Origin of the sequence: Burkholderia sp. Bp9142 (assembly GCF_003853415.1) — a bacterium.
Taxonomy (GTDB): Bacteria; Pseudomonadota; Gammaproteobacteria; order Burkholderiales; family Burkholderiaceae; genus Burkholderia.
In genome coordinates this window covers 55,056-110,831 of sequence record NZ_QTPP01000006.1, presented here as the reverse complement: position 1 = coordinate 110,831, position 55,776 = coordinate 55,056, and the positions used below count along the sequence as shown (strand labels likewise).

The 55,776-nt window shown below is 69.1% G+C and carries 52 protein-coding genes (2 of these 52 running past the window's edge); 33 read left to right on the top strand and 19 right to left on the bottom strand.

Annotation, left to right across the window (positions count from 1 at the left end):
• From waaF to DIE22_RS09100, 3 genes are all read right to left on the bottom strand, one after another.
• Window positions 1-617 carry the 5' portion of a lipopolysaccharide heptosyltransferase II gene (gene waaF, locus DIE22_RS09110; RefSeq protein WP_121859459.1) on the bottom strand. It extends 421 nt beyond the left edge of the window, so the window shows 617 of its 1,038 coding nt (coding positions 1-617); its start codon is at window positions 615-617; the stop codon falls past the left edge of the window.
• A 136-nt stretch (window positions 618-753) separates the two neighbouring features.
• Window positions 754-948, bottom strand: coding sequence for a zinc-finger domain-containing protein (locus DIE22_RS09105; protein ID WP_006749970.1), 195 nt, complete (start codon window positions 946-948; stop codon window positions 754-756).
• A 50-nt stretch (window positions 949-998) separates the two neighbouring features.
• Window positions 999-1,922 carry a branched-chain amino acid transaminase gene (locus tag DIE22_RS09100; protein WP_047898927.1) on the bottom strand — a complete coding sequence of 308 codons (924 nt, stop codon included), beginning with the start codon at window positions 1,920-1,922 and terminating at the stop codon, window positions 999-1,001.
• 208 nt (window positions 1,923-2,130) lie between these two features.
• On the opposite strand from DIE22_RS09100, the gene DIE22_RS09095 reads away from it, so the two are divergent.
• From DIE22_RS09095 to DIE22_RS09085, 3 genes are all read left to right on the top strand, one after another.
• Complete coding sequence (locus DIE22_RS09095; RefSeq protein WP_124499731.1) at window positions 2,131-2,886, top strand: AzlC family ABC transporter permease; 756 nt, start codon at window positions 2,131-2,133, stop codon at window positions 2,884-2,886.
• The gene (locus tag DIE22_RS09090) at window positions 2,883-3,206 is read left to right on the top strand and encodes an AzlD domain-containing protein (protein ID WP_121859462.1); all 324 of its coding nucleotides are present in this window, start codon (window positions 2,883-2,885) and stop codon (window positions 3,204-3,206) included. The genes DIE22_RS09095 and DIE22_RS09090 overlap by 4 nt, the downstream gene beginning before the upstream one ends.
• Window positions 3,207-3,486: 280 nt before the next feature.
• A complete protein-coding gene (locus tag DIE22_RS09085; RefSeq protein WP_124604912.1) occupies window positions 3,487-4,683 on the top strand; it encodes a phosphoglycerate kinase in 1,197 nt (398 codons plus the stop codon).
• Window positions 4,684-4,840: 157 nt separating this feature from the next.
• Here the strand turns inward: DIE22_RS09085 and DIE22_RS38680 are convergent, their stop codons facing one another.
• On the bottom strand, window positions 4,841-4,969 hold the full coding sequence (locus DIE22_RS38680) for a hypothetical protein (protein ID WP_260426635.1): 129 nt from the start codon (window positions 4,967-4,969) through the stop codon (window positions 4,841-4,843).
• Between DIE22_RS38680 and pyk the strand changes: the two genes are divergently transcribed.
• The 6 genes from pyk to DIE22_RS09055 all read left to right on the top strand — a co-directional run bounded on the left by pyk (window position 4,968) and on the right by DIE22_RS09055 (window position 11,914).
• Window positions 4,968-6,404: a pyruvate kinase gene (pyk, locus tag DIE22_RS09080; RefSeq protein WP_124499733.1), complete on the top strand. Its 1,437-nt coding sequence runs from the start codon at window positions 4,968-4,970 to the stop codon at window positions 6,402-6,404. The genes DIE22_RS38680 and pyk overlap by 2 nt on opposite strands.
• Before the next feature lie 410 nt (window positions 6,405-6,814).
• The gene (fba, locus tag DIE22_RS09075; RefSeq protein ID WP_124499734.1) at window positions 6,815-7,879 is read left to right on the top strand and encodes a class II fructose-bisphosphate aldolase; all 1,065 of its coding nucleotides are present in this window, start codon (window positions 6,815-6,817) and stop codon (window positions 7,877-7,879) included.
• A 232-nt stretch (window positions 7,880-8,111) separates the two neighbouring features.
• Entirely contained in the window at window positions 8,112-9,002 is an 891-nt protein-coding gene (locus tag DIE22_RS09070) for a phosphoribosylaminoimidazolesuccinocarboxamide synthase (RefSeq protein WP_124499735.1), read from the top strand.
• Between the two features lie 65 nt (window positions 9,003-9,067).
• The gene (purE, locus tag DIE22_RS09065; RefSeq protein WP_124499736.1) at window positions 9,068-9,589 is read left to right on the top strand and encodes a 5-(carboxyamino)imidazole ribonucleotide mutase; all 522 of its coding nucleotides are present in this window, start codon (window positions 9,068-9,070) and stop codon (window positions 9,587-9,589) included.
• Between the two features lie 88 nt (window positions 9,590-9,677).
• Window positions 9,678-10,874, top strand: a complete 1,197-nt coding sequence (locus DIE22_RS09060; RefSeq protein ID WP_124499737.1) for a 5-(carboxyamino)imidazole ribonucleotide synthase — start codon at window positions 9,678-9,680, stop codon at window positions 10,872-10,874.
• 11 nt (window positions 10,875-10,885) lie between these two features.
• The gene (locus tag DIE22_RS09055) at window positions 10,886-11,914 is read left to right on the top strand and encodes an L-threonylcarbamoyladenylate synthase (RefSeq protein ID WP_124604911.1); all 1,029 of its coding nucleotides are present in this window, start codon (window positions 10,886-10,888) and stop codon (window positions 11,912-11,914) included.
• A gap of 112 nt (window positions 11,915-12,026) precedes the next feature.
• Here DIE22_RS09055 and DIE22_RS09050 read toward each other — a convergent pair whose 3' ends face one another.
• From DIE22_RS09050 to dacB, 3 genes are all read right to left on the bottom strand, one after another.
• Entirely contained in the window at window positions 12,027-13,154 is a 1,128-nt protein-coding gene (locus tag DIE22_RS09050) for an SGNH/GDSL hydrolase family protein (RefSeq protein WP_124604910.1), read from the bottom strand.
• A gap of 84 nt (window positions 13,155-13,238) precedes the next feature.
• Window positions 13,239-14,153 carry a sterol desaturase family protein gene (locus tag DIE22_RS09045; protein ID WP_124499740.1) on the bottom strand — a complete coding sequence of 305 codons (915 nt, stop codon included), beginning with the start codon at window positions 14,151-14,153 and terminating at the stop codon, window positions 13,239-13,241.
• A gap of 345 nt (window positions 14,154-14,498) precedes the next feature.
• Window positions 14,499-16,034, bottom strand: a complete 1,536-nt coding sequence (gene dacB / locus DIE22_RS09040; protein ID WP_124499741.1) for a D-alanyl-D-alanine carboxypeptidase/D-alanyl-D-alanine-endopeptidase — start codon at window positions 16,032-16,034, stop codon at window positions 14,499-14,501.
• Window positions 16,035-16,216: 182 nt separating this feature from the next.
• On the opposite strand from dacB, the gene DIE22_RS09035 reads away from it, so the two are divergent.
• From DIE22_RS09035 to DIE22_RS09010, 6 genes are all read left to right on the top strand, one after another.
• Entirely contained in the window at window positions 16,217-16,879 is a 663-nt protein-coding gene (locus tag DIE22_RS09035) for a response regulator (protein WP_124499742.1), read from the top strand.
• A 3-nt stretch (window positions 16,880-16,882) separates the two neighbouring features.
• Window positions 16,883-18,229 (top strand): ATP-binding protein, encoded by a 1,347-nt coding sequence (locus DIE22_RS09030; protein WP_124604909.1) that lies wholly within the window; start codon window positions 16,883-16,885, stop codon window positions 18,227-18,229.
• 116 nt (window positions 18,230-18,345) lie between these two features.
• Window positions 18,346-19,830, top strand: a complete 1,485-nt coding sequence (locus DIE22_RS09025; protein ID WP_124604908.1) for a DegQ family serine endoprotease — start codon at window positions 18,346-18,348, stop codon at window positions 19,828-19,830.
• A 94-nt stretch (window positions 19,831-19,924) separates the two neighbouring features.
• The gene (locus tag DIE22_RS09020; RefSeq protein ID WP_124604907.1) at window positions 19,925-20,362 is read left to right on the top strand and encodes a carboxypeptidase-like regulatory domain-containing protein; all 438 of its coding nucleotides are present in this window, start codon (window positions 19,925-19,927) and stop codon (window positions 20,360-20,362) included.
• 137 nt (window positions 20,363-20,499) lie between these two features.
• Complete coding sequence (locus DIE22_RS09015; protein WP_124499746.1) at window positions 20,500-20,859, top strand: DUF427 domain-containing protein; 360 nt, start codon at window positions 20,500-20,502, stop codon at window positions 20,857-20,859.
• A 28-nt stretch (window positions 20,860-20,887) separates the two neighbouring features.
• The gene (locus tag DIE22_RS09010; RefSeq protein WP_124499747.1) at window positions 20,888-21,598 is read left to right on the top strand and encodes a CoxG family protein; all 711 of its coding nucleotides are present in this window, start codon (window positions 20,888-20,890) and stop codon (window positions 21,596-21,598) included.
• Between the two features lie 54 nt (window positions 21,599-21,652).
• On the opposite strand, the gene DIE22_RS09005 is transcribed toward DIE22_RS09010, so the two are convergent.
• Complete coding sequence (locus tag DIE22_RS09005; RefSeq protein ID WP_124499748.1) at window positions 21,653-22,654, bottom strand: helix-turn-helix domain-containing protein; 1,002 nt, start codon at window positions 22,652-22,654, stop codon at window positions 21,653-21,655.
• 152 nt (window positions 22,655-22,806) lie between these two features.
• Here DIE22_RS09005 and DIE22_RS09000 point away from each other — a divergent pair, with 152 nt between their 5' ends.
• A complete protein-coding gene (locus tag DIE22_RS09000; protein WP_124499749.1) occupies window positions 22,807-23,460 on the top strand; it encodes a cysteine hydrolase family protein in 654 nt (217 codons plus the stop codon).
• Window positions 23,461-23,574: 114 nt separating this feature from the next.
• Here the strand turns inward: DIE22_RS09000 and DIE22_RS08995 are convergent, their stop codons facing one another.
• Window positions 23,575-24,216, bottom strand: coding sequence for a TetR family transcriptional regulator (locus DIE22_RS08995; protein ID WP_124499750.1), 642 nt, complete (start codon window positions 24,214-24,216; stop codon window positions 23,575-23,577).
• A gap of 398 nt (window positions 24,217-24,614) precedes the next feature.
• On the opposite strand from DIE22_RS08995, the gene DIE22_RS08990 reads away from it, so the two are divergent.
• From DIE22_RS08990 to DIE22_RS08980, 3 genes are read left to right on the top strand one after another with little or no spacing between them, the layout of a single operon-like run.
• A complete protein-coding gene (locus DIE22_RS08990) occupies window positions 24,615-25,868 on the top strand; it encodes an efflux RND transporter periplasmic adaptor subunit (protein WP_124499751.1) in 1,254 nt (417 codons plus the stop codon).
• Window positions 25,869-25,883: 15 nt separating this feature from the next.
• A complete protein-coding gene (gene bpeB, locus DIE22_RS08985) occupies window positions 25,884-29,084 on the top strand; it encodes an efflux RND transporter permease BpeB (protein WP_124499752.1) in 3,201 nt (1,066 codons plus the stop codon).
• Window positions 29,084-30,607: an efflux transporter outer membrane subunit gene (locus tag DIE22_RS08980; protein WP_124499753.1), complete on the top strand. Its 1,524-nt coding sequence runs from the start codon at window positions 29,084-29,086 to the stop codon at window positions 30,605-30,607. The genes bpeB and DIE22_RS08980 overlap by 1 nt, the downstream gene beginning before the upstream one ends.
• Before the next feature lie 243 nt (window positions 30,608-30,850).
• Here DIE22_RS08980 and DIE22_RS08975 read toward each other — a convergent pair whose 3' ends face one another.
• On the bottom strand, window positions 30,851-32,227 hold the full coding sequence (locus tag DIE22_RS08975; RefSeq protein WP_185640577.1) for a nucleobase:cation symporter-2 family protein: 1,377 nt from the start codon (window positions 32,225-32,227) through the stop codon (window positions 30,851-30,853).
• A gap of 448 nt (window positions 32,228-32,675) precedes the next feature.
• Here DIE22_RS08975 and DIE22_RS08970 point away from each other — a divergent pair, with 448 nt between their 5' ends.
• Genes DIE22_RS08970 through fghA form a run of 3 tightly spaced genes read left to right on the top strand, consistent with a single transcriptional unit; the run spans window position 32,676 to window position 35,208 of the window.
• Entirely contained in the window at window positions 32,676-34,112 is a 1,437-nt protein-coding gene (locus tag DIE22_RS08970) for a xylulokinase (RefSeq protein ID WP_124499755.1), read from the top strand.
• A gap of 10 nt (window positions 34,113-34,122) precedes the next feature.
• A complete protein-coding gene (locus DIE22_RS38135) occupies window positions 34,123-34,344 on the top strand; it encodes a hypothetical protein (protein WP_185640576.1) in 222 nt (73 codons plus the stop codon).
• Window positions 34,345-34,359: 15 nt separating this feature from the next.
• Window positions 34,360-35,208, top strand: a complete 849-nt coding sequence (gene fghA / locus DIE22_RS08960; protein ID WP_124604905.1) for an S-formylglutathione hydrolase — start codon at window positions 34,360-34,362, stop codon at window positions 35,206-35,208.
• Window positions 35,209-35,328: 120 nt separating this feature from the next.
• On the opposite strand, the gene DIE22_RS08955 is transcribed toward fghA, so the two are convergent.
• From DIE22_RS08955 to DIE22_RS08940, 4 genes are read right to left on the bottom strand one after another with little or no spacing between them, the layout of a single operon-like run.
• The gene (locus DIE22_RS08955) at window positions 35,329-36,111 is read right to left on the bottom strand and encodes a metal ABC transporter permease (protein ID WP_124604971.1); all 783 of its coding nucleotides are present in this window, start codon (window positions 36,109-36,111) and stop codon (window positions 35,329-35,331) included.
• On the bottom strand, window positions 36,104-36,994 hold the full coding sequence (locus DIE22_RS08950) for an ABC transporter ATP-binding protein (protein WP_124499758.1): 891 nt from the start codon (window positions 36,992-36,994) through the stop codon (window positions 36,104-36,106). The genes DIE22_RS08955 and DIE22_RS08950 overlap by 8 nt, the downstream gene beginning before the upstream one ends.
• A gap of 13 nt (window positions 36,995-37,007) precedes the next feature.
• Window positions 37,008-37,922, bottom strand: coding sequence for a metal ABC transporter solute-binding protein, Zn/Mn family (locus DIE22_RS08945; RefSeq protein WP_124604904.1), 915 nt, complete (start codon window positions 37,920-37,922; stop codon window positions 37,008-37,010).
• A gap of 48 nt (window positions 37,923-37,970) precedes the next feature.
• Window positions 37,971-38,432: a Fur family transcriptional regulator gene (locus DIE22_RS08940; RefSeq protein WP_124499760.1), complete on the bottom strand. Its 462-nt coding sequence runs from the start codon at window positions 38,430-38,432 to the stop codon at window positions 37,971-37,973.
• 328 nt (window positions 38,433-38,760) lie between these two features.
• On the opposite strand from DIE22_RS08940, the gene DIE22_RS08935 reads away from it, so the two are divergent.
• The 8 genes from DIE22_RS08935 to DIE22_RS08900 all read left to right on the top strand — a co-directional run bounded on the left by DIE22_RS08935 (window position 38,761) and on the right by DIE22_RS08900 (window position 47,068).
• On the top strand, window positions 38,761-39,537 hold the full coding sequence (locus DIE22_RS08935; RefSeq protein WP_124604903.1) for an L-iditol 2-dehydrogenase: 777 nt from the start codon (window positions 38,761-38,763) through the stop codon (window positions 39,535-39,537).
• 75 nt (window positions 39,538-39,612) lie between these two features.
• Window positions 39,613-40,569 carry a sugar kinase gene (locus tag DIE22_RS08930; protein WP_124499762.1) on the top strand — a complete coding sequence of 319 codons (957 nt, stop codon included), beginning with the start codon at window positions 39,613-39,615 and terminating at the stop codon, window positions 40,567-40,569.
• Window positions 40,557-41,909, top strand: a complete 1,353-nt coding sequence (locus tag DIE22_RS08925) for a D-tagatose-bisphosphate aldolase, class II, non-catalytic subunit (protein WP_124604902.1) — start codon at window positions 40,557-40,559, stop codon at window positions 41,907-41,909. The genes DIE22_RS08930 and DIE22_RS08925 overlap by 13 nt, the downstream gene beginning before the upstream one ends.
• Window positions 41,910-41,984: 75 nt before the next feature.
• Window positions 41,985-43,310, top strand: coding sequence for a sugar ABC transporter substrate-binding protein (locus tag DIE22_RS08920; protein WP_124499764.1), 1,326 nt, complete (start codon window positions 41,985-41,987; stop codon window positions 43,308-43,310).
• A 98-nt stretch (window positions 43,311-43,408) separates the two neighbouring features.
• Window positions 43,409-44,356: a carbohydrate ABC transporter permease gene (locus DIE22_RS08915; protein WP_124499765.1), complete on the top strand. Its 948-nt coding sequence runs from the start codon at window positions 43,409-43,411 to the stop codon at window positions 44,354-44,356.
• Entirely contained in the window at window positions 44,353-45,204 is an 852-nt protein-coding gene (locus tag DIE22_RS08910) for a carbohydrate ABC transporter permease (protein ID WP_124604901.1), read from the top strand. The genes DIE22_RS08915 and DIE22_RS08910 overlap by 4 nt, the downstream gene beginning before the upstream one ends.
• Window positions 45,201-45,899 carry an HAD family phosphatase gene (locus DIE22_RS08905; RefSeq protein WP_124499767.1) on the top strand — a complete coding sequence of 233 codons (699 nt, stop codon included), beginning with the start codon at window positions 45,201-45,203 and terminating at the stop codon, window positions 45,897-45,899. The genes DIE22_RS08910 and DIE22_RS08905 overlap by 4 nt, the downstream gene beginning before the upstream one ends.
• A gap of 59 nt (window positions 45,900-45,958) precedes the next feature.
• The gene (locus DIE22_RS08900; RefSeq protein WP_124604900.1) at window positions 45,959-47,068 is read left to right on the top strand and encodes an ABC transporter ATP-binding protein; all 1,110 of its coding nucleotides are present in this window, start codon (window positions 45,959-45,961) and stop codon (window positions 47,066-47,068) included.
• A 13-nt stretch (window positions 47,069-47,081) separates the two neighbouring features.
• On the opposite strand, the gene DIE22_RS08895 is transcribed toward DIE22_RS08900, so the two are convergent.
• On the bottom strand, window positions 47,082-47,966 hold the full coding sequence (locus DIE22_RS08895; RefSeq protein ID WP_124604899.1) for a LysR family transcriptional regulator: 885 nt from the start codon (window positions 47,964-47,966) through the stop codon (window positions 47,082-47,084).
• A 113-nt stretch (window positions 47,967-48,079) separates the two neighbouring features.
• Between DIE22_RS08895 and DIE22_RS08890 the strand changes: the two genes are divergently transcribed.
• A complete protein-coding gene (locus DIE22_RS08890; RefSeq protein ID WP_124604898.1) occupies window positions 48,080-49,276 on the top strand; it encodes a serine hydrolase in 1,197 nt (398 codons plus the stop codon).
• Window positions 49,273-50,511, top strand: a complete 1,239-nt coding sequence (locus tag DIE22_RS08885; protein ID WP_124604897.1) for an MFS transporter — start codon at window positions 49,273-49,275, stop codon at window positions 50,509-50,511. Before DIE22_RS08890 ends, DIE22_RS08885 begins: the two co-directional genes overlap by 4 nt.
• Window positions 50,512-50,524: 13 nt before the next feature.
• Here DIE22_RS08885 and DIE22_RS08880 read toward each other — a convergent pair whose 3' ends face one another.
• From DIE22_RS08880 to DIE22_RS08865, 4 genes are all read right to left on the bottom strand, one after another.
• A complete protein-coding gene (locus tag DIE22_RS08880; RefSeq protein WP_185640575.1) occupies window positions 50,525-51,532 on the bottom strand; it encodes a sugar-binding transcriptional regulator in 1,008 nt (335 codons plus the stop codon).
• Window positions 51,533-51,588: 56 nt separating this feature from the next.
• Window positions 51,589-53,070: a xylulokinase gene (gene xylB / locus DIE22_RS08875; protein WP_124604895.1), complete on the bottom strand. Its 1,482-nt coding sequence runs from the start codon at window positions 53,068-53,070 to the stop codon at window positions 51,589-51,591.
• 125 nt (window positions 53,071-53,195) lie between these two features.
• Complete coding sequence (gene dalD, locus DIE22_RS08870) at window positions 53,196-54,590, bottom strand: D-arabinitol 4-dehydrogenase (protein WP_124499774.1); 1,395 nt, start codon at window positions 54,588-54,590, stop codon at window positions 53,196-53,198.
• Window positions 54,591-54,762: 172 nt separating this feature from the next.
• Window positions 54,763-55,674, bottom strand: coding sequence for a LysR family transcriptional regulator (locus DIE22_RS08865; protein ID WP_124499775.1), 912 nt, complete (start codon window positions 55,672-55,674; stop codon window positions 54,763-54,765).
• 99 nt (window positions 55,675-55,773) lie between these two features.
• Between DIE22_RS08865 and mdlC the strand changes: the two genes are divergently transcribed.
• A protein-coding gene (mdlC, locus tag DIE22_RS08860) for a benzoylformate decarboxylase (protein ID WP_124604893.1) crosses the window boundary here: on the top strand, window positions 55,774-55,776 show its 5' portion. It continues 1,605 nt past the right edge of the window; 3 of the gene's 1,608 nt are visible here — the first part of the coding sequence; the start codon lies at window positions 55,774-55,776; its stop codon lies beyond the right edge, outside the window.

The following is a 55,776-nucleotide window of genomic DNA, read 5'->3' as shown; positions in this document are numbered from 1 at the left end:
AGCGTCGCGAAGTGCTCGGGCGGCCAGCGCTTGGCCGGGCCGTATTCCGCGCCGGGGCAGAACACGACGAGCGGCTTGCGCGTATCGAGATTGAAACGCGCGGACACGCGCGCCGTCTCGTTCAGGTCGGCGTCGAGGCGCGGCGCGGGCAGCGTCTTCATCGACTCGGGCAGCTTCGCGCCCGGCGCATAGGCGAGCGCCGCGTAGTGGGTCGTCATCGGCGGACGCTCGGCCGACTTGTCGGGGTTCGCGTGCCGCACGTTCAGCAGGCCGTAGCGGTGCTCGCCGGTATAGCCGATCCGCAGCGGGATGTTCGCGAGCCACGGGATCACCGCGGACTTCAGCGAATTCGGCAGCACGTACGCTGCGTCGTAGCCGACGTCGCGCAGGTCGCTCGCGAGCTGCCAGCGACGCAGCAACTGCAGCTTGCCGTGCGCGAGGTCGGTCGCGTAGACATCGTGGATCTCGGGCATCCGCTCGAGCACGGGCGCGACCCAGGTGGGTGCGACGGCATCGATCGCGATGCGGGGATGGAGCTTCTTCAGCAGCGCAAAAAGCGGCTGCGCCATCAATGCGTCACCGATCCAGTTCGGTGCGATAACCAGCGCTCGACGCATCAAGTCGACTTCCGATGTCGTAATGAAGCACGGCGCGCATGCACCGCGTTCGGGTTGTCAGAACAGGAAAAGGGCGGCGCGCCGGGGCTCCGGCTGCGCCGCCTCGCGTGCGGCGGGCCCGCGGGCCCGGCCGGGCTCAATGGCCCTTGACCACCTCGCCGTCGCGCAGCTTGTAGCGCGTGCCGCAGTACGGGCAGCGTGCCTCGCCGTGCGACACGTCGATGAACACGCGCGGGTGCGCGCTCCAGCGCGCCATGGCCGGGTTCGGGCAGTAGGCGGGGAGATCCTTGGCCGTCAGCTCGACCAGCGGCATTTCCTTGATTTCACTCATGAGACTTTCTCTTATCACTCTTTTGTGGGGCGGTCGGTGGCGCGGCGCGCTCAGACCTTCGTCAGCCAGTGCGCGTACTTCGCGTTCTTGCCCGACACGATATCGAAAAACGCCGACTGGAGCTTTTCCGTGACCGGGCCGCGCGCGCCGCTGCCGATCGTGCGGTTGTCGAGTTCGCGGATCGGCGTGACTTCGGCGGCCGTGCCGGTGAAGAACGCCTCGTCGGCCGTGTAGACCTCGTCGCGCGTGATGCGCTTCTCGATCACCTCGATGCCGGCGTCCTTCGCGAGCGTGATGACCGTGTCGCGCGTGATGCCGTCGAGGCACGACGACAGGTCGGGCGTGTACAGCTTGCCGTTGTTCACCAGGAAGAAGTTCTCGCCGGAGCCTTCCGACACGTAGCCGTCGACGTCGAGCAGCAGCGCTTCGTCGTAGCCGTCGGCGGTTGCTTCCTGGTTCGCGAGGATCGAGTTCACGTACCAGCCCGACGCTTTCGCGCGCACCATCGACACGTTCACGTGGTGGCGCGTGAACGACGACGTCTTCACGCGGATGCCCTTCGCGAGGCCCTCCTCGCCGAGGTACGCGCCCCACGGCCACGCGGCGATCGCGACGTGGATCGTGTTGCCCTTCGCGGACACGCCGAGCTTTTCCGAGCCGACCCAGATGATCGGGCGCAGGTAGCACGACTCGAGCTTGTTCTCGCGCACGACCTCGAGCTGCGCGGCTTCGAGGGTTTCCCGGTCGAACGGCACGTCCATCTGGAAGATCTTCGCGGAATTCAGCAGACGTTTGGTGTGCTCGCGCAGGCGGAAGATCGCGGTGCTGCCGTCGGCCGTCTTGTACGCGCGCACGCCTTCGAAGACGCCCATGCCGTAGTGCAGCGTATGGGTCAGGACGTGGATCTTGGCGTCGCGCCAGTCGATCAGCTTGCCGTCCATCCAGATCTTGCCGTCGCGGTCGGCCATTGACATAGGATTCTCCTGGGAAGCAGTAGTGTGCAGCGGGTTATGTGCAGCGTTGAGCCGGAAAGACGCTTATTTTAGCGTCATTTGGCGTCGATCCGGTCGGCCGGCCGAGGGCCGGGGCTATAATCGTCCGGCACCGATTCCAATAACGACGGGCCGTGCCGGCGGGAGACGCCGGAGCCCGGACGAACCGCCCGCTGCGGCCCGCCTTCCCATGCTCGCTCGATTGTCCGCCACCGACCGCTTCGCGCTGATCCAGGGCGCGCGCGATTATTCCCCGACATTGATGGCGATCCTGTCGTGGGGGCTCGTCACCGGCATCGCGATGAGCAAGTCGGTGATGACGCTCGGCCAGGCGAGCGCGATGTCGATCTTCGTCTATGCCGGCTCGTCGCAGCTCGCGGTGCTGCCGCTCCTCGTCGCGAAGCTGCCGATCTGGACGATCCTGCTCACGGCCGCGATGGTCAACCTGCGCTTCGTGATCTTCAGCGCCGGGCTTGCTCCCCATTTTTCCTACCTGCCGCTGTGGCGGCGCCTCGCGATCGGCTATTTCAACGGCGACGTGATCTACCTGCTGTTCCAGAAACAGGGCTTTGCGTACGGCCACGTGCCGGGCAAGGAGGCGTACTTCTGGGGGATGGCGCTCGCGAGCTGGGCGTCGTGGCAGGTGTCGTCGCTCGCCGGCATCCTGCTCGCGAGCTTCTTTCCCGCGAGCTGGGGGCTGGAACTGGCCGGCACGCTCGCGCTGATCCCGATCATGGTGTCGGCGGTCGCGAACCGCTCGACGCTCGCGGCCGTCGCGGTCGCGGGCATCGTGTCGCTGGTCGCGTTCGACCTGCCGTACCGGCTCGCGCTGCCGATCGCGGTGCTGGCCGCGCTGGCGGCCGGCTCCATGGCCGATTTCTTCGTCGAACGCGCGGACTGGCGCCGCATCCGCACCGAAACCGTGCACGAAAAGGAAATCGAATGAGCGCGACGGAAATCTGGATCGTGATCGTCGGGATGACGATCGTCACGGCCGTCACGCGCGCGCTGTTCCTGCTCGGCGGCGAACGCACCGTGCTGCCCGAGCGCGCGCAGCGCGCGCTGCGCTACGCGCCGGCCGCCGCGCTCGTCGCGGTCGTGCTGCCCGACGTGCTCGAAACGCCGGCCGGCCTGTCGTTCGCGCTGTCCAACCATCCGTTCTACGCGGCACTCGCCGGCCTCGGCTGGTTTTTGTGGCGGCGCAGCATGCTCGGCACGATCATCATCGGGATGCTCGTCTTCACCGTGCTGCGCCTGATCTTCTGACGACCCGCCGTGCCGGCCCATCGGGCGCCGGTCGCTCGTGCACGCGCATTGTTGCGTCGCAGCAATGTGTGGGTGGCCGCGCCCGATCCCAAATAGGCGGAATTCGCCGCCGCACGGGTCAGTCTGCCGGATGGATCGGCTAGAATGCCCGTTCGAGATTTTTACCCGTGCGCGTCATGCGATCCGCCAGCCACGGCCGCATCCGGCGCCCTTTTCGCGGCAGCCCGCGCACGTCCAGCATGAACCCCCTTTCCCCATCCACTACTTCAATCTGTTCAACATGAGCCAAGTCAAGCGTCTTACCGACCTGATCGCCGCCGGCCAGCTTGCCGGCAAGCGGGTGTTCATCCGCGCCGACCTGAACGTCCCGCAGGACGATCAGGGCAACATCACCGAAGACACGCGCGTGCGCGCGTCCGTGCCGGCCATCCAGGCCGCGCTCGACGCCGGCGCGGCGGTGATGGTCACGTCGCACCTCGGTCGTCCGACCGAAGGCGAATTCAAGCCGGAAGACTCGCTCGCGCCGGTCGCGAAGCGGCTCGCCGAACTGCTCGGCCGCGACGTGCCGCTCGTCTCGAACTGGGTCGAGAACGGCGTGAGCGTCGCGCCGGGCCAGGTCGTGCTGCTCGAGAACTGCCGCGTGAACAAGGGCGAGAAGAAGAATTCGGACGAACTCGCGCAGAAGATGGCGAAGCTCTGCGACGTGTACGTGAACGACGCGTTCGGCACCGCGCACCGCGCGGAAGCGACCACCCACGGGATCGCGAAGTACGCGCCGGTCGCGTGCGCGGGCCCGCTGCTGGCCGCCGAACTCGATGCGCTCGGCAAGGCGCTCGGCAACCCGGCGCGTCCGCTCGTCGCGATCGTCGCCGGTTCGAAGGTGTCGACCAAGCTGACCATTCTCAAGTCGCTGGCCGGGAAGGTCGACCAGCTGATCGTCGGCGGCGGCATCGCGAACACGTTCATGCTCGCGGCCGGCCTGTCGATCGGCAAGTCGCTTGCGGAAGCCGATCTCGTCGCCGAGGCGAAGGCGATCATCGACGAAGCGCGCGAGCGCGGCGCGTCGGTGCCGATCCCGACCGACGTCGTGACGGCCAAGGAATTTTCGCCGACGGCCGTGGCCACGGTGAAGCAGGTCGCCGACATCGAAGCGGACGACATGATCCTCGACATCGGCCCGGACACCGCCCGCGCGCTCGCCAGCCAGCTCGAGAAGGCCGGCACGATCGTGTGGAACGGCCCGGTCGGCGTGTTCGAGTTCGACCAGTTCGGCAACGGTACCAAGACGCTCGCGGAAGCCATCGCCAAATCGTCCGCGTTCTCGATCGCGGGCGGCGGCGACACGCTCGCGGCCATCGCGAAGTACGGCATCCACGACCAGGTCAGCTACATCTCGACGGGCGGCGGCGCCTTCCTCGAGTTCCTCGAGGGGAAGAAGCTGCCGGCGGTGGAAGTGCTCGAAACGCGGGCGGCCTGAGCGTGGCGGCGCGCGCAGGGGTGACGAGGGCCGCGCGCTCCGCGAAAGCGGAGCAGCCGGCCGGCGCGGGCAAGCGCAAACGCGCGCCCGCGCGGGCGAACTCGACCCCGCGCGCACCGGCGGCCGCCGGCGACGCGGCCGTGCAGCACCACGGGATTCAGAACAAAGCGATGCCGGGCGCAAGCACCGGCACGCCCTCCGGAACGGCCGCCGCTGGGCCCGCCGATTCCGGCTCTCGCAGCGTTTCACCCAGCGCATCCACCTTGATCCAGATGAGGAGTTTCATGCAGCGCGCCACCAAGATAGTCGCCACGATCGGCCCGGCTTCCAGTTCGCCGGAGATTCTGCTGCAGATGATGCAGGCGGGCCTCGACGTCGTGCGGCTCAATTTTTCGCACGGTACGGCCGACGATCACCGCCAGCGCGCCGAGATGGTGCGCGAGGCCGCCCGCAGGGTCGGCCGCGAGATCGCGATCATGGCCGACCTCCAGGGCCCGAAGATCCGCGTCGGCAAGTTCGAGAGCGGCAAGACGACGCTCGTGCCGGGCCAGGCCTTCATCCTCGACGCGGGCTGCGAGCTCGGCAACGACGAGCGGGTCGGCCTCGACTACAAGGAACTGCCGCGCGACCTGAAGCCGGGCGACCTGCTGCTGCTGAACGACGGCCTGATCGTGCTGACCGTCGAGCGCGTGCTCGGCGAGGAGATCCACACGGTCGTCAAGGTGGGCGGCGAGCTGTCGAACAACAAGGGGATCAACCGCCAGGGCGGCGGCCTGTCGGCGCCCGCGCTGACCGCGAAGGACATGGAGGACATTCGCACGGCGATGTCGCTCGGCGCGGATCTCGTCGCGGTGTCGTTCCCGAAGAACGCGACCGACATGGAAATGGCGCGCCAGCTCGCGAACATCGCGGGCGCGCCTTACGGCATCAAGCCGAAGATGATCGCGAAGATCGAGCGCGCGGAGGCGATTCCGGCGCTGCAGAGCATCCTCGACGCGTCCGACGGCATCATGGTCGCGCGCGGCGACCTCGCGGTGGAGGTCGGCAACGCGGCGGTGCCGGCGCTGCAAAAGCGCATGATCCGCATGGCGCGCGAGTCGAACAAGCTCGTGATCACCGCGACGCAGATGATGGAATCGATGATCCACGCGCCCGTGCCGACCCGCGCGGAAGTGTCGGACGTCGCGAACGCGGTGCTCGACGGTACCGACGCGGTGATGCTGTCGGCCGAGACGGCCGCCGGCAAGTACCCGGTCGTCACGATCGAGACGATGGCGGCCGTGTGCGTCGAGGCGGAAAAGTCCGAGCACGTCGAGCTGGACAAGGACTTCCTCGATCGCACGTTCACGCGGATCGACCAGTCGATCGCGATGGGCGCGCTGTTCACCGCCTATCACCTGGGTGCGAAGGCGATCGTCGCGCTGACCGAATCGGGCGCGACCGCGCTGTGGATGTCGCGTCACTACACGCACGTGCCGATCTTCGCGCTGACGTCGCGCGTCGGCAGCGAGCGCACGATGGCGCTGTACCGCAACGTGACGCCGCTGCACGTCGACTTCAACAGCGACCGCGACTCCGCGCTGCAGGCGGCGCTCGAGATCGTCGTCAAGCAGGGCTATGTGCAGCACGGCGACATGGTCGTGCTGACCGTCGGCGAGCCGATGGGGCAGGCGGGCGGTACCAATACGCTGAAGATCGTGCGGGTCGGCGAGCATTATTGAGCGCCCCCCGAACCTGTCGCTTCGCGCCAGGCCCCCCGAGGGGGGCATCCCCCAAGAGGACTTCCTGCGGGGCGGAAAACTTGGGGCGGCCCGGCGTTTTCTCGAGAGCGCCGGCGTGCACCTGGCCGGTCCGCCGGCCGGCCGCCCGAGCTGATCAGGCACCGTTTTTTGACGAAAGCCGCGCGGGGTCCGATACCCCGCGCGGCTTTTTTTCTGTTTTTTGCCCGCATTGTGCCGTGCGAAGGTAACAAAATGCGAGTACGCGCCACCGGGCGGTCGGAATCGGAGGCGCTTCGCGATAAAATGCGGCTATTCGACGCTCAGCCGCGCCGTGCCGCCCCGGTCTGGACGGGGAGCGAGCGCCGCGCCGGCGTCAGGGCGCACCGGTTTTCATTCCAAGGAGTTCCACAATGCCTCTCGTATCAATGCGTCAATTGCTGGACCATGCGGCAGAGCACGGTTACGGCCTGCCGGCCTTCAACGTGAACAACCTGGAGCAGGTCCAGGCGATCATGGCGGCGGCGGATCAGGTCGGCGCGCCCGTGATCATGCAGGCATCGGCCGGCGCCCGTAAGTACGCGGGCGAGCCGTTCCTGCGCCACCTGATCGAAGCAGCGGTCGAGTCGTATCCGCACATCCCGGTCGTGATGCACCAGGACCACGGCCAGTCGCCGGCGGTTTGCATGGCCGCGATCCGCAGCGGCTTCACCAGCGTGATGATGGACGGTTCGCTCGAAGCCGACGGCAAGACGGTCGCCTCGTACGAATACAACGTCGACGTGTCGCGCAAGGTCGTCGAGATGGCGCACTCGATCGGCGTGACGGTCGAAGCCGAACTCGGCGTGCTCGGCTCGCTCGAGACGATGAAGGGCGACAAGGAAGACGGCCACGGCGCGGAAGGCACGATGACCCGCGAGCAGCTGCTGACCGATCCGGAGCAGGCAGCCGACTTCGTGAAGCTCACGCAGTGTGACGCGCTCGCGATCGCGATCGGCACGTCGCACGGCGCGTACAAGTTCTCGAAGAAGCCGACGGGCGACATCCTGTCGATCCAGCGCATCAAGGAAATCCACGCACGCATCCCGAACACGCACCTGGTGATGCACGGTTCGTCGTCGGTGCCGCAGGAGTTGCTGGCCGAGATCCGCGAATTCGGCGGCGACATGAAGGAAACCTACGGCGTGCCGGTCGAGGAAATCCAGGAAGGCATCAAGCACGGCGTGCGCAAGATCAACATCGACACCGACCTGCGTCTCGCGATCACCGGCGCGATCCGCCGCTACCTGTTCGAGAACCCGGGCAAGTTCGATCCGCGCGACTACCTGAAGCCCGCGCGCGAAGCGGCGAAGAAGGTGTGCGTCGACCGCTTCCTCGCGTTCGGCTGCGAAGGCCAGGCCGCGAAGATCAAGCCGGTGTCGCTCGACAAGATCGCCGAACAGTACAAGTCCGGCGCGCTCGCGCAGGTCGTGCGGTAAGACTGTAGTACGATTGCCCCCGCCCGGTTCTGCCGCGGGGCCGGGGCTGGCCGCCCGGGTGCCGGTTCCGATCCGGCCCCGGCAGCCGTTCCGTCCGGCCGAACGAGGGCCGGCCGGCAGCCGACGGGCTCGACGCCCTCCGGTTCGCCGATGCATTGCAAGACCGCCGTTCCCGCCTGCCGCGGGGAACGGCGTTTCCCTTTTTGTTTGGCTCCTTATCTGCGAAAAGACGATGTCTACCCTTTACGAATCCACGCTCCGCTCGCTGCCGCTCCTCGGTCGCGGCAAGGTCCGCGACAACTACGCGGTCGGCAACGACAAGCTCCTGATCGTCACGACCGATCGCCTGTCGGCATTCGACGTGATCATGGGCGAGCCGATTCCGAACAAGGGCCGCGTGCTGAACCAGATGGCGAACTTCTGGTTCGACAAGCTCGCGCACATCGTGCCGAACCACCTGACGGGCGATGCGCCGGAAGCGGTCGTCGCGGCCGACGAGGTCGAGCAGGTCAAGGGTCGCGCCGCGGTCGTCAAGCGCCTCGAGCCGATCATGATCGAGGCGGTCGTGCGCGGCTACCTGGCAGGCAGTGGCTGGAAGGAATACCAGGCGTCGGGCGCCGTGTGCGGCGTGCAGTTGCCGGAAGGCCTGCAGAACGCGCAGAAGCTGCCCGAGCCGATCTTCACGCCGGCCGCGAAGGCCGAGCTCGGCGAGCACGACGAGAACATCACGTTCGAGGAAACCGAGCGCCGCATCGGCACCGAGCTGGCCGCGACGATCCGCGACATCTCGATCAAGCTCTACAAGGAAGCGGCCGACTACGCGGCGACGCGCGGCATCATCATCGCCGACACGAAGTTCGAATTCGGCCTCGACAACCACGGCAAGCTGTACCTGATGGACGAAGTGCTGACCGCCGATTCGTCGCGCTTCTGGCCGGCCGACCAGTATCAGGTCGGCACCAACCCGCCGTCGTTCGACAAGCAGTTCGTGCGCGACTGGCTCGAGGCGCAGCCGTGGGGCAAGACCGCACCGGCGCCGGCGCTGCCGGCCGACGTCGTCGAGAAGACGGCCGCGAAGTACCAGGAAGCGCTCGAGCGCATCACCGGCCAGCCGCTTGCCTGAGCGAGCTTTGCATGGGACCAGAGTAAGTGCTGAAGCACTAACTCTGGTCGACAGGAACCCACGAAATGAATGACATTCAGACTGCCCACACGCACAGCGCGCCGCTCGTCGGCGTGCTGATGGGTTCGAGTTCCGACTGGGACGTGATGAAGAACGCGGTCGCGATCCTGCAGGAATTCGGCGTGCCGTACGAGGCGAAGGTCGTGTCCGCGCACCGGATGCCCGACGAGATGTTCGACTATGCGGAGAAGGCGCGCGAGCGCGGGCTGCGCGCGATCATCGCGGGCGCCGGCGGTGCCGCGCACCTGCCCGGCATGCTGGCCGCGAAAACCACGGTGCCGGTGCTTGGCGTGCCGGTCGCGAGCAAGTACCTGAAGGGCGTCGATTCGCTGCACTCGATCGTGCAGATGCCGAAGGGCGTGCCGGTCGCGACGTTCGCGATCGGCGAGGCCGGCGCCGCGAATGCCGCGCTGTTCGCGGTGTCGATCCTGTCCGGCACGTCGGTCGACTATGCGAACCGGCTCGCCGCGTTCCGCGTGCGCCAGAACGAAGCCGCGCACGCGATGGTGCTGCCGCCGCTGGCATGACGGCGCACCGGCGGCCGCACTGCCATTCCAGCGGCCGTCTGATCTTCCCCACTGCGGCGGGCTGCGCCCGCCGCGACCGACCACTGACATGACCGCAACTCCTGATTCCGTTTCCCCGATCCTGCCCGGCGCGTGGCTGGGCATGGTCGGCGGTGGCCAGCTCGGCCGCATGTTCTGCTTTGCCGCCCAGTCGATGGGCTATCGCGTCGCCGTGCTCGATCCCGACCCGACGAGCCCCGCCGGCGCGGTCGCCGATCGCCACCTGCGCGCGGCCTACGACGACGAAGCCGCGCTCGCCGAGCTGGCCGGACTGTGCGATGCCGTGTCGACGGAATTCGAGAACGTGCCGGCCGCGAGCCTCGATTTCCTCGCGCGCACGACGTTCGTCGCGCCGGCCGGCCGCTGCGTCGCGGTCGCGCAGGACCGGATTGCGGAGAAGCGCTTCATCGAGGCGTCCGGCGTGCCGGTCGCCCCGCACGTCGTGATCGAATCGGCGGCGGCGCTCGCCGCGCTCGACGATGCCGCGCTCGACGCGGTGCTGCCGGGCATCCTGAAGACCGCGCGCCTCGGCTACGACGGCAAGGGCCAGGTGCGCGTAAGTACCGCGCGGGAAGCGCGCGCCGCGCATGCGTCGCTGGGCGGCGTGCCGTGCGTGCTCGAAAAGCGCCTGCCGCTGAAATACGAAGTGTCCGCGCTGATCGCGCGCGGCGCGGACGGCCGCTCGGCCGCATTCCCGCTCGCGCAGAACGTGCATTACGACGGCATCCTCGCGCTGACCGTCGTGCCGGCGCCGGCCGCCGATGCCGCGCGTGTCGAAGAGGCGCAGCAGGCGGCCGTCCGGATCGCCGATACGCTCGGCTACGTCGGCGTGCTGTGCGTCGAATTCTTCGTGCTGGAAGACGGCTCGTTCGTCGCGAACGAAATGGCGCCGCGCCCGCACAACTCCGGCCACTACACCGTCGATGCGTGCGCAACGAGCCAGTTCGAGCAGCAGGTGCGCGCGATGACGCGCATGCCGCTCGGCAACCCGCGCCAGCATTCGCCGGCCGCGATGCTGAACATCCTCGGCGACGTGTGGTTCCCGCACGGTGCGGCGGCGGATGCCGTCACGCCGCCGTGGGACACGGTCGCCGCGATGCCGGCCGCGCACCTGCACCTGTACGGCAAGGAAGAAGCGCGCGTCGGCCGCAAGATGGGCCACGTGAACTTCACGGCCGAGACGCGCGACGACGCCGTCGCCGCCGCCACCGCGTGCGCGCAGCTGCTGCGCGTGCCGCTCGACTGAGGCGTCAGCCGATGTCCATCGATCTCCCGAACTCCGTGACGCCCGCGCAGATCGACGCGGCCGCCGCGCTGCTCGACGCCGGGCAGCTCGTCGCGTTCCCGACCGAAACCGTGTACGGGCTCGGCGGCGACGCGGCGAATCCCGAGGCCGTCGCGCGCATCTACGCGGCGAAAGGGCGCCCGGCGAACCATCCGGTGATCGTGCATCTGCCGCCCGGCGGCGACCCGGGCTACTGGGCCGACGATCTGCCGGCCGATGCGCGGGCGCTGATCGATGCGTTCTGGCCGGGCCCGCTGACGCTGATCCTGAAGCGCCATGCGCGCATTCCCGACGCCGTGAGCGGTGGGCAGGATTCGGTCGGCCTGCGCTGCCCGTCGCATCCGGTCGCACAGGCGCTGCTTGCCGCGTTCAGCGCGCGGCGCGGCGGCCACGGCGGTGTCGCCGCGCCGTCCGCGAACCGCTTCGGCCATGTGAGCCCGACCACCGCGCAGCACGTGCGCGACGAATTCGGCGACACGGTATGCGTGCTCGACGGTGGTCCGTCCGAAGTCGGCATCGAATCGACGATTCTCGACCTGTCGCGCGGCTTCCCGGCGCTGCTGCGCCCGGGCCACGTGACGCCGCAGCAGATCGCCGACGTGCTCGGCCGCGCGCCGCGGCTGCCCGACGGCAGCGATGCGACCGCGCCGCGCGCGTCCGGCACGCTGAAGGCGCATTACGCGCCGCGCACGCCGCTCGCGCTGCTGCCGTTCGATGCGCTCGAGCCGCTGCTCGCGGCCGCGCAGACCGACGGCGAACGCGTCGCGCTCGTCGCCCGTGCATCGCGCGCGGGACGCTGGGCGCAGGCCGACGGCGTGCATTTCGTCGCGGCGCCGGAAGATCCGCAGGCGTATGCGCGCGACCTGTACGGGATGCTGCGTGCGCTCGATCGCGCGCAGGTCGCACGCATCCTCGTCGAGAAGCTGCCGGAAACCGTCGAATGGATCGCGGTCAACGACCGGCTCGGCCGTGCGGCCGCGGCGTTCGAAGCGATCAAATGAACGTGCGGGGCTGATGCGGCGGCCGCCGTGCCGGCTATCCTTCCCCGAGCATGAAACAACGCCCGACCGGCGAACCGGTCGGGCGTTTTCGTTTGGGCGCGTGGTGGGCGGCTTACTTGCCGACGCCCGACGCCGCGATCTTCGACTGCGCGAACTGGGCGAACAGCGCGTGCAGGTGCGTGGTCGGGTGGACCGTGTCGGCGAACATGTAGGTCTGGTCGGCGTTCGCGGTCGTGTAGGTCTGCGGCGAGCAGAACAGCGACGAGCCGAAGGCAGACGCGTTTGCCACGCCGTATTGCGTGGCGGCCGCGACCATTGCCTTCAGGTTGCACGCGGTATCGGTGTTCGACACCGAGAAGCCGTTGGCCTGGTAGTTCGCGAGGATGCCGTCCTGCCACGTGAACGTGTCGAGCAGCACGTATTTGGTCGTGTCGACCTTGAGCGCCTGCAGCGTGGCGGCGAGCGTGCCGTTGAACAGCATCGACAGTTGCGTGAGCGTCGTCTGCGTGCCGCCTTGCAGCGCGAGCGGCGTGCTGCCGATATCCGGCACGTTCGACACGAACACGTGCGTCGCGCCGGCCGCGACGATCTGCTGGACCAGGCCGGCGAGCTGCTGCGCGGCCGCGCCGATGTTCTGCTGCAGTTGCACCGGCGTGATGGCGCCCGCCTGCAGGGCCGCGACCTGATAGAAGATGTCGTTCGCGCCGCCGTTGAGCAGCACGATCTGGCCGGCGGTGAAGCTGCCGTGCTGCGTCACGTACTGCTTGACCTGGTCGGCGATCGGCGTCGTCGTGGCCTGCGCGTAGTCGGCGTTCGGCACGCTGGCGTCCGCATGGCCGATGCCCGGCTGCTGCGTCACGCGCGAGCCGCCCTGCGCGTAGCCGAGGCCGCCCGTCGCCTGCAGCGGAATGCCGAAGCCGCCCTGGTTCGCGGGCTGCAGCGTGTCGCCGTAGTACTGCGCGACGTCCTGCGCCCACACCTGGCCGGGGTTGGTCGTGAAGCGGCCGCCGCCGAAGCCGAGCTTGATCTGCGAGTAGGTGCCGGCGTCCGACAGGCTGTCGCCGAACGACACGATCTGCATCTTCACACCCGACGGCGGCGTGCTCGACGCGCTGTTGTTGTTGTCGTCACCGCCGCCGCACGCGGCGAGCAGGGCGAGCGCGGCGCCCGCGATCGCGACCTGCGCGGTGCGCAGCAGGCGTTGACGGTTGCGCGACGGAGTGGGTTGTCGTGACTGCATCGATGATCTCCTCGTAGATATGGCCCGATGTGTTGCGCTCGCCCGCTCAGGTTCGGGCTGCGCGGCGGCCGTTGGCTGAAGCGGTTATTGGTCGCGCACGGCCGCAGGCGGCGTGGTGCGCGGATCGTGGTTTGCGGCCTCGGCGATCTGCGCATGATAAGTGCTCGCCCATTCGGGCGGGCCGAAAATCGCACGCAGCTTGTTGCGCCATCCGTCGATGCGCAACGCGTCGGCCGCCATCGACACCCACTCGTGAAACGTCGCGACGAGCGGGTTGTTCGAGCCGAGCGGTTCGACGATTCCGTATTGCGGCGGATCGTCGGGCGACTCCTCGACGTAGCTGCCGAACAGGCGGTCCCAGATCACGAGCACACCTGCGTAATTGCGGTCGATGTAGCGCGGGTTGCGCGCATGGTGCGCGCGATGGATCGACGGCGTGTTGAGCACGTATTCGAGCCAGCCGAGCTTGCCGATCGCCTGCGTGTGCACGAAGAACTGGAACGCGAGGTTGATCAGCACGACGCCGACGATCTGCTGCGGCGGAAAGCCGAGCAACGCGAGCGGCAGCCAGAACGCCCACATGCCCGCGACGGGGTACATGAGGCTCTGCCGGAACGCGGTCGAGAAATTCATCCGCTCGGACGAGTGGTGCACGACGTGCGCGGCCCACAGCCAGCGCACGCGATGGCTCGCGCGGTGGAACACGTAGTAGAGGAAATCCTGGCCGACGAACAGCACGGCGAACGACAGCCAGCCGTCGTGCCACGTGAACAGCCGGAAATGTGCGTAGCAGTACGCATAAACGGGGATCACGAACAGCCACGCGAGCTTGTCGGCGCCCTGGTGCATCAGCGCGAGCGCCGCATTGCACAGCGTGTCGCGCCACGCATAGACAGGGTCCTGCGCACGCGTGCGGGCGAGGTGCCAGGCCTCCCACGCGATGCACAGCAGGAAGACGGGCGCCAGCGCGAGCAGAAGCAATTCGACGTCGAATCGCATGGACGTGTCTCCTCCTTTTCCCCTGCAAGCCGTGAGGCCGGGCGTATGGCCCGTTGTAGATATCGGTCAGGCCAACAGCCTACGCAATCGCCACGCGCTAGGCGAGGGGGCAGCGTAGAGGGTTCCCTCTGAGGACAGGGTTTCTACGGAAGCCATGCGCAACGGGGCCGGGCGGTGCGGCCCCGTTTCATGGGCACGGTGGGCGGGCGGTGCGCGGCGTGCCGGCGGCCCGGGCCGTTTCAAACCGGAAAGGACGAAATCCCGGCGGCCGCGCGCCGCGGCAGGCGGTATCGCCCCGCGGTCGACGCAAGCCGATCGCGACGCGCGGGTGCGCCGCGTGCGGCGTCAGTGCGCGCCCGCGTAGATCCATTCGAGCAGCGTGTCGTGCGCGGCGCGCGCGGCTTCCGCGTGATCGTCGTTGATGAAACTGACGACGACGTAGCCCTGGCCGTCGGTGCCCGCGACGTAGCCCGCGATCGCGCGCACGTCGCGCAGCGTGCCGGTCTTGATGTGCGCGTTGCCGAGCACGCCGGCGTTGGTCAGGCGGTTCTTCATCGTGCCGTCGATGCCGGCGATCGGCAGCGAATCGATGAACGCCTGCGCGACCGGGCTCGCGTTCGCGGCCTGCAGCAGCGCGGCGAGCGACTGCGCACTCACGTGCTCGTCGCGCGACAGGCCCGAGCCGTTCTCGATCTCGAGGTCGGGCATCGCGATCCCGCTCTTCTGCAGGAACGCGTGAATCGCGCGGCTCGACTGCTCGGGGGTGGCGGGCGGCTTGCCGGCGACCGCGCCGATCGTCAGGAACAGGTTGCGCGCCATCACGTTGTTGCTGAACTTGTTGATGTCGTAGACGATGCTGCCGAGCACGGGACTGTGATGGACGGCGAGCGGGCGCGCGGCGTTCGGCACCTTGCCTTCGCTGACGGGGCCCGCGATCGTGCCGCCGTCCTGCTGCCACAGCGCGAGGAAGCCGCGCGCGAAGAACGCCGTGTGATCGAGGATCGCGAGGTTGGTCGTGCGCGCGCCGCAGCGCAGCGGATAGTCGCCGGCGAACGACGCGGTCATGATCCCGCTGGCGGCGGCCGACAGCGTCGGGCGCGCGGCCGCGGCGGCCGCGCCGCACGAGCCCGTGCCTTCGACCAGCTGGTTGTCGATCGACAGGTTCGCGAGCGGCGGCAGCACGTCGACGGCCACCTTGCCGTCGTCGCCCGGCGTCACCGTGAACGACACGGCCTTGAACGCGTACAGCAGCGGATCGGGGCCGACGTTGTACGGTGCGCTCACGTCGTCGTCGAACGACGGCAGGTCGCGCGTCGCCGCGGCGAAATAGCTCTTGTCGAGCACCAGGCCGCCGGCCACGCGCTTGACGCCCGCCTTGCGGATCTTGTCGACGAGGTCGATCAGTTCCTCCGGTACGAGCTTCGGATCGCCGGTGCCCTTGATGTACAGGTTGCCCTGCAGCGTGCCGTCCGGATCGACCGGGCCGTCCGCATACGCGGCGGTGCGCCAGCGGAAGTCGGGGCCGAGGATCGACAGGCCCGAGAAGGTCGTGACGAGTTTCATCGTCGACGCGGGCAGCATCGGCCGGCCGGCATTCCATGCGATCAGCGGCTCGGGATCGCCGACACGCTCGACGACGACGCTCATCGCCGACGCCGGCACCTTCGCGCGCTGCAGCGCGACGAGCACGGACGCCGGCAGGCCGGCCGCGCGCGCGGCGGGCGATACGACGGTGGTCTTGCGCGCGTCCTTGAGGGGCTTCTTGCGGGCTTGCGCGGACGGTGCGAACGCAAGGGCCGTGCAGGTGGCGACGACGGCGGCCGCGCGCAGGCAGAGGCGGGCGCGGGGGGCGAACCGGGCGGAAAGAGCGGGAATCGGCATGGGCGAATACGGGAAATGCACGGGGTTCGGGCAGGGCGCGCGGGGCGCCGGAGCGCACATTGTAGAGACAAGTGCGGATGCGTCCCTTGCAATCCGCCTTTCTGTTGCATTGCAGGCGGCGCACGCGAATCGCGGCGCTACAATGGTCGCCATGTTGACTCGCCCCATGGGTTCCAGTTCCGATGCGGATTCTGCTTGTTGAAGACGATCGCATGATTGCCGAGGGCGTACGCAAGGCGTTGCGCGCCGACGGCTTCGCGGTCGACTGGGTGCAGGACGGCGACGCGGCGCTCACGGCGCTCGGCGGCGAGGCGTACGACCTGCTGCTGCTCGATCTCGGCCTGCCGAAGCGCGACGGCATCGACGTGCTGCGCACGCTGCGCGCGCGCGGGCTGTCGCTGCCGGTGCTGATCGTCACCGCGCGCGATGCGGTCGCCGATCGCGTGAAGGGGCTCGACGCGGGCGCCGACGACTACCTTGTCAAGCCGTTCGACCTCGACGAACTCGGCGCGCGGATGCGCGCGCTGATCCGCCGCCAGGCGGGGCGCAGCGAGTCGCTGATCCGGCACGGCGCGCTGACGCTCGACCCCGCGGCGCACCAGGTGACGCTCGACGGCGCGCCCGTCGCGCTGTCCGCGCGCGAGTTCGCGCTGCTCGAGGCGCTGCTCGCGCGGCCCGGCGCGGTGCTGTCGAAGAGCCAGCTCGAGGAGAAGATGTACGGCTGGGGCGAGGAGATCGGCAGCAACACGGTCGAGGTCTACATCCACGCGCTGCGCAAGAAGCTCGGCTCGGACCTGATCCGCAACGTGCGCGGGCTCGGCTACATGATCGTCAAGGAAAGCTGACGCGTGAGGTCGATTCGTCATCAATTGCTGATCTGGCTGCTCGCGATCGTCGTCACGGGCGTGGGCATCGCGGGCTGGCTGATCTACCGGCAGGCGCTCGCCGAAGCGAACGAGCTGTTCGACTACCAGCTGCAGGAAATCGCCGCGGCGCTGCCGTCCGAGCCGTTCTCGCAGGTCTTCGGTTCGCGCACCAACGGCGACGAAGGCATCGTGATCCAGATCTGGAACCGCAACGGCGTGCTGATGTACTTCTCGCATCCGCGCGCGCCGATCGCGCCGCGCGCGGAACTCGGCTTCTCGACCGAGCGCACCGATCGCGGCGAATGGCGCGTGTACGGCGCGATCGTCGGCGACAACGTCGTGCAGCTCGCGCAGCCGCTGTCGGTGCGCAACCGGCTCGCGGCGAACGTCGCGCTGCGCACGCTGTGGCCGCTGATCGTGTTGCTGCCGTTCCTCGGCGCGGCGGTCTGGATGATCGTCGGGCGCGGGCTCGCGCCGCTCGGCCGCGTGACGCGCGCGGTCGAGGCGCGCCGGCCGGAAGCGCTCGATCCGCTGCCCGATGCGCGCCTGCCGCTCGAGGTGCAGCCGCTCGTGCGTGCGCTGAACGGGCTGCTCGCGCGGCTGTCGGCGGCGCTCGACACGCAGAAGGCCTTCGTCGCCGATGCCGCGCACGAGCTGCGCACGCCGCTCGCGGCCGTGCAGATCCAGGCGCAGCTCGTCGCCCGCGCGAAGGACGACACGTCGCGCCGCGAGGCGGTCGCCGACCTGCAGGACGGCGTCACGCGTGCGACGCGCCTCGCCGAGCAACTGCTCGCGCTCGCACGCGCCGAGCCGGACGGCGCGACGATGCGCGAGCCGGTCGACCTGCAGGCGCTGCTCGTCGAATGCGTGGCCGCGCATGCGCCGCTCGCGCAGCGGCACCACATCGATCTCGGCTTCGAGGAGACGCGCGCGGCGACCGTCGTCGCGGACGTCGGCGCGCTGCGCGTGATGTTCGGCAACCTGCTCGACAACGCGGTGAAGTACACCCCCGACGGCGGCCGCATCGACGTATCGCTGATGCGCGACGCGGCCGGCCGCGCCTGCGTGCAGATCGGCGACAGCGGGCCCGGCATCCCGGCGGACGAGCGCGAGCGCGTGTTCGACCGCTTCTACCGCGACAGCTCCGCGCGGGCGCGCGCCGACCTGTCGGGCAGCGGGCTCGGGCTCGCGATCGTCAAGCGCGTGGCAGCCCAGCAGGGCGCGACGGTGACGCTCGGCGACGCGGCCGCGGGCGGCCTGCTCGTGAGCGTCGTGTTCCGTGACGCCGAGATGCCGGCGCAGGCGCCGCAGGTGTCCGAATCCGCATGACGAACGGCGCCCGCGGGCGCCGGCGCTGGCGGCGGCCTAAGCCCCGCTTAAGGTCGATTAAGCCTCCTTTAAGTCAGGGTCGTTACGCTGCGACCTAACAAAGAGGAGGTCCTACGATGAACACCCGATTCCTTGCGCGCGGCGCCGTCGCGGTCGCCGTGGCGGCCGCCCTGTCCGCTGGCTACGTCGCGGGCACCCGCCGCGCCGATCCGCAGATCATCACGCCCGCGCAGGCCGCCGCGCTGATGCCGGCCGAGGCCGCGGCCAAGACCGGCATTCCCGATTTTTCCGGGCTGGTCGAAACCTACGGCCCGGCGGTCGTGAACATCAGTGCGAAGCACGTCGTGAAGCAGGTGTCGCGACGGGTGCAGCAGCCGCAGTTGCCGATGGATCCGAGCGATCCGTTCTACCAGTTCTTCAAGCACTTCTACGGCCAGGTGCCGGGCATGGGCGGTGACGCGCAGCCGGACGACCAGCCGAGCGCGAGCCTCGGTTCGGGATTCATCGTCAGCGCCGACGGGTACATCCTCACCAATGCGCACGTGATCGACGGCGCGAACGTCGTCACGGTCAAGCTGACCGACAAGCGCGAGTACAAGGCGAAGGTCATCGGCTCCGACAAGCAGTCCGACGTCGCGGTGCTGAAGATCGACGCGAGCGGCCTTCCGACCGTGCAGATCGGCGATCCGGGCCGGAGCAAGGTCGGCCAGTGGGTCGTCGCGATCGGCTCGCCGTACGGCTTCGACAACACGGTCACGTCCGGCATCATCAGCGCGAAATCGCGCGCGTTGCCCGACGAGAACTACACGCCGTTCATCCAGACCGACGTGCCGGTGAACCCCGGCAACTCGGGCGGCCCGCTGTTCAACCTGCAGGGCGAGGTGATCGGCATCAACTCGATGATCTACTCGCAGACGGGCGGCTTCCAGGGCCTGTCGTTCGCGATCCCGATCAATGAGGCGATCAAGGTCAAGGACGAGCTCGTGAAGACGGGCCACGTCAGCCGCGGCCGCCTCGGCGTCGCCGTGCAGGGGCTGAACCAGACGCTCGCGAGCTCGTTCGGGCTGCAGAAGCCGGACGGCGCACTCGTCAGCTCGGTCGACCCGAACGGCCCGGCCGCCAAGGCCGGCCTGCAGCCGGGCGACGTGATCCTGGCGGTCAACGGCTCGCCGGTTGCCGACTCCACGTCGCTGCCCGCGCAGATCGCGAACCTGAAGCCGGGCTCGAAGGCCGACCTGCAGGTGTGGCGCGACAAGTCGAAGAAATCGATCAGCGTGACGCTCGGCGCGATGACCGACGCGAAGGTGGCGTCGAACGACGGCGGCCCCGTCGAACAGGGGCGCCTCGGCGTCGCGGTGCGTCCGCTCACGCCGCAGGAGCGCAGCGCCGCCAACCTGTCGCACGGGCTGATCGTGCAGCAGGCCGGCGGCCCGGCAGCCGGCGCGGGCATCCAGCCCGGCGACGTGATCCTCGCGGTCAACGGCCGCCCGGTCACGAGCCCCGAGCAGTTGCGCGATGCGGTCAAGGGAGCAGGCAACAGTCTTGCTCTCCTGATCCAGCGCGATAACGCACAAATCTTCGTGCCGGTCGACCTGAGCTGACCGGCGGCCGTTGCGGGCCGGCCTTGCCGGCCCTGGCGGGCGCTGCCGGCGTCCGGCCCCGGGGTGCTGTGTTCCGACCCGAAAGGAGGGAGCCATGCAATATCTACGCAACGTGTCCCGATTTGCCGTCGCCGCGGCGCTGGCCGCCGGCTTCGCCGCCGCCGCGCCCGGCGCGTACGCACAATCGGACGGCTTGCCCGCGGCGAGCCAGCAGGGCGATGTCAGCTATGTATCGGGCGGCATCGGCAAGGACCAGTCGACGGCATTCGAGCAGAACGAAGCGGCATGGCCGCTGGCGCTGCGCTTCACCGGCAAGGGCGGCGAATTCCTGGCCGACGTCCATGTGCGGATCGTCGACGGCAAGGGCACCGAGGTGCTGAAGGCGGATGCGCGCGGGCCGTACATGCTCGTGAAGCTGCCGCCGGGGCGCTACACCGTGCAGGCGTCGTACCAGGGCAGCGATGAGTCGCGCGCGGTCACGGTCGGCGCGAAGGGCGGCGCGAAAGCCGCGTTCCAGTGGAGCGCGCAGTAGCACGTCGCGCGCGACCCCGGCCGGGGTTGCGCAATCGGATGCACTTTCGCCCATAATGAAAGCCACGGCACCCTGCCGTGGCTTTTTCGTTCCTGCGCCCGGCTTGCCCGCCGGGGCTGCCGTCCGGAGGAGAAACGATGTCCGATGCCGCCGACCATCACCTTGAAATCGTGCCGAACCGCCATCGCGTGCGCGTGATCCATCGCGGCATCACGTATGCCGATTCGCACGGCGCGCTGACCGTCCGCGAAACGGGCCTGCCGGATATCCATTACCTGCCGCGCGGCGACGTCAACATGCACAGGCTCGTGAAGTCGAGCGTCACGACGGCTTGTCCGCTGAGGGGCCTGGCCGTGTATTTCCACCTGCAGACCGAAGACGGCGTGATCGAGAACGCCGCGTGGAGTTACGAGGAACCGGGGGAGGCCGCGTCCGCGCTCGCGCACTACGTCGCCTTCGATGCCGCACGGGTCGACAATCTCGTCGAGACGTCCTGATGCGGCGCGTGTTCATCGGGGAGGCATCATGGAACTGAACGACACGTTACGCGTACCGCTCGCGCCGGCTGTCGTGCGGGAGGCACTCGAGGATCTCGCGTTGCTGCGGGCGAGCTTCGAGCACTGCGAATCGTTCGTGAAGCTCGCGCACGGCGAGTTCGCGCTGACGATCACGGTCCCGCTCGGCCCGCTGCGTGCGCGCTACGACGTACGTGCGCATTCGGCGAGCGAACAGGGCGACGCGGAAGGGCGGCCGCGCCGCGTGCTCAACTTCAAGGCGCGGGCCGACGGCCTCGGCGCGCTGCGCGGGCAGGTCGAGCTCGTGCTGCTGCCGGACGATGACGACACGGCCGCGACGCGCATCGAATACGTGGTGTGGACGACGGCGAGCGGGCCGCTCGCCGAGTTGCCGGCACGGCAGATCGAGAATGCGCTGCACGAGTGGACCGACGATTTCTTCCGCGAATTCTGCGCGGTCGTGCAGGCGAAGCACGGGCTCGTGCCGAACCGCGCCCGCCCGAGCCCGCAGCGTCGCCAGCATGTGTTCCTGCGGCCCGCGTCGCTGATGGCCGCGGCGAAGCGTCCGCTGCCGCCGCACCTCGGCGGCGCGCTGAGCGGCCGCGCCGCGAGTGCCCTGCATCATCGCGCATCCGGCCCGCTGCCCGTCTGGGCGTGGGCGGCGATCATCGTGTTCGTCGCGCTGCTGCTGTATGCGGCGCGCTGGATCAACGGCGCCTGAGCGGCTGCGCCCGCCACCGCGTTGCCCGGCTGCCCGCCGGCGGCGCGGCGGTCGCTAGCGCCGCGCGTCGGGCCCGGCGCCGCGAAACTCCCTCCGATACGCCGACGGCGACGTGCCGAGTGCGCCCGCGAAATGCTGGCGCAGCGACACGCTCGAGCCGTAGCCGGCCGCCTGCGCGATCGCGTCGATCGATTGTCCGGTGGTTTCCAGCAGATGCTGCGCGCGCGTGAGCCGCTCGGCCTGAAGCCACGCGGTGACGGTCGTGCCCGTCGCCTGGCGGAAGTGGCGCGTGAACGTGCGCCGGCTCATCAGCACGCGTTCGGCGAGCGAGTCCACGCTATGCGCGACGTCGAGATGCGCGCGCACCCAGTCGAGCAGGCCTGCGAGCCGCGCGTCGCGCGGATGCGCGGCGACCGGCTGCGGCACGTATTGCGCCTGCCCGCCCTGGCGGTGCGGCGGGATCACGAGACGGCGCGCGATCCGGTTCGCGGCGTCGGAGCCGAAGCGGCGGCGCACGACGTGCAGGCAGCAGTCGAGCCCCGCGGCCGTGCCGGCCGACGTCATCAGGTTGCCGTCGTCGACGTACAGCACGTCGGGGTCGAGCTTCACGCGCGGAAAGCGCTGCGCGAAGTCGTCGGCCCATGCCCAGTGCGTCGTGGCCGGGCGCCCGTCGAGCAGCCCGGCCGCGGCGAGCACGTACGCGCCGAGGCACAGGCCGACGACTTGCGCGCCGCGCGCGGCAGCCGTGCGTACCGCGTCGACCAGCACGCCCGGCGGCGCTTCGTCGGGATCGCGCCATGCCGGCACGATGACGATGTCCGCGTCGTCGAGCGCGTCGAGCCCGTACGGCGCGGTGATCGTGAAGCCGCCCGTCGTCGACAGCGGGCCGCGCTCGGCCGAACAGACCCGGAAATCGAACGCGGGCATCGCAGCCGCATCGCGCTCCTTGCCGAACACGACGGACGGCACCGACAGGTGGAACGGGCTGATGCCGTCGTACGCGATCACGGCGACGACGGTCGGGGCGGGGGCAACGGACGACGCAACGGCGCGCATGACGGGCTCCGGAATGGCGATGGCCCGATTCTATCGAAGAATGGCAATCGGGCCACTGTCCGCGAGCGCGATGCGATCCGACAATGCATCACATCGCGCTGCTGGCCGCTCCGTTCCGGAGCGAGGCGGCGCGGCCGAACCCGGAGCCTGCCATGTCGAACGCCGTATCGCCTTCCGCGTCACGCCGTGCCCTGATCGTGATCGATGTCCAGAACGAATACGTGACGGGCAACCTGCCGATCGAGTATCCGCCCGTCGACGTCTCGCTTGCGAACATCGGCCGGGCGATCGACGCCGCGCATGCGGCCGGCGTGCCGGTGATCGTCGTCCAGCACGTCGCGCCGGCGGGCGCGCCGATCTTCGCGCCCGGCACGGACGGCGTCGCGCTGCATCCGGTCGTGGCCGAGCGGCCGTATGCGCACCTGATCGTGAAGGCGCTGGCCAGCTCGTTTGCCGGTACCGATCTCGGCGCGTGGCTGGACGCGCACGGCATCGACACGCTCGCGGTCGCCGGCTACATGACGCACAACTGCAATGCGTCGACGGTCTATCACGCGGCGCACGCGGGGCTCGCCGTCGAGTACCTGGCGGACGCGACGGGCGCGTTGCCGTACGAGAACGAAGCAGGCGCGGCGAGCGCCGAAGAGATTCATCGCGCGTACACGGTCGTGTTCCAGTCGAATTTCGCGGCCGTGATGTCGACCGATGCATGGATCGCGGGACTGGGCGGCGCGGCGATGCCGACGCGCGATTCGGTGGCCGCGTCGAACCGGCGGGCCCGCGCGCAACGCGCGAAGGCGGCCTGAGCGAGGCGGGGAGAGCAGGGGGATCGGGCGGCGCCGCTGGCGCCCGCGCATGGCCGGTTCGACCGGCCGATGGCGATGGAACGGCGCGCCCCGCGCCGTCGGAGCGGCTGCCGGTCAGCCGCCCGTCTTCAGCAGCGCCGGGCTGTAGCGCATCATGTCGAAGCAGCCGTCGACGAGTTGTTCCGCATGCTGCTCGGCGTCGATTTCGTCGGGCAGCATCAGCATGTCGCGCACGAAACCGCTGACGAGCGTGTGCAGCATCAGCGTCGCGCGCCACGTGTCGAGCCGCTCGGGCAGCAGCTTGAGCCGCACGGCCACCGCGAGATCGGCGTCGATCGCGTGCAGCGCCTCGCTCATCCCCGCGCGGTTGCGCTGCAGCAGCGGCTCCATGTCCGCGACGTATTCGCACTTCATGAACAGGATGCTGAACACGCGCCGCAACTGCGAGTCGCGCTGCACGCCGAGCAGGCACCAGATCAGGATCTTGCGGATCTTGTCGAGCGGATTGCCGCCGGGCGCGTCGAGCGGCATCCGCTTGAGTTCGTCGATCGGCAGGAACACACGGTCGAACATCGCGTCGAACAGCTCGCTCTTGTTCGCGAAATGCCAGTAGATCGCGCCGCGCGTCACGCCGGCGTGCTGGGCGATGTCCGCGAGCGACGTGTGCGACACGCCCTTCTCGAAGAACACGTGTTCGGCGGCGTCGAGAATGCGGTTGCGCGTCTCGAGCGCCTCCTCCTTGGTGCGTCTGACCATGTGCAGGCCTGAATGGATCGATCGTAGGTGAATATAGGGTCTGCAACTCTCGTCGCTGCCGCGCGGAGCCGCTATGCTTGCGACTGGTAATAATTCGTAAGACTTGACGGTCGGCGACGGGCAAGCGGGCTTTTTACATACATTCGTGAATGTATATACAATACCACCCTACGATCGAATGGCCAAAGTGGCAATCAGTTAATATCCCACTCTGCTGATTCCCGCCAAAGTACCAGTCCGCAGTTCGCGGCATCTCGTCGGCATGGAGGTCTCGTGCCGACTTGCTGTATCCAGCAGTCCAGTAATTCAGGTGTTCGATCTGCGCCGCGAGGCGCATCCGTGTGGCGTTCCGCTCGGGCGCCGCACTTATTCCATTGGTTACACACAGAGGTCGCTCCATGCGCGTCGAACGGGTTCCATACCGCTTGATCACTGTCGCGGCAGCCGCGGTTTTCCTGGCTGCCTGCGGAAAAAAAGAATCGGCACCGCCGCCGCAAACGCCGGAAGTCGGCGTCGTCACCGTCGAGCCGCAATCCGTGCCGATCTTCACCGAACTGCCGGGCCGCACCAGCGCGTTCCTCGTCGCGCAGGTCCGCGCACGGGTGGACGGCATCGTGCTGCGCCGTGAATTCACCGAAGGCGGCGACGTCAAGGCCGGCCAGCGCCTCTACAAGATCGACCCGGCGCCGTACGTCGCTGCGCTGAACAGCGCGAAGGCGACGCTCGCGAAGGCGCAGGCGAACCTCGTCACGCAGAACGCCCTGGTCGCGCGCTACAAGGTGCTGGTGGCCGCGAACGCGGTCAGCAAGCAGGAGTACGACAACGCGGTCGCCACGCAAGGGCAGGCCGCGGCGGACGTCGCGGCCGGCAAGGCAGCGGTCGATACCGCACAGATCAACCTCGGCTATACGGACGTCGTGTCGCCGATCACCGGCCGCGTCGGCATTTCGCAAGTGACGCCGGGCGCCTACGTGCAGGCGAGCCAGGCGACGCTGATGTCGACGGTGCAGCAGCTCGATCCGGTCTACGTCGACCTGACGCAGTCGAGCCTCGACGGGCTGAAGCTGCGCCAGGACGTGCAGAGCGGCCGCCTGAAGACGAGCGGCCAGGGCGCGGCGAAGGTGTCGCTGATCCTGGAAGACGGCAAGACCTACTCGGAGGCCGGCAAGCTGCAGTTCTCGGACGTGACGGTCGACCAGACGACGGGCTCGGTGACGATCCGCGCGGTGTTCCCGAACCCGGGCCGCGTGCTGCTGCCGGGGATGTTCGTGCGCGCACGGATCGAGGAAGGCGTGAACGAGAACGCGTTCCTGGTGCCGCAGATCGGCGTCACGCACGACCAGAAGGGCCAGGCGATCGCGATGGTCGTGAACGCGGGCAACAAGGTCGAGCCGCGTCCGCTGAAGACGACCGGCATGCAGGGGCAGAACTGGGTCGTCGAAGGCGGTCTGCAAGCGGGCGACCGCGTGATCGTGCAGGGCGTCGACAAGGTTCGTCCGGGCGCGACCGTGAAGTCGGTCGCGGCGCAGCTGCCGGCCGCCAATGCGGCATCGGGTGCAGCCGCATCCGCCGCGCCGGCCGCCGCCGCCTCGGGTGCCGCCGCATCGGGCGCAGCGCCGGCGAGCGCCGCCGCTGCTTCGAGCGCGCAATAACAGGGAGCCTGTTTCATGGCAAAGTTTTTTATCGATCGCCCGATCTTCGCGTGGGTGATCGCCATCATCCTGATGCTGGCCGGGGTCGCGGCGATCTTCACGCTGCCGATCGCGCAGTATCCGACGATCGCGCCGCCATCGATCCAGATCACCGCGAACTACCCGGGCGCTTCCGCGAAGACGGTGGAAGACACGGTGACGCAGGTGATCGAGCAGCAGATGAGCGGTCTCGACAACTTCCTGTACATGTCGTCGACGAGTGACGACTCGGGTAACGCGACGATCACGCTGACGTTCGCGCCGGGCACCAACGCCGACATCGCACAGGTCCAGGTCCAGAACAAGCTGTCGCTCGCGACGCCGGTTCTGCCGCAGGTCGTGCAGCAGCTCGGCCTGTCGGTGACGAAGTCGAGCAGCAGCTTCCTGCTGGTGCTCGCCTTCAACTCCGAAGACGGCAGCATGAACAAGTACGACCTCGCGAACTTCGTGGCGTCGCACGTGAAGGACCCGATCAGCCGGCTGAACGGCGTCGGTACCGTCACGCTGTTCGGCTCGCAGTACGCGATGCGGATCTGGCTCGACCCGACCCGCCTGACCAACTACGGCCTCACGCCGGTCGACGTGACGAGCGCGATCACCGCGCAGAACGTGCAGATCGCGGGCGGCCAGATCGGCGGCACGCCGGCCAAGCCGGGCACCGTGCTGCAGGCGACGATCACCGAATCGACGCTGCTGCAGACGCCCGAGCAGTTCGGCAACATCCTGCTGAAGGTCAACCAGGACGGCTCGCAGGTTCGCCTGAAGGACGTCGCGCAGATCGGCCTCGGCGGCGAAAACTACAACTTCGACACGAAGTACAACGGTCAGCCGACCGCGGCGCTCGGTATCCAGCTCGCGACCAACGCGAACGCGCTCGCGACCGCGAAGGCCGTGCGCGCGAAGATCGACGAGCTCGCACCGTTCTTCCCGCATGGCCTCGTCGTGAAGTATCCGTACGACACGACGCCGTTCGTGAAGCTGTCGATCGAGGAAGTGGTCAAGACGCTGCTCGAAGGCATCGTGCTCGTGTTCCTCGTGATGTATCTGTTCCTGCAGAACCTGCGGGCCACGATCATCCCGACGATCGCGGTGCCGGTGGTGCTGCTCGGCACGTTCGCGATCATGTCGCTGGTGGGCTTCTCGATCAACACGCTGTCGATGTTCGGCCTCGTGCTCGCGATCGGCCTGCTGGTGGACGATGCGATCGTGGTGGTGGAGAACGTCGAGCGCGTGATGGCGGAAGAGGGGCTGTCACCGAAGGAGGCGACCCGCAAGGCGATGGGCCAGATCACCGGCGCACTCGTCGGCGTGGCGCTCGTGCTGTCGGCGGTGTTCGTGCCGGTCGCGTTCTCCGGCGGTTCGGTCGGCGCGATCTATCGTCAGTTCTCGCTGACGATCGTGTCGGCGATGGTGCTGTCGGTGCTGGTCGCGTTGATTCTGACGCCGGCACTGTGCGCGACGATCCTCAAGCCGATCCCGCAAGGGCATCACGAGGAGAAGAAGGGCTTCTTCGGCTGGTTCAACCGCACGTTCAACAACAGCCGCGACAAGTACCACGTCGGCGTGCACCACGTGATCAAGCGCTCGGGCCGCTGGCTCATCATCTATCTGGTCGTGATCGTCGCGGTTGGCCTGCTGTTCGTGCGCCTGCCGAAGTCGTTCCTGCCCGATGAAGACCAGGGCCTGATGTTCGTGATCGTGCAGACGCCGTCGGGGTCGACGCAGGAAACGACCGCGAAGACGCTCGCGAACATTTCCGACTACCTGCTGAAGGACGAGAAGGAAATCGTCGAATCGGCGTTCACGGTCAACGGCTTCAGCTTCGCCGGCCGCGGCCAGAACTCGGGTCTCGTGTTCGTGCGCCTGAAGGACTACTCGCAGCGTCAGCACGCGAACCAGAAGGTCCAGGCGCTGATCGGCCGGATGTTCGGCCGCTACGCGGGCTACAAGGACGCGATCGTGATCCCGTTCAACCCGCCGTCGATTCCGGAACTCGGCACCGCCGCCGGCTTCGACTTCGAGCTGACGGACAACGCCGGTCTCGGCCACGATGCGCTGATGGCCGCTCGCAACCAGCTGCTCGGGATGGCCTCGAAGGATCCGACGCTGCAGGGCGTGCGTCCGAACGGGCTGAACGATACGCCGCAGTACAAGGTCGACATCGATCGCGAGAAGGCGAACGCGCTCGGCGTGACGGCGGATGCGATCGACCAGACGTTCTCGATCGCGTGGGCGTCGAAGTACGTGAACAACTTCCTCGACACCGACGGCCGGATCAAGAAGGTGTACGTGCAGTCGGACGCGCCGTTCCGGATGACGCCGGAGGACATGAACATCTGGTACGTGCGCAACGGTTCGGGCGGGATGGTGCCGTTCAGCGCGTTCGCGACCGGTCACTGGACGTACGGTTCGCCGAAGCTCGAGCGCTACAACGGCGTGTCGGCGATGGAAATCCAGGGTCAGGCCGCACCGGGCAAGTCGACCGGCCAGGCGATGACCGCGATGGAAGGGCTTGCGAAGAAGCTGCCGGTCGGTATCGGCTATTCGTGGACCGGCCTGTCGTTCCAGGAAATCCAGTCCGGCTCGCAGGCGCCGATCCTGTACGCGATCTCGATCCTCGTCGTGTTCCTGTGTCTCGCGGCCCTGTATGAAAGCTGGTCGATCCCGTTCTCGGTGATCATGGTGGTGCCGCTCGGCGTCGTGGGCGCACTGCTCGCGGCGACGATGCGCGGCCTCGAGAACGACGTGTTCTTCCAGGTCGGCCTGCTGACCACGGTGGGCTTGTCCGCGAAGAACGCGATCCTGATCGTCGAGTTCGCGCGCGAACTGCAGCAGACGGAGAAGATGGGGCCGATCGAGGCCGCGCTGGAAGCGGCGCGCCTGCGGCTGCGTCCGATCCTGATGACGTCGCTCGCGTTCATTCTCGGCGTGATGCCGCTCGCGATCAGCAACGGCGCGGGTTCGGCCAGCCAGCACGCGATCGGTACCGGCGTGATCGGCGGGATGATCACGGCGACGTTCCTCGCGATCTTCATGATCCCGATGTTCTTCGTGAAGATCCGCGCGATCTTCAGCGGCGAGAAGGAAGACGTCGACCAGGCGCTGCGTCTTGCGCAGGATCACATGCACGAGGCGGAGAAGGGCGGCCACGGCGACGACGAGAAGAAGGGACAGTGATGATGCAAAAACACGCTTTGACTGCAATCGCGGTCGCGCTCCTTGCCACGGGTTGCACGATGGCGCCGCATTACACGCGGCCCGACGCGCCCGTCGCACCGGCGTACCCGGCCGACGGCGTCTATGCGACGCAGCCGGGTGCTGCCGGCGCGCGCAGCGCGAACGGCCAGGCGGCGACCGCCATCGGCTGGCGCGAATTCTTCGTCGATCCGCGCCTGCAGCGGCTGATCGAGATCGCGCTGAAGAACAACCGCGACCTGCGGGTCGCGGTGCTGAACATCGAGGCGGCGCGCGCGCAGTACCAGATCACGCGCGCCGGCCTGTTCCCGACGCTCGACGGCACGGGCACGGGCAATATCCAGCGTGTGCCGCGGGGCCTGTCGACGACGGGCGCGCCGTATATCTCGCGCGCCTACAACGTCGGCCTGTCCGCGTCGTGGGAGCTCGACCTGTTCGGCCGCGTGCAGAGCCTGAAGGACCAGGCGCTCGCGCAATACCTGTCGACGTCGTATGCACGGCAGGCCACCGAGATCTCGCTCGTGTCGCAGGTCGCGGATCAGTACCTGACGCTGTTGTCGACCGACGACCTGCTGAAGGTCACGGAAAACACGCTGAAGACCGCGCAGGCGTCGTACGACCTGACGAAGCTGCAGTTCGACAACGGCACGGGCTCCGAGCTCGAGCTGCGTCAGGCGCAGACGGTGGTCGAGCAGGCGCTGTCGAACCAGCAGGCACAGGCACGTGCGCGTGCGCAGGCGTTGAACGCACTGGTGCTGCTGATCGGCGAGCCGCTGCCGGACGATCTGCCGGCGGGCATGCCGCTCGACGCGCAGAACCTGCTGACGGACGTGCCGGCCGGCCTGCCGTCCGACCTGCTGACGCGTCGTCCGGACGTGATGCAGGCCGAGCAGACGCTCCTGGCCGCGAACGCGAACATCGGTGCGGCACGCGCGGCGTTCTTCCCGCGCATCTCGCTGACGGGCGCGTTCGGCACCGGCAGCCCGACGCTCGGCGGCCTGTTCAAGGCCGGCACGGCGGCGTGGTCGTTCGCGCCGCAGATCACGATGCCGATCTTCGAAGGCGGGCAGAACATCGCGAACCTGAACCTCGCGAACGTGCAGAAGCGCATCGAGATCGCCAACTACGAGAAGGCGATCCAGTCGGCGTTCCGCGAAGTGTCCGACGGCCTGGCCGCACGCGGCACGTACGACCAGCAGATCGCCGCGCTCGAGCGCAACGAGCACGCGCAGCAGCGTCGTTTCGATCTGTCGGACCTGCGCTACAAGAACGGCGTCGACAGCTACCTGTCGGTGCTGACCGCGCAAACCGATCTGTACACCGCGCAGCAGTCGCTGATCAACGCGCGTCTGGCCCGCTGGACGAACCTGGTCGATCTGTATCGTGCGCTGGGCGGCGGCTGGATCCAGCAGGCCGGCGAGACGCCGCGCGCGCCGGACCAGACGGTCGACTACGACAAGGCGGCCGCACCGGCGCCTGCGTCGGCAGCGGCGACGAACGGGTAAGCACGACGGCGGGCAGGGGCGGGCGACCGCTCCGGTTCGCTGAAGTCGCGGTCCCCGGAATGCGACGACGCCACGGACGAAAGTCCGTGGCGTTTCTTTTGTGCGGCCGGTTTGCAGCGAGTGCGGACGGTTACCGCCGACATCGCCGCCTGCATCGTGCGCCCGCCCATGCAAAGCAAAACGCCACGGCAAGCCGTGGCGTTTTTTCTTTGCCGCATCGCGCCGTGGATCGGCGCAGACCGATCAATGATGCACGTCGGCCGGGCGTCCGTCGAAGTCATGCCCTGCGCGGCGGATGTCGCAACGCGCGTCCTTCTCGCCCTTCACGCCGTTGAACACGATGTTCAGGATCACGGCGGCGGCCGACGCGAGCAGGATGCCGCTGTGCAGGATCGGAGCGAGCGCGGGCGGCAGCTTCGAGAAGAAGTGCGGCGACACGACCGGCACGAGGCCCATGCCGACGCTCACGGCGACGATGAACAGGTTGTGCGCGTTGTTCACGAAGTCGACCTTCGACAACACCTTGATGCCGTTGGCCGCCACCATCCCGAACATCACGATGCCCGCGCCGCCGAGCACGAACGGCGGCACCGACGCGACGACCTGCGCCATCTTCGGGAACAGGCCGAGCATCACCAGGATCACGCCGCCCGTTGCGCAGACGAACCGGCTCTTCACGCCCGTCACGCCGATCAGGCCGACGTTCTGCGAGAACGACGTATGCGGGAACGAGTTGAAGATGCCACCGATCAGCGTGCCGAGGCCGTCGACGCGCAGGCCGCGCACGAGGCGTTCCTGGTTGACCGGACGATCAACCATGTCGCCGACCGCGAGGAACATGCCGGTCGATTCGATGAACGTGACGAACATCACCGTGACCATCGTCGCGATCGACAGCGGGTCGAAGTGCGGCAGGCCGAAGTGGAACGGCATCACGAAGCCGACCCACGGTGCGTGTGCAACGCCGTCGGTATTCACGCGGCCGATCGCAAACGCGATCACGAAGCCGGCGACGATGCCGAGCAGCACCGAGATGTTCGCGAGGAAACCGCGGCCGTACTTGTTGATCAGCAGGATCAGCGTGAGCACGAGCAGCGACAGGCCGAGGTAGACGGGGCTGCCGTATTCGGGGTTGCCGACGCCGCCGGCTGCCCAGTTGATCCCGACTTCCATCAGCGACAGCCCGATCACCGCGATCACGGTGCCGACCACGACCGGCGGGAAGAACCGCAACAGCTTGCCGATCATCGGCGCGAGCACGATGCCGATGATGCCGGCCGCGATGGTCGAGCCGAAGATGTCGAGCATGCCGAGGCCGGGGTTGGTGCCGATCGCGATCATCGGGCCGACGGCCGCGAACGTGCAGCCCATGATGACGGGCAGGCGGATCCCGAAGATCCACAGGCCGAGCGTCTGGATCAGCGTGGCGATGCCGCACGAAAACAGATCGGCGCTGATCAGGAACGCGATCTGGTCTTTCGGCAGCTTCAGCGCGCCGCCGACGATAAGCGGCACGGCGACCGCGCCGGCGTACATGACGAGGACGTGCTGGAGACCAAGCGTTACAAGCTTGCCGGTCGGCAGCACCTCATCGCACGGATGGACCGTGTTCGATTGCATCTGTCTCACTCCATGATCTTGTTTTCGGGGTGATACGAAGTTATGCGGAATGAATCCACGCAACAAGAGCGCTGGGTTCTATTCCGTTCTTTGCTGGTTCGATATGCCATTTCGGCATGGAGCAGGGTGTCGATCATCGGGAAACTGCCGCTGGAGTGAGGTTCCCCGGTTTTATAGCCCTCCAAAATAGCGCGGGGCCCCGTGTCAAATATCGGTCGCTTTATGGTGTGTATCGCGACCGCGGCATAGTGGCAAAAACGACCGGCGAAAAATCGTGCCGGGTTTACCCGCGAGCGGCTGTTTTGGCGGGCAAGGTGCAGCCCGGCGAAACCGGTCGTGCACGGCCGTGTTTTCGCGTCGCCGCGCTGCCAAAAGCGCCGCGCAAATCGGGGCGCGTGTCGCGATCCCGCTATCATCGATATCCGTTCACTCGATACACCATCCCGTCATGCGCCTGCTCGGAATCGACCTCGGTACCGGCTCCGTCAAACTCGTCACGCTCGACGCCGATGGCATCGAGCGCGCGGTGGCGAGCGAACCTTATGCGCTGTCGTCGCCGCAGCCCGGCTGGGCCGAAATCGCGCCCGACGCGTGGTGGCAGGCGCTCGTGCGCGCCGCCGCGCGGCTGCCGGCCGGCGAGCGCGAACAGGTCGCCGCGATCGGCTTCTCCGGCCAGATGCATGGCGTCGTGCTGATCGATGCGGCCGGGCAGCCGGTACGCCCCGCGCTGTTGTGGCCCGATACGCGCGCGGTGCGCGAAGCGGACGCGGCCGATTGGCCCGGCGCGCCGAATCCCGTCGCGCCCGGCATGGCGGGCCCGCTGTTGCGCTGGCTGGCCGCCCACGAACCGCGGGCACTGCCGGCCGCACGCTGGGCCGTGCAGCCGAAGGACTGGCTGCGCATCGCGCTGGGCGGCGAGGTCGCGGCCGATCCGAGCGACGCGTGCGCGACCGCGCTCGCGACGCCGGACGGCGCATGGGATACGGCGCGGATCGACTCGCTGGGTCTGCCGGCCGACCGGTTCGCACCGGTGCGGGCGTCGGGCGCGCATTGCGGCGTGCTCGCTGCGAAGGCCGCGGCGGCACTGGGGCTGCCGGCCGGCGTGCCGCTGGCGACGGGGGCGGCCGATACCGCGTGTGCGGCGCTCGGCAGCGGACTCGTCGCGGCCGGCGACGCGCTGCTGACCACCGGCAGCGGCGGCCAGATCGTCGTGCTCGCGGATGCGTTGCCGCCCGCCCGGCGCGGACTGCATCGCTATCGCACGGCGGCCGGCGGCGGCTATTACACGATGGCCGCGATGCAGAACGTCGGGCTCGCGCTCGAAGCCGTGCGCGGCTGGCTCGGCTACCCGGGCTGGCCCGATGCGTACGACGACGCGTTCGCGCAGCCGGCGTCGGAGCGGCTCTGCTTCCTGCCGTACCTGACGGGCGAGCGTTCGCCGTGGATGAATCCGGATGCGCGCGGCGGCTGGCTCGGTCTCGGGCTCGGCGACCCGCGCGGCGCGATGATGCGCGCCGCATTCGAAGGCGTCGCGTTTGCGTTGCGCGCGGGGCTCGATGCGATCCGCGATGCGAACCGGGCCGATCCGGTGACGACGCTGCGCCTTGCCGGCGGCGGCTCGGTCGATCCGCGCTGGCGCCAGTTGCTCGCGGATGCGCTCGGCGCGTCGCTCGACGCGGTCGATTGCCCGAACGCCGCGACCCGCGGCGCCGCGCTGCTCGCGGGCGTCGCGCTCGGGCACTGGCGCGACGACGCGCTGCGCACGCTGGCGCCGGCTGCATCGCCGGTCGCCGCGCCGCGCGACGATCGCGCGCTGGCCGCACGCCATGCGCGTTTCATCGATCTGTATGCGCGAACGGATGCGTGGTTCGCGAGCGGCGTTTAAACTCGGACACTTGTCCTGTCGCGACGGCGGTGACGTCTCGCGGCAAGCCGGCGACTGTTTCCCGCACGCGATGGTCGGCGGGATCGGGGATCATGCCGGGCGCGATACGGTTTCGCCGTGTCGCGCGGCACGGCTTGACCTGATCACGCACGCGCTGCCGCTCGAGATGCTCGACGACGGCGTCGAACCGATGAAGACGGGCGAATCGATTCGCCCGATCGTGCTGTATTGAACGGAAGGGAACCCCATGCTCGAACTCGTTTCTTCGCATGCTTGCCACGGTGGCGAGCAACGCTTCTATCGCCACGATTCGAAGGCGATCGGCCTGCCGATGAAGTTCTCGGTGTACCTGCCGCCGCAGGCGGCGCACGGTCGCGTGCCGGCGCTGTTCTATCTCGCGGGGCTCACGTGCACCGAGGAGACGTTCGCGATCAAGGGCGGCGCGCAGCAGTATGCGGCGCAGCACGGCGTCGCACTCGTGATGCCCGATACGAGCCCGCGCGGCGCGGGCGTGGCGGGCGAGGCCGATGCGTGGGATTTCGGCGTCGGCGCGGGCTTCTATGTCGACGCGACGCAAGCGCCGTGGTCGACGCATTACCGGATGGAGTCGTACGTGACGGGCGAACTGCGTGATCTCGTCACGGCCGAACTGCCGATCGACGGTGCGCGGCTCGGGATCTTCGGCCACTCGATGGGCGGGCACGGCGCGCTGACGCTCGCGCTGCGTCATCCCGACCTGTACCGGTCGGTGTCGGCGTTCGCGCCGATCGCCGCGCCGACGCGCTGCCCGTGGGGCGAGAAGGCGTTCTCGGGCTACCTGGGCGACGCTCGCGAAGCGTGGAAGCAGCACGACGCGAGCGAACTCGTCGCGCGCGCGGATGCGCCGAAGTTCGCGGACGGCATCCTCGTCGACCAGGGCCTTGCCGACCAGTTTCTCGCGAACCAGCTGAACCCGGACGTGTTCGAAGCCGCGTGCGCGCAGGCCGGCCAGCCGCTGACGCTGCGCCGGCATGAAGGTTACGACCACGGTTACTACTTCATCTCGACGTTCATCGCCGATCACATCGCGCATCATGCGCGGGTGCTGGCACGGTGACCGGCGCACGAAGCCTGTAATCCGCGCCGCGCGCCGCAGGTCGCGCGCGCATGAAGCATGAAAAAACGCCGGCTGCCTTTCATCGGGCATGCTGGCGTTTTCATTGTCGTCGCTCGACGATCAGTGGCGCCGCAGCAGGCTCGCGCTGTATACGAGCGCGGACAGCGCGGTGATCCAGAAGCTCGTCGGCCAGTCGGTGTGATACGCGAGCGCGATCCCGACCCATGCCTCGAACAGCGCGAACAGCGCGGCGAGCAGCACGCCGGTCGACAGCCGCGTCGACACGTTCTGTGCGGCCGCGGCCGGCCCGACCAGCAGCGTGAACACCAGCAGCACGCCGACGATCTGCGTCGCCGCGGCCACCGCGAGCGCGCACACGGCGAGGAACAGCATCGACACCGTGCGCAGCGATACGCCCTTGGCTTCGGCCAGTTCGGGCTGCAGCGACGCGAACAGCAGCGGCCGCGCGATCAGCGCGAGCGCGACGAGGCTCACCGCGCCGATGCCGGCCAGCACCGCGAGCGTGTCGTGGCTGACCGCGAGCACGTTGCCGAACAGCAGCGCGGTGACCTGCGTCGCGAACGACGTGTAGAAGTGCAGGAACAGCAGGCCGAAGCCGAGCGCGCCCGACAGGATCACGCCGATCGCGACGTCGCGGCCCGCGAGCCGTTCGCCGAGCGCGCCCATCCCGATTCCGGCCGCGAGCGTGAAGCCGACCATCCCCCAGATCGGCGAGATGCCGAGCAGCACCGCGCCGGTCGCGCCGGTGAACCCGACGTGCGACAGCGCGTGGCCGGCGAAGGTTTGTCCGCGCAGCACCAGGAAGTAGCCGACGATGCCCGCGAGCACCGCGACGATCCCCGACGCGGCGAACGCGTTGATCATGAAGTCGTATTCAAACATCGTGCGAATGCCCCGGATGAGCGTGTCCGTGGTGGTGATGGCCATGGCCGCCGCCACCGCCGTGCGAGTGGCCGTCGTCGTCCTCGTGTTCGTGATCGTGCTTCTCGATTTCGACGTCGCCCGACATCACGAAGATCTTGCCGTTCACGCGCATCACGTCGATCGGCGAACCGTAGAGCCGCGACAGCACCGGCCTGGTGATCACCTCGTCGACGGTGCCGAGCGCCGCGACGCCGTTGCCGAGATATAGCACGCGGTCGAGCGCGTTCAGGAGCGGATTCAGCTCGTGCGCGGAGAACAGCACGGTGATGCCGAGCTCGCGCTGCACGTTGCGCACGAGTTCGACGACGCCGCGCTGGTGGTTCGGATCGAGGCTGATCAGCGGCTCGTCGAGCAGCAGCAGCTTCGGGCTGCCGAGCAGGCACTGCGCGAGCAGCAGGCGCTGCCGCTCGCCGCCCGACAGTTCCGACAGCGGCCGGCGCGCGAGCGTCGGGCCGCCGACGAGGTCGAGCACGCGGTCGACGTCGCGCCGCGTCGCGGCGTTCGTGTGCGGCAGCCCCCAGCGATGGCCGTCGGCGGCCATCGCGACGAAGTCGTAGCCGCGCATCCGCCGATTCGCGAGGCCGCTCCTGATCTGCGGCATGTAGCCGATCGACGCGTTGCCGCGCACGACCGGCACGTCGCCGACCGACAGCGTGCCGCCCGTGACGGGCACGAGGCCGAGCACCGCGCGCATCAGCGTCGTCTTGCCCGCCCCGTTCGGCCCGAGCACGCCGACGAATTCGCCGGGTTCGATCGAAAAGCTGACGTCGCGCAGGATCGTGCGGCCGCCCAGTTCGAGCGTGACGTGATCGAGTGCGAGTGCGTGGGGAGTGGCGGTCATTTCGTTGCGTGGGTCATTTCTTGCTGGCGGAAAGTGCGGCCGCGAGCGCGTCGAGCTGGCCGGCCATCCATTGCTGGAAGGTCTTGCCGGCCGGCTGCGTCTCGGTGACGCTCACGCTCGGCACGCCGCCGTCGCGCGCGACCTTCAGCAGGCGCTTGGTCATCGGCGCTTCGGCCTGGCTGTTGTAGATCAGCACGCGCACCTGCTGCTTGCGCAGGTCGTTCTCGAACGCGGCGACGTCCTGTGCGCTGGCTTCGGTGTCGTTCATCGTCGCGAGCTGGAAGCGCTGGTTGCGCATGTCGAGGCCGATCGCGTCGGACATGTAGCCGAACACCGGCTCGGTGGCCGTCACCGGCACGCCCTTGTACCGCGCGCGCAGCGCGGCGATCTTGTCGTCGACAGGCTTGAGCGACGCGACGAACTTCTGCAGGTTCGCGCCGTAGTCGGCCTTGTTCGCCGGATCGGCGCGGCCGAGCTCGGCCGCGATCGCGCGCGCGGCGGCCGGCATGGTCGCCGGGTCGTACCACAGGTGCGGGTTGTCGCCGGCCTTCCTGCCGACCAGATCGGCGACGACGATCGTCGCGCGCTTCGCCTGCTTCGACGCGCCGAGCAGCTTGCCCATCCACGGATCGTAGTCCGCGCCGTTGTAGATCACGACCTGCGCATGCTGCAGCGCGCGCGCGGTCTTCGGGCTCGCTTCGAACAGGTGCGGATCCTGGTCGGGACTGCTGAGGATGCTGGTGACCGCGACATGGTGGCCGCCGATCTGCGATGCGACGTCACCATAGAAATTCTCCGCGGCGACGACGTTGACGGTCGCGGCCTGCGCGAACGCGGGCGCCGCGATCGACAGCACGGCGACCGCGGCGGCCAGCAGGCGGGCAAGCGGCAGGGCGCGCCGCGGCGCGCGCTTCAGGGCAATGGACATGAAACTCCTCGTTGGAAAGGGCGGCGCCGTGCGCGGCGCGATGCGGCGTCAGCGTTGCGCGGGCTTGCCCTTGCAGTGCCCGCACAGGCCGTTCAGCTCGACGACCTGGTGGTGGACTTCGAACCCGTGCGCAGGCTCGCTCGCGGACAACTGTTTCGCGAGGTCGCTGCCCGGAATCTCGACGGTCTCGCCGCACGCATCGCAGATCAGGAACTGGCCTTCGTGCGGCACGCCGATCTCGCAGCACGCGAAGAACGCGTTCTTCGATTCGATCCGGTGGATGAAACCGTGCTCGACGAGGAAATCCAGCGCGCGATAGACGGTCGTGGGCGGCACACGGCCGCGCTGCGGCTCGAGCTCGGCGAGCAGGTCGTACGCGCCGATCGGGCGCAGCGCGGCCAGCACGTGTTCGTAGACCTGGCGGCGCAGCGGCGTCCACGCGAGCCCGTGCTCGGCGGCGAATGCGTCGGCCCGGGACAGCCGGGCGTCGATGGGCGATGAGGTGGCCATGGCGTGGAGCAGGCGATAAAACGAAGTATGGCGATGATATAACGTATCTTCCCGCCGTGCAGCCCGAATTCCGCCCCGCGCACACGCTTCGTCCCCTTCATCGCCGTGTCAGCCGCGCCGCACCCGGCGCGCGGCGCCTTATCGGGATTGGCGCGCGGGTCCGTAACCGATGTCGCCGTGCCGCAGCGCATCATCGAAAGCCGCCGTGTCGCCTTGACAGCGCGAATCGCGTATCCGATCATTCGATCAACAACAGAGCAATTGATCGGCCGGCGAGCGTTCGCTCACCTCGCGGCCTTCGTGCAGCAGAACGAACCGGAGACAACCCGTGAGACTGGAAGACAAGGTCGCGATCCTGACGGGCGCGGCAAGCGGCATCGGCGAAGCGGTCGCGCAACGCTATCTGGACGAGGGCGCGCGCTGCGTGCTGGTCGACGTGAAGCCGGCGGGCGGTTCGCTCGCGCGGCTGATCGAGGCGCATCCCGGCCGTGCGGTGGCCGTCACCGCGGACGTCACGCGCCGTGACGACATCGCGCGCGTCGTCGCGACGGCCGTCGAGCGCTTCGGCGGCATCGACATCCTGTTCAACAACGCGGCGCTGTTCGACATGCGCCCGATCCTCGACGAATCCTGGGACGTGTTCGACCGGCTGTTCGCGGTCAACGTGAAAGGGCTGTTCTTCCTGATGCAGGCGGTTGCGCAGCGGATGGTCGAGCAGGGCCGCGGCGGCAAGATCGTCAACATGTCGTCGCAGGCCGGGCGTCGCGGCGAGGCGCTCGTTTCGCACTACTGCGCGACCAAGGCCGCGGTGATCAGCTACACGCAGTCGGCCGCGCTCGCGCTCGCGCCGCACCGCATCAACGTGAACGGCATCGCGCCGGGCGTGGTCGACACGCCGATGTGGGAGCAGGTCGATGCGCTGTTCGCGCGCTACGAGCATCGCCCGCTCGGCGAGAAGAAGCGGCTCGTCGGCGAAGCCGTGCCGCTCGGCCGGATGGGCGTGCCGGGCGACCTGACGGGCGCCGCGCTGTTCCTCGCGTCGGCCGACGCCGATTACATCACCGCCCAGACGCTGAACGTCGACGGCGGCAACTGGATGAGCTGATATGGCGCCGCTCGCACGCGCAACCTGCCGGCCGGCCCGCGACGCAGCGGCCGCCGTCGAACGAGGGCTCGCCTGATGGCCGAGATCGTCGTCGCCGGCGAACTGCTGGCCGAATTCGTCGCCGCCGGGCGCGGCCAGGGTTTCGACACGCCGGGCCTGTTCGCGGGTCCGTTCCCGAGCGGTGCGCCGGCGATCTTCGCCGACCAGGCCGCGCGGCTCGGCGCGCGCGTCGCGTATGCGGGCTGCGTCGGCCGTGATGCGTTCGGCGACGCGATCGTCGCGCGGCTCGAGCGCGACGGCGTCGACGTCGCGCGCATCCGCCGCGTCGCACGTCCGACCGGCACCGCGTTCGTCGCGTATCGCGACGACGGTTCGCGCAGCTTCGTGTTCAGCCTGTCCACCAGCGCGGCCGCGTGCGTCGACGCATCCGACGTCGACACCGCGATGTTCGACGGCTGCCGCTACTTCCACGTGATGGGCTCGTCGCTGACGAGCGACTCGGCGATCGCGGCGGTGCAGCGCGGCGTGATCGAGGCGGCGCGCGTCGGCGCGAAGGTGTCGTTCGACCCGAACGTGCGGCCCGAGATGCTGAGCTTCCGGCCGATGCGCGCGGCGCTCGATGCGATGCTCGCCGCGTGTCACCTGTTCCTGCCGAGCGAGGCCGACCTGCCGTTTTTCTGCGGGCCGCAGCCCGCCGAGCGTGCGATCGCGGGGCTGCTCGCGACGCATCCGCTGCTCGAGCGCGTCGTGCTCAAGCGCGGTGCGGCCGGCAGCGTCGCGTTCGACCGTGCGAGCCGCGTCGACGCGCCGGCCTGGCCGGTCGACGAACTCGATCCGACCGGCGCCGGCGACTGCTTCGGCGGCACGCTGGTCGCGAGCCTCGTCGCCGGCCTGCCGATCGATCTCGCGCTGCGCCGCGCGAACGCGGCCGGCGCGATCGCGGTCACGCGGCGCGGCCCGATGGAGGGCAACAGCAGCGCGGCCGAGATCGACCGCTTCCTGACCGAACGAGGTGTCGCATGTCCGGCCTGACGACGATTGCCGAGCGTCCGCGCGCCGCGCACGCGCAAACCGTGCTGCGGATGATCTTCGACGCGAACCGCGCGGATGCGCAGCGCGGCATCTATTCGATCTGCAGCGCGCACCGGCTGGTGCTGGAGGCCGCGTGCGAAGCCGCGCGCGCGGACGGCTCGCCGCTCCTGATCGAGGCGACCTGCAACCAGGTGAACCACCTCGGCGGCTACACGGGCATGACGCCCGCCGATTTCCGGCGCGACGTCGATGCGATCGCGCAGCGCTGCGGGCTCGCGCCGTCGGCGCTGGTGCTCGGCGGTGACCACCTGGGCCCGAACCCGTGGCGGCACCGCCGCGCGGCCGACGCGATGCGCGAAGCGGCTGCGATGGTCGCCGCGTATGTCGAGGCCGGCTTCGAGAAGATCCACCTCGATGCGAGCATGGCGTGCGCCGACGACCCGGCGCGGCTCGACGATCGCACGATCGCCGCGCGCGCGGCCGAGCTGTGCCGCGCGGCCGAACACGCGGCGGCGCGCACCGGCGTCGCGCCGGTCTACGTGATCGGCACCGAGGTGCCGACGCCGGGCGGCGAAGTGGCGGGCGACACGGGCGGCGACGCGATCGCGCGGATCGCGGTCACGCGCGGCGACAGCATCGCCGCGACGCTCGACGCGCACCGCGACGCTTTCTCCGCGGCCGGGCTCGACGACGCATGGACGCGCGTGGTCGCGATCGTCGCGCAGCCGGGCGTCGACTTCGACGACCGCCACGTGCTCGACTACGACAGCGCGAAGGCCGCGTCGCTCGGCGCGAGCATTCTGCGCACGCCGCGCCTCGTGTTCGAAGCGCATTCGACCGACTACCAGACCGAAGGCGCGCTTGCCGCGCTCGTGCGCGACCACTTCGCGGTGCTGAAGGTCGGCCCCGCGCTGACCTTCGCGCTGCGCGAGGCGCTGTTCGCGCTCACCTTCATCGAGGACGCGCTGATCGACGACGTCGCGCAGCGCTCGCGCTTGCGCGACGTGGTCGACGCCGCGATGCGCGCGCAGCCCGAGCACTGGGCGCCGTACTACCGCGGCGACGAAACCGAGCAGCGGCTCGCGCGCCAGTTCAGCTACAGCGACCGGATCCGCTACTACTGGCTGCAGCCGGCCGTCGCGGCGGCGGTCGAGCAGCTGTTCGACAACCTCGCGCGGCAGCCGGTGCCCGAGACGCTCGTCGCGCAGTGGCTGCCGGACGTGTACGCGGCGTGCCGCGCGGGCGGTCTCGCGAAGGAACCGCGCGCGTGGGTGCGCCACCGGATACGCGACGTGATCGCGCACTATGCGCGCGCGTGCGGGATGCAGCGGCCGGCGTGACGGGCCGCAACGGAAACGACGCAACACGACACACGCAACACCGACGACAGTTCGAACAATCACAGGAGACATGCCATGCAACGAAAGATGCTCGATGCCGCCGTACGCTGCTTCGCCGGAGCCGCGCTCGCGACGGCCGCGTGCGCGGCGTCCGCCGGCACGCTGACGATCGCGACGCTGAACAACCCGGACATGATCGAGTTGAAGAAGCTGTCGCCGGCGTTCGAGAAGGCGAACCCCGACATCAAGCTGAACTGGGTGATCCTCGAGGAGAACGTGCTGCGCCAGCGCGCGACCACCGACATCACGACCGGCAGCGGCCAGTTCGACGTGATGGCGATCGGCACCTACGAGACGCCGCAGTGGGGCAAGCGCGGCTGGCTCGCGCCGATGACGGGGCTGCCCGCCGACTACGACCTGAACGACATCGTGAAGACCGCGCGCGACAGCCTGTCGTACAACGGCCAGCTCTTTGCGCTGCCGTTCTACGTCGAGAGCTCGATGACGTTCTACCGCAAGGACCTGTTCGCGGCGAAGGGGCTCAAGATGCCCGACCAGCCGACCTACGACCAGATCGCCGAGTTCGCGGACAAGCTCACCGACAAGGCGAAGGGCACCTACGGGATCTGCCTGCGCGGCAAGGCCGGCTGGGGCGAGAACATGGCGTACGTGTCGACGGTCGTGAACACGTTCGGCGGGCGCTGGTTCGACGAGAACTGGAACGCGCAGCTGACGTCGCCGGAATGGAAGAAGGCGATCAATTTCTACGTGAACCTGCTGAAGAAGAACGGGCCGCCGGGAGCGAGCTCCAACGGCTTCAACGAGAACCTGACCCTGACCGCATCGGGCAAGTGCGCGATGTGGATCGATGCGACGGTCGCGGCCGGGATGCTCTATAACAAACAGCAGTCGCAGGTCGCCGACCGGATCGGGTTCGCGGCCGCGCCGGTCGCCGCCACGCCGAAGGGCTCGCACTGGCTGTGGGCGTGGGCGCTGGCCGTGCCGAAGACGTCGAAGCAGCAGGACGCCGCGCGCAAGTTCATCGCGTGGGCGACGTCGAAGCAGTACATCGAGATGGCCGGCAAGGACGAGGGCTGGGCGTCGGTGCCGCCGGGCACGCGCACGTCGACCTACCAGCGTGCCGAGTACAAGGCCGCCGCGCCGTTCTCGGAGTTCGTGCTGAAGGCGATCGAGACGGCCGACCCGAACGATCCGTCGCTGAAGAAGGTGCCGTACACGGGCGTGCAGTACGTCGGGATTCCCGAATTCCAGTCGTTCGGCACGGTGGTCGGCCAGTCGATCGCGGGCGCGGTGGCCGGCCAGATGACGGTCGACCAGGCGCTCGCCGCCGGGCAGGCCGCCGCCGACCGCGCGGTCCGGCAGGCCGGCTACAGGAAGTAACGCGGCCCGCACCGTGCGCGCGCGCACGGTGCGCGTCGCCGAAGCAGACAGGCGGGCCGCCCGTGCGCGCCCGCGCCTCAACCGGAGGGACTCCGATCATGCGTCATTTGCGTCTTCCCCTGAGCCACGCGTCGTCGGTCGGCGATGCGTCGTCGCCGCCGGGCGCGCCGCGCCGCGCGCGCGGCGGCGCCAGCTGGCTCGTGTCGCCGTCCGTGGCGGTGCTGCTGCTGTGGATGTCGATTCCGCTCGCGATGACGATCTGGTATTCGTTCTCGCGCTACAACCTGCTGAACCCGGACGTGAAGGGCTTCGCCGGATTCGACAACTACCGCTTCCTCGCGACCGATCCGTCGTTCCTGCCCGCGATCTGGCACACGCTCGTGCTGATCGGCGCGGTGCTCGCGATCACGGTGGTCGGCGGCGTGCTGATGGCCGTGCTGTTCGACCGCAAGTTCTACGGGCAGGGCGTCGCGCGCCTGCTCGCGATCGCGCCGTTCTTCGTGATGCCGACGGTGGCCGCGCTGATCTGGAAGAACATGATCCTGCACCCGGTGTACGGGCTCGTCGCGAACGCGATGCGCGCGCTCGGGATGACACCGGTCGACTGGTTCGCCGATTACCCGCTCACCGCCGTGATCATGATCGTCGCGTGGCAGTGGCTGCCGTTCGCGTTCCTGATCCTGTTCACCGCGATCCAGTCGCTCGACCAGGAACAGAAGGAAGCCGCGCGCATCGACGGCGCCGGCCCGATCGCGATGTTCTTCTACATCACGCTGCCGCACCTGAAGCGCGCGATCGCCGTGGTCGTGATGATGGAGACGATCTTCCTGCTGTCGATCTTCGCGGAGATCTACACGACCACCGGCGGCGGCCCGGGCGATGCCACGACCAACCTGTCGTACCTGATCTACGCGCTCGGCCTGCAGCAGTTCGACGTCGGCCTCGCGTCCGCGGGCGGGATCATCGCCGTCGTGGTCGCGAACGTCGTGTCGTTCTTCCTGGTGCGGATGCTCGCGCGCAACCTGAAGGGGGAATACGAAAAATGAGCGACCTGACCTTCGAAGGCCGGCGCACGCCGGCCGTGTTCGACCTCGTGCGGCGCGCGCTGCCCGGCGCGCTCGCGTGGCTGCTCGCGCTGCTGCTGTTCTTCCCGATCTTCTGGATGGCGATCACCGCGTTCAAGACGGAGCAGCAGGCGTATGCGTCGACGCTGTTCTTCATGCCGACGCTCGACAGCTTCCGCGAGGTGTTCGCGCGCAGCAACTACTTCGCGTTCGCATGGAATTCGGTGCTGATCTCGGCGGGCGTCACGGTGATCTCGCTGCTGTTCGCGGTGCCGGCCGCGTACGCGATGGCGTTCTTCCCGAACCACCGCACGCAGAAGGTGCTGCTGTGGATGCTGTCGACCAAGATGATGCCGTCGGTCGGCGTGCTGGTGCCGATCTACCTGCTGTGGAAGAACGCGGGGCTGCTCGATAGCGTATCGGGCCTCGTGATCGTGTACACGCTGATCAACCTGCCGATCGCGGTGTGGATGACCTTCACGTATTTCAACGAGATCCCGAAGGACATCCTCGAAGCGGGACGCATCGACGGCGCGTCGACGTGGCAGGAGATCGTCTACCTGCTGATGCCGATGGCGCTGCCGGGGCTCGCGTCCACCGCGCTCCTGCTCGTGATCCTGTCGTGGAACGAGGCGTTCTGGAGCATCAACCTGTCGAGCTCGAACGCCGCGCCGCTGACCGTGTTCATCGCGTCGTACTCGAGCCCCGAAGGGCTGTTCTGGGCGAAGCTGTCCGCGGCGTCCCTGCTCGCGGTCGCGCCGATCCTGATCGTCGGCTGGCTGTCGCAGAAGCAGCTCGTGCGCGGGCTCACGTTCGGGGCGGTCAAATGAGCGCGGCCGGCCATGGGGTGAACGTGCTGATCTGCGATTGCGACGGCGTGCTGATCGACAGCGAGGCGGTTGCCGCCGACGTGATCGTGCGCGAGCTCGACGCGCGCTGGCCGGGCGTCGATGCGCGTCCGGCGGTGATGCCGCTGCTCGGGCTGCGCATCGAGCGCGTGCTGGCCGGCGCGAGCGAGGCCGTCGGCCGCACGCTGACGGACGACGACGTCGACGCGATCCGCCGCGCGGTCGAAGCGGCGGCCGTCAACGCGCCGATGGTCGACGGCATCGATGCGGCGCTCGCGGCGATCAGCCTGACGACGGCATGCGCGAGCAACAGCTACCGCGCCTATGTCGCGGCGGCGCTCGCGCGCACCGGCCTCGCGCGCTTCTTCGGCGACCGGCTGTTCTGCGCGGACGCCGTCGCGCGGCCGAAGCCCGCGCCCGACGTGTATCTGGCGGCCGCGCACGCGCTCGGCGCGGTGCCCGCGCAATGCCTCGTCGTCGAGGACAGCGTGACTGGCATCACCGCGGCCGCGGCGGCCGGCATGACCGTGCTCGGCTTCGTCGGCGGCGGGCATGCGTCGGCCGCGCAGATCGACGCGCTGCGCGGGATCGGCGCGCGTCACGTATTCGACGACATGCACGAGCTGCCCGGCTACGTCGCGCGCTGGCAGGCGACGGGCGCCGTGCTGCCGAACTAGCAACAAACGATTGCGCGTCGCGTCGAACGCGGCGCATCACGAACGAACGGAGACAGATCATGGCAAGCGTGCTCCTGCGCAACATCGCGAAGCGCTACGACGACACCGAAGTGCTGCGCAACGTGAACCTCGACATCGCCGACGGCGAATTCGTCGTGTTCGTCGGGCCGAGCGGCTGCGGCAAATCCACGCTGATGCGGATGATCGCCGGGCTCGAGGACATCTCGAGCGGCGACCTGCTGATCGACGGCGCGAAGGTCAACGACGTGCCGAGCGCGAAGCGCGGCATCGCGATGGTGTTCCAGTCGTATGCGCTGTACCCGCACATGACGCTGTACGACAACATGGCGTTCGGCCTGAAGCTCGCGGGCGCGAAGAAGCCCGAGATCGACCAGGCGGTGAAGCAGGCCGCGAAGATCCTGCACATCGATCACCTGCTCGACCGCAAGCCGAAGCAGTTGTCGGGCGGCCAGCGGCAGCGCGTCGCGATCGGCCGCGCGATCACCCGCAAGCCGAAGGTGTTCCTGTTCGACGAGCCGTTGTCGAACCTCGACGCGGCGCTGCGCGTGAAGATGCGGCTGGAATTCGCGCGGCTGCACGACGAGCTGAAGACGACGATGATCTACGTGACGCACGACCAGGTCGAGGCGATGACGCTCGCCGACAAGATCGTCGTGCTGTCGGGCGGCGCGGTGCAGCAGGTCGGCACGCCGAACGCGCTGTATCACGCGCCGGCCAACCAGTTCGTCGCGGGCTTCATCGGCTCGCCGAAGATGAACTTCCTGAAGGGCACGGTCGAGTCAGCCGATGCGACCGGCGTGCTGGTGCGCTTCGACAGCGGCGAGACGCAGCGCGTCGCGGTCGATGCGGCGGGGCTGCAGCGCGGCGCGGCCGTGACCGTCGGCGTGCGGCCCGAGCATCTGCTGGTGGGGCAGGCGGCGACCGGCGTCGCCGCGCGGACGATGGCCGTCGAATCGCTTGGCGACGCCGCGTATCTGTATGCGGAGTCGGCCGTCGCGCCGGACGGGCTGATCGCGCGGATTCCGCCGCTCGACACGTACCGCACGGGCGAGGCGCTGCACGTGCATGCGCAGGCCGAGCACTGTCATCTGTTCGACGAGCACGGGCAGGCGTTGCGGCGGCTGAGCGCGCATGCGAAGGCCGCGTGACGGCCGGAAGCGGTCAGAAGCGCAGGTGCGCGGCCATGAAGTCGACGAATGCGCGCAGCTTCGGCGTCGGATGGCGGCCTGACGGCCACAGCACGTAGATCGGCGTGCAACTCGCGACGTGTTCGTCGAGCACCGCGCACAGCGTGCCGTCGTCGAGCGCGTCGCGCACGAAGAACTCGGGCAGGCACGCGATGCCGAGCCCGCGCAGCGTGAAGCACAGGCGCGCTTCCGCGCTGTTGCTGACCATCGCGACGGGCACCTCGGGCGGCGTGCCCGAGCGCGGCGCGCGCAGCGGCCAGGTTTCGAGCTTGCCGCTGCTCGGGAAGCGATAGTGCAGGCAGCGGTGCAGCGCGAGATCGGCCGGCGTGCGCGGCGTTCCATGCCGTGCGAGGTAGTCGGGCGACGCGACGAGGTGCTGGCGGAAATGGCGGAGCAGCCGCGACGACAGTCGTGAATCCGACGGCTGGCCGGTGCGCAGCACCGCGTCGAAACCTTCCTCGACGACGTCGACGAGCCGGTCGCTGAAGTCGATGTCGAGTTCGATCTCCGGATAGGCAGCCATGAAATCGGCGAGCACCGGCAGCAGCAGCGTGCCGATCGTCGGCAGGCTCACGCGCAGGCGCCCGCGCGGCGCTTCGGCGCTGTGCGTCAGCTCCTGCTCGGCCGCGTCGATCTCGGCGATCACGCGCCGGCATCGCTCCAGGAAGCGCGTGCCTTCTGCCGTCAGCGTGATGCTGCGCGTGCTGCGGTGAAACAGCCGCACGTTCAGCCGGGCCTCGAGCCGCGCGATGCGTTTGCCGATCGCGGATGCCGACAGCCCGAGCGCGCGGCCGGCCGCGACGAAACTGCGCGTTTCCGCGACCTGGACGAACACGACGAAGCCGCCAAGATTTTCCATACAGGTTCCCAATTGCGGACATCGATGTCCGGAGTGTCCGGAACTCTAACCCGGTTTTTCTTCTTGCGCCGGCTCCCTACGATGGGCGTTCCTTCACTGTTCGAGGTCACGCCATGTCATCCCTGCCTGTCACCGCCCACCGCGCAGAACCGGACGCCGCGCTGCCCGAGCGCCTCGACGCCGTGCTCGATCGCGCGCTGGCCGAGGCGCGTCTGGTCGGCGCGGTCGTGCTGGTCGCCCGCGACGGCGAACTTCGCTATGCGCGCTCGGCCGGTCTCGCCGATCGCGAGGCCGGCACGCCGATGCGGGAGGACACGCTGTTCCGGCTCGCGTCGGTGTCGAAGCCGATCGTGACGGCCGCCGCGATGCGGCTGGTCGCGGCAGGCCGTATCGGGCTCGACGAGCCGGTCGCGCGCTGGTTGCCGGCGTTCGAGCCGACGCTGGCGGACGGCACGCGCGCCGGCATCACGTTGCGTCATCTGCTGTCGCATACGGCCGGGCTCGGCTACCGCTTCCTCGAAGCCGACGGCGACGGCCCGTATGCGCGCGCCGGCGTGTCCGACGGCATGGACCGCGCGGGCCTGTCGCTCGTGGAGAACGTGCGGCGCATCGCCGGCGTGCCGCTGCGGTTCGCGCCCGGCACGTCGTGGGACTACTCGCTCGCGATCGACGTGGTCGGCGCGCTGATCGAGGCGCTCGACGGCCGGCCGCTCGCCGAGGCCGTGGCCGCGCTCGTCACCACGCCGCTCGGGATGACCGACACGGCATTCTTCGCGCACGACGCCGCGCGCTTCGCGACGCCGTACGTGAGCACACCGGGCGCGCCGCGCCGGATGACCGACGACGATCTCGTCCCGGTGTACGACGGCACGGTCGGCATCCGCTTCGCGCCGGCGCGCGCGTTCGATGCGGCCGCATGGCCGTCGGGCGGCGCGGGGATGGTCGGCACCGCGCGCGACTGCATGACGCTGCTCGATACGCTGCGCACCGGCCGCGACGACTGGCTCGCGCGCCGCTGGATCGACGAGATGTCGCGCGTGCAGCCGGGGGCGCACGACCTGCAGGACGCGCCGGGATTCGGCTTCGGGCTCGGCTTTTCGGTGCTGCGCGATCCGGCGGCCGCGCAGTCGCCGGAGTCGGTCGGCACGTGGCGCTGGGGCGGCGCGTACGGGCATGCGTGGTTCGTCGACCGCGCGGCCGGGCTGACGGTCGTGGCACTGACCAATACGTTGTACGAAGGGATGCACGGGCGCTTCGTCACCGACGTGCGCGATGCGGTGTACGGCGTCGACGAACGGAGCGCGACATGAGCGAGTGCATACCCGCTTCCGCTTCCGCCTCCGTCTCCGACCGGGCGTCCGGCCTGTCCGCACCGGTGCGCGAACGCCTGCCGGTCGCGAACCTGCTGGCGCTCGCCACCGCCGGTTTCATCACGATCCTCACCGAGGCGTTGCCCGCCGGCCTGCTGCCGTTGATGAGCGTCGACCTGCGCGTGACCGAGGCGCTGATCGGCCAGCTCGTGACCGTCTATGCGCTCGGCTCGATCGTCGCGGCGATTCCGCTCGTCGCCGCGACGCGCGCGATGCGCCGGCGCCGGCTGCTGCTCGCGGCGCTCGCCGGCTTCGTCGTGTCGAATGCGTTGACGGCGGCGTCGCCGTACTACGCGCTCACGCTCGCCGCCCGTTTCGTCGCGGGCGTGTCGGCCGGGCTGCTGTGGGCGTTGCTGGCCGGCTATGCGAGCCGGATGGTCGACGCATCGCTGCGCGGCCGGGCGATCGCGGTCGCGATGCTCGGCGCGCCGGTCGCGATGTCGATCGGCATTCCGGCCGGCACCGCGCTCGGTGCGTTGTTCGGCTGGCGCATCGCGTTCGCGGGCATCACGATCGCGGCGCTCGCGCTGATCGGCTGGATCCGGCTGCGCGTGCCCGACTATCCGGGGCAGCGGGCCGGCGCGCGCGAGCCGGTGCTCGGCGTGTTCGCGCTGCCCGGCGTGCGGCCGGTGCTGGTCGTGATGTTCGCGTACGTGCTCGCGCACAACATGCTGTACACGTACGTCGCGCCGTTCCTCGCGGGCGTGCGGATGGGCGCGCAGGTCGACGCGGTGCTGCTCGTGTTCGGCGTCGCGTCGCTGGTCGGCATCGCGCTGACGGGCGCATGGATCGGCGCCGCGCAGCGGCGGCTGACGCTCGCGAGCATCGCGCTGTTCGCGCTCGCGGCGGCGATGCTCGGCGCCGGATCCGGAATGGCGATCGTCTATGCGGGTGTCGCGCTGTGGGGGCTCGCGTTCGGCGGCGCGCCGACGCTGTTCCAGACGGCCGCCGCGAACGCGGCCGGCGACGCGGCCGATGTCGTGCAGTCGATGCTCGTGACGGTGTGGAACCTCGCGATCGCGGGCGGCGGCATCGCGGGCGGGATGCTGCTCGGCGCGACGGGCGCGGGGGCGATTCCGTGGGTGCTCGTCGCGCTGCTGACGGCGGCGTGGCTCGGCGCGTGGCGCGCGCGCCGGCATGCGTTTCCGGCACCGCGCGCGGCCGCGGCCGTGTAAGTGTCCGGCGGCGTCAGGCTGCCTTCGCCTCGAGTGCCGCGCGTGCGCATGTCTCGTCGGTGACGAGCCCCGACAGCCAGCCGCCGCGCAGCGCGGCGATCACCGCGTCGCGCTTCTTCGGGCCGCCCGCGAACGCGATCGTCGGACGCTTCGGCGGCGTGTCGAGCGCGACGCTCGTCACGCGCGTGCTCGTCGACACGTCGACCAGCCTGCCCTGCGCATCGATCGGCACGCCCAGCAGCTCGGCCACCGCGCCGAGCGCGGTCATCTCGTCGCGTTCCTGTTCGGTGATGAAGCCGTCCTCGTAGAGCGGGCAGTGCGGGCCGATGTTGCCGATCCCGACGAACGCGACGTCGGCCTGCGCCGACAGCGCATCGACGATCCGGTACAGCCGGTGATTGCACCATTGCGCGCGCTCGGCGTCGCTGTCGGCGAACAGCGGCGCGGGCAGCAGGAAGTGCTTGCTGCCCGTCTTCTCGGAGATGTACTGCGCGACGTCGTAGCGGTTCGACGAGCCATCGGCCGCGATCGCGCCGACCATCGACACGAGCCGGTGCTGCGGCCGCTCGATCTGCGCGATCTGCGCGACCGCCGCCTTCAGCGTCCGTCCGCTGCTGACCGCGATCACCATCGGCCGTGTTTCGTTCAGGTAGCGCTCCATCACCTGCGCGCCGGCGACCGCGAGCTTGCGGTCGATCGCTTCGGGCGCGTCGGCATCGACTGGCACGACTTCGCACATCGCGAGTCCGTAGCGTTTCGACAGTTGCGCGCCGAGATCGAGACAGTCGGCGAGCTGGTGATCGACGCGCACGCGGATCAGGTTTTTCTCGACCGCGAACGCGACGAGGCGCTGCGCGACCGGGCGCGACACCTGCAGCTTCTCGGCGATTTCGTTCTGCGTGTCGCCCGCGACGTAGTAGAGCCACGCGGCACGCGTGGCGAGATCGAGTTTTTCTGAGGACTTGGACACGATAGCGGTTCGGTTCGGATCTGGGCCGGCCGTCGGGCGGCGCAACGGCATCCACTGTAACGCATGCCGGGCGCGCGGCCGACGGCCGCCGCGCGTCGTCGCGGCGCTTACGCGAGCCGCGCGCGCGACGGTTCGTAAAGCGGGCGCACGTGACGATACAGCGCGCGGAACGCGTCGAGGCGTTCGCGCAGCAGCGCATGACGTGCGGCGTCGGGCGCATATTCGGCGCGCACCGGCGGCTTGGTCAGCACGGCAAGCGGATCGCCGCCGACGGCAAGCCAGCCCAGGCGCGCGGCGCCGAGCGCCGCACCGGTTTCGCCGCCGCCGTGCTGGCGCGTGCGCACGTTCAGCGCGTCGGCGATCAGCTGCGCCCAGAACGCGCTGCGCGCGCCGCCGCCGATCAGCGACAGCCGGTCGGTTTCGACGCCCGCCGCGTGCAGCGCATCGAGGCCGTCCGCGAGGCCGAGCGTCACGCCTTCGAGCACCGCGTAGCCGAGATGCGCGCGCTCGGTCGCGTGCGTCATCCCGAAGAACACGCCCTGCGCATACGGATCGTTGTGCGGCGTGCGTTCGCCGGACAGGTAGGGCAGGAACAGCGGCGCCGTCGCGAGCGCGTCCGCGTCGAGCGCCTCGATTTCGGCGAGCAGCGCCGGTTCGTCGGTGCCCGTCAGCTTGCAGACCCAGCGCAGGCAGCTCGCGGCCGACAGCACGACGCTCATCAGTTGCCAACGATCGGGGATCGCATGACAGAACGCATGCACGGCCGATGCGGGATTCGGCATGAAGCGGTCGCCGACCACGCTCAGCACGCCCGACGTGCCGAGCGACACGAAGCCGTCGCCGGCGTGGATCGCGCCGATGCCGAGCGCGCTCGTCGCGTTGTCGCCGCCGCCGCCCGCCACCACGACGGCCTCCGACAGCCCGAGTTCGCGCGCGACGTCCGCGCGCAGCGTGCCGGACGGCGCGTTGCCTTCGACGATGCGCGGCATCTGGTCGCGCGTCATGTCGCACGCGGCGAGCAGCGCGTCGGACCAGTCGCGGCGCGCGACGTCGAGCCACAGCGTGCCGGCCGCGTCGGACGGATCGGAGACCTTCGCCCCCGTGAGCCGGAAGCGCAGGTAGTCCTTCGGCATCAGCACGCAGGCCGTCGCGGCGAACACGTCGGGTTCGTGTTTCGCGACCCACAGCAGTTTCGGCGCGGTGAAGCCGGGCATCGCGAGGTTGCCGGCCAGCGCGTGCAGATCGGGCGCGCGTTCGGTGAGCAGCGCGCATTCGTCGGCGCTGCGCATGTCGTTCCACAGGATCGCGGGGCGCAGCACGCGGTCGTCGCGGCCGAGCAGCACCGCGCCGTGCATCTGGCCCGACAGGCCGATCCCGCGCACCTGCGCGAACGCTTGGCGGTGCCGTTCGCGCAGTGCCGCGAGCGCGGCGAGCGTGCCTTGCCACCAGTCGTCCGGATGCTGTTCCGCCCAGCGCGGGTGCGGCCGCGACACGCTGAACGGCGTGCCCGCGGTGCCGGCCACGGTTCCGTCCGGGGCCAGCAGCAGCACCTTGACTTCCGAGGTGCCGAGGTCGATGCCGAGATACATGAGCGATCCGTTCCGTCAGTGAGGAGCCGCTACTTTAGCCGCACGCACGCGCGCATGCCAACGCAGGTTCGCCCGGATGCGCGGCTGCGCACGGGCGGCGGGCCGCCGTGCTTCGGGGCCGCCCATCAGCGCTGCGCGAGCCATGCGTCGACGCGCGCGAGCCCGGCGCGCAGCGCCTCGAACAGCGCCGCGTTGCCGGCGAGCGAGCCCCACAGCGGGCGGCTCGCGCACAGCGCGACGACCGGGTCGTCGGCCTCGACGATCGCTCGCGCGGCGCCGTCGTCCATCACGCCGTCCTGGTACGCATACGGCAGCAAGCCGCGCGCCCAGCGTTCGAGAAAACGCAGGAACAGCGCCGGCAGCACGGCGGTGGCGACCGGCGCCGCGCCGCGTGCGAACGATTCAACGAGCGTCGGCGCGATGAAGCCGGGAATCTTCGAGAAGCCGTCGGCCGCGACGCGCTGGTTCGTGTCGAGCACGTACGGGTTGCCGAAGCGTTCGAGCACGACGTCGCGATAGCGTTCGAGATCGAGCGGGCTCGGGCTGAGGCACGGGATCACGTCCTGCGTCACGTAGTCGTGCGCGAAGCGGCGGATCGCCGCGTCGTGCGTGCCCTCGTGGATATACGTGCAGCCCGCGAGCGTGCCGGCCCACGCGATGCAGCTGTGCGTCGCGTTGAGGATGCGGATCTTCGCTTCCTCGTACGGGTGCACGTCGTCGACCAGTTCCGCGCCGGCCAGCTCCCAGCGCGGCCGGCCGGCCGCGAAGCGGTCCTCGATCACCCACTGGATGAACGATTCGCCCATCACCGGACACGCGTCATCGACGCCGGTGGCCGCGCGCACGCGTTCGCGCACGTCGGCGGTCGGGCGCGGCGTGATGCGGTCGACCATCGCGCTGGGCGTCGCGACGTTCGCATCGAACCACGCGAGCAGGTCCGTTGCGCCGCGCCGTTCGAGGAATTCGCGCATGCCTGCGCGAAAGCGCGCGCCGTTGTTGCGCAGGTTGTCGCAGCTCTGCAGCGTGAGCGGGCCCGCGCCGCGCGTCGCGCGCTCGGCGAGCAGTGCCGCGAGCGCGCCGTACAGCGTCGTGCGCGCGCCCTGCAGGTCGGCCGCGAGATCGGCGTTCGCGAGGTCGAGCCGGTTGTGTTCGTCGAGGTAGTAGCCGCCTTCGGTGACGGTGAACGACACGATCCGGCACGCCGGGTCGGCGCCCGCGTCGATCAGCGCGGCGAGGTCGATCGACCACGGCAGCACGCGCGAGATCGCGCGGACCGTCTCGTATGCGCGCTCGCCTTGCGGCGTGACGGTTTCGAGCGTGTAGGCGCCGTGTTGGGCGGCGAGCGCGTCCATCGTCGCGCGCATGTCGTCGCGGATGTTGCCGACGGTCAGCGACCAGCGTTCGCCGGCCGGCACGGCCGCGTTCACGCGATGCAGATACCACGCCTGGTGCGCGCGGTGAAACGAGCCTGCGCCGATGTGCAGCAGCACGGGCGTGCGCTCGGAGGGCGATTCGCTCATCCGGTGTCTCCTGTTCGTGCCAGTTTTCCTGTCGAATACGATCATTTGCTCTTTATGTGAGCGAATGATCGTATTCGGGCGAGTGAAAGTCAAGGCGGAGACACGGCATTTCGATGGTGCGCTGCGGCGGTGCGCGGGCAGTGCGGGAGCGGGGGCCGGAAGGAGCAGGGCGTCAGCGCCCTTCGCGCGTGAGCGCGACGAGTTCGTCGAGCAGCTTGCCGGCCGGCCCCGGCAGGATCCCGTGGCGGCGCCGGAACGCGGTGAGCGTGCGCACCGCGACGACCTCGCGCACCGGCAGCGTGTCGATCGTGCCGGCGAGCCGTTCGGCGCCGTACATCGGTTCGGCCATCCAGCTCAGGAAGCCCGCATGCGCGACGAGGCTCTTAAGCGTCGTGACCGAGCGCGTCTCGACCGCGATGTCGGGCAGCGCGAGCCCGTGCGCATCGAAGGTCGCGCGCATGTGATCGAACGGCGCGGTGCCGCGCGGCGGAATCGCCCAGCGCGCGTGCAGCGTGTCGGCGAGCGTCGGTGCGCGGCCGAGCGCGCGCAGCGGATGGTGCGGCGCCGCAACGATATGGCTGCGATCTTCCCAGCGGCACTCCGGAATCGCGACGATCTCGTCGGTGTCGGGCCCGTGCGCGGACAGCGCGAGATCGATCTCGTGCTTGTTCAGCCCTTCCGCGAGCCGGTCCCACACGCCTTCGAGAATCTCGACGCGCAGGTTCGGCCAGCGGTCGAGCACGCGGCCGACCGCGACCGGCAGCACGAGGCTCGCGATGCTGCCCACCGTGCCGACCTTGATCGTGCCCTTCGCGAACCCGCGCATCGCGTCGAGCTCCTCGCGCGCGTGTTCTGCCTCGTGCTGCAGCAGCGTCGCATGCGGCAGCAGCGCCTCGCCGAACGCGGTTAGCTGCACGCCTTTCGAATGGCGCTCGAACAGCGGCGCGCCGACCTGGTCCTCGAGCCGCTTCAGGATCCGGCTCAGCGCCGGCTGGGTCACGTGCAGCGCGTCGGCCGCGCGGCCGAGGCTGCCGCACGCGACGATGGTCGTGAAGGCACGCAATTGTCGGAGATCGAAAGTCATGCCGAACTGTAATGGCTTTTCGCAGAAAGTACAGTATCCGAGAATGACTCGCGCTTCGATACTGTGGAAACCGCCAAGCCACCGAGGAGACGCCCGAGCATG

Bases quoted from the DNA above. Each gene is read 5' to 3' on its own strand.
- DIE22_RS09105 (WP_006749970.1), bottom strand. From the start codon at position 948: ATGAGTGAAATCAAGGAAATGCCGCTGGTCGAGCTGACGGCCAAGGAT.
- DIE22_RS09100 (WP_047898927.1), bottom strand. From the start codon at position 1,922: ATGTCAATGGCCGACCGCGACGGCAAGATCTGGATGGACGGCAAGCTG.
- DIE22_RS09095 (WP_124499731.1), top strand. From the start codon at position 2,131: ATGCTCGCTCGATTGTCCGCCACCGACCGCTTCGCGCTGATCCAGGGC.
- DIE22_RS09090 (WP_121859462.1), top strand. From the start codon at position 2,883: ATGAGCGCGACGGAAATCTGGATCGTGATCGTCGGGATGACGATCGTC.
- DIE22_RS09085 (WP_124604912.1), top strand. From the start codon at position 3,487: ATGAGCCAAGTCAAGCGTCTTACCGACCTGATCGCCGCCGGCCAGCTT.
- pyk (WP_124499733.1), top strand. From the start codon at position 4,968: ATGCAGCGCGCCACCAAGATAGTCGCCACGATCGGCCCGGCTTCCAGT.
- DIE22_RS38680 (WP_260426635.1), bottom strand. From the start codon at position 4,969: ATGAAACTCCTCATCTGGATCAAGGTGGATGCGCTGGGTGAAACGCTG.
- fba (WP_124499734.1), top strand. From the start codon at position 6,815: ATGCCTCTCGTATCAATGCGTCAATTGCTGGACCATGCGGCAGAGCAC.
- DIE22_RS09070 (WP_124499735.1), top strand. From the start codon at position 8,112: ATGTCTACCCTTTACGAATCCACGCTCCGCTCGCTGCCGCTCCTCGGT.
- purE (WP_124499736.1), top strand. From the start codon at position 9,068: ATGAATGACATTCAGACTGCCCACACGCACAGCGCGCCGCTCGTCGGC.
- DIE22_RS09060 (WP_124499737.1), top strand. From the start codon at position 9,678: ATGACCGCAACTCCTGATTCCGTTTCCCCGATCCTGCCCGGCGCGTGG.
- DIE22_RS09055 (WP_124604911.1), top strand. From the start codon at position 10,886: ATGTCCATCGATCTCCCGAACTCCGTGACGCCCGCGCAGATCGACGCG.
- DIE22_RS09050 (WP_124604910.1), bottom strand. From the start codon at position 13,154: ATGCAGTCACGACAACCCACTCCGTCGCGCAACCGTCAACGCCTGCTG.
- DIE22_RS09045 (WP_124499740.1), bottom strand. From the start codon at position 14,153: ATGCGATTCGACGTCGAATTGCTTCTGCTCGCGCTGGCGCCCGTCTTC.
- dacB (WP_124499741.1), bottom strand. From the start codon at position 16,034: ATGCCGATTCCCGCTCTTTCCGCCCGGTTCGCCCCCCGCGCCCGCCTC.
- DIE22_RS09035 (WP_124499742.1), top strand. From the start codon at position 16,217: ATGCGGATTCTGCTTGTTGAAGACGATCGCATGATTGCCGAGGGCGTA.
- DIE22_RS09025 (WP_124604908.1), top strand. From the start codon at position 18,346: ATGAACACCCGATTCCTTGCGCGCGGCGCCGTCGCGGTCGCCGTGGCG.
- DIE22_RS09020 (WP_124604907.1), top strand. From the start codon at position 19,925: ATGCAATATCTACGCAACGTGTCCCGATTTGCCGTCGCCGCGGCGCTG.
- DIE22_RS09015 (WP_124499746.1), top strand. From the start codon at position 20,500: ATGTCCGATGCCGCCGACCATCACCTTGAAATCGTGCCGAACCGCCAT.
- DIE22_RS09010 (WP_124499747.1), top strand. From the start codon at position 20,888: ATGGAACTGAACGACACGTTACGCGTACCGCTCGCGCCGGCTGTCGTG.
- DIE22_RS09005 (WP_124499748.1), bottom strand. From the start codon at position 22,654: ATGCGCGCCGTTGCGTCGTCCGTTGCCCCCGCCCCGACCGTCGTCGCC.
- DIE22_RS09000 (WP_124499749.1), top strand. From the start codon at position 22,807: ATGTCGAACGCCGTATCGCCTTCCGCGTCACGCCGTGCCCTGATCGTG.
- DIE22_RS08995 (WP_124499750.1), bottom strand. From the start codon at position 24,216: ATGGTCAGACGCACCAAGGAGGAGGCGCTCGAGACGCGCAACCGCATT.
- DIE22_RS08990 (WP_124499751.1), top strand. From the start codon at position 24,615: ATGCGCGTCGAACGGGTTCCATACCGCTTGATCACTGTCGCGGCAGCC.
- bpeB (WP_124499752.1), top strand. From the start codon at position 25,884: ATGGCAAAGTTTTTTATCGATCGCCCGATCTTCGCGTGGGTGATCGCC.
- DIE22_RS08980 (WP_124499753.1), top strand. From the start codon at position 29,084: ATGATGCAAAAACACGCTTTGACTGCAATCGCGGTCGCGCTCCTTGCC.
- DIE22_RS08975 (WP_185640577.1), bottom strand. From the start codon at position 32,227: ATGCAATCGAACACGGTCCATCCGTGCGATGAGGTGCTGCCGACCGGC.
- DIE22_RS08970 (WP_124499755.1), top strand. From the start codon at position 32,676: ATGCGCCTGCTCGGAATCGACCTCGGTACCGGCTCCGTCAAACTCGTC.
- fghA (WP_124604905.1), top strand. From the start codon at position 34,360: ATGCTCGAACTCGTTTCTTCGCATGCTTGCCACGGTGGCGAGCAACGC.
- DIE22_RS08955 (WP_124604971.1), bottom strand. From the start codon at position 36,111: ATGTTTGAATACGACTTCATGATCAACGCGTTCGCCGCGTCGGGGATC.
- DIE22_RS08950 (WP_124499758.1), bottom strand. From the start codon at position 36,994: ATGACCGCCACTCCCCACGCACTCGCACTCGATCACGTCACGCTCGAA.
- DIE22_RS08945 (WP_124604904.1), bottom strand. From the start codon at position 37,922: ATGTCCATTGCCCTGAAGCGCGCGCCGCGGCGCGCCCTGCCGCTTGCC.
- DIE22_RS08940 (WP_124499760.1), bottom strand. From the start codon at position 38,432: ATGGCCACCTCATCGCCCATCGACGCCCGGCTGTCCCGGGCCGACGCA.
- DIE22_RS08930 (WP_124499762.1), top strand. From the start codon at position 39,613: ATGGCCGAGATCGTCGTCGCCGGCGAACTGCTGGCCGAATTCGTCGCC.
- DIE22_RS08925 (WP_124604902.1), top strand. From the start codon at position 40,557: ATGTCCGGCCTGACGACGATTGCCGAGCGTCCGCGCGCCGCGCACGCG.
- DIE22_RS08920 (WP_124499764.1), top strand. From the start codon at position 41,985: ATGCAACGAAAGATGCTCGATGCCGCCGTACGCTGCTTCGCCGGAGCC.
- DIE22_RS08915 (WP_124499765.1), top strand. From the start codon at position 43,409: ATGCGTCATTTGCGTCTTCCCCTGAGCCACGCGTCGTCGGTCGGCGAT.
- DIE22_RS08910 (WP_124604901.1), top strand. From the start codon at position 44,353: ATGAGCGACCTGACCTTCGAAGGCCGGCGCACGCCGGCCGTGTTCGAC.
- DIE22_RS08905 (WP_124499767.1), top strand. From the start codon at position 45,201: ATGAGCGCGGCCGGCCATGGGGTGAACGTGCTGATCTGCGATTGCGAC.
- DIE22_RS08900 (WP_124604900.1), top strand. From the start codon at position 45,959: ATGGCAAGCGTGCTCCTGCGCAACATCGCGAAGCGCTACGACGACACC.
- DIE22_RS08895 (WP_124604899.1), bottom strand. From the start codon at position 47,966: ATGGAAAATCTTGGCGGCTTCGTCGTGTTCGTCCAGGTCGCGGAAACG.
- DIE22_RS08890 (WP_124604898.1), top strand. From the start codon at position 48,080: ATGTCATCCCTGCCTGTCACCGCCCACCGCGCAGAACCGGACGCCGCG.
- DIE22_RS08885 (WP_124604897.1), top strand. From the start codon at position 49,273: ATGAGCGAGTGCATACCCGCTTCCGCTTCCGCCTCCGTCTCCGACCGG.
- DIE22_RS08880 (WP_185640575.1), bottom strand. From the start codon at position 51,532: ATGCCGTTGCGCCGCCCGACGGCCGGCCCAGATCCGAACCGAACCGCT.
- xylB (WP_124604895.1), bottom strand. From the start codon at position 53,070: ATGTATCTCGGCATCGACCTCGGCACCTCGGAAGTCAAGGTGCTGCTG.
- dalD (WP_124499774.1), bottom strand. From the start codon at position 54,590: ATGAGCGAATCGCCCTCCGAGCGCACGCCCGTGCTGCTGCACATCGGC.
- DIE22_RS08865 (WP_124499775.1), bottom strand. From the start codon at position 55,674: ATGACTTTCGATCTCCGACAATTGCGTGCCTTCACGACCATCGTCGCG.